Here is a 57,671-nt window from a genome sequence, read left to right on the forward strand (position 1 = left end):
CAAGGCCCGCGCGTCGAGCGCATCGCTCAGCAGTCCGGGGTCGAGGTGGAGATCGTGAAACGCTCGGACCCTACGCCCGGGTTTGTGCTCCAGGCCAAGCGCTGGATTGTGGAGCGCACGTTCGGGTGGTTGAGCCGAGAACGACGCTTGGCCAGAGACTACGAGCGAACGGAGGAGTCCTGCGAAGCGTTCGTCTACCTGGGCATGATCCGGCTAATGCTGGGCCGCCTTGCCTGAGTGCCTTGGCTCAACACCCTCTCAGTGGAAGATGCCCTCCGTGAAGCACGCCCCCCGGGTCAACTTTCCCCCGGCCGAGAGGGCAAGTCGCCCAAGCGGACCCGCTCCACATACGACTGGAGCAGTCGCTTCTCACCCCTCCGCAGCAGGACGCAGTTGCGCGCGTTGAGCGAGAGCGGCTCCTCCCGAAGCATCCGCTCATCTTCCCCCAGCGACGTGGCGTAGCCGGCCAGCCGCGCCTCACAGGCGGCAACGAGCGCGGGGAGCAGCTTCGCCTCGTTGCCCTCGCTCAAGGGACTCTTCGCGCGGGTGAGCGCGTCGGGAGCCGCCGCGAGCGTGGCGAGCTCCTCGGCCTCCGCGTGGATGACGCGCAGGTAGCAGAACAGCTCTGCCATCACCGCGACGTCAGGCGTGAGCAGCAGCTTGAAGGAGCGGTGCTCGTAGGCAGTGCTGAACCCCAGCAACCGCTGCTTCTCGGCGCTGAGGGGATCCTCCTCGGGGATGCCGAACAGGAGCAGCACCTCGTCGTGTGCGTTGTTCTCGTGCACGAAGCCATACTGGAGCAGCAGGCTGAGGTTCCCCCGGTTGCCATAGGTGGTGTGGAGCTCCTGCCCTTGGGGCACGCGGCTCACGCACTTCACCTGGAAGTGCTGCTCCTCCTCCGACCAGCTCCACTGGCTGTCCCAGGGCCTGCCGTCGTTGATCATGTCCACGAGCGGCACCAGGCATGGCACCTGGGGCCCACCCCGCGACATGTTGAAGGTGCGCGACACCACCGCGAAGTGCGCCCAGCTGAACTCCTCAAAGGTGAACCGGCCGAACCCGGGGAGCTGCTCGCACAGCCGCGTATACCTTTCCGCGAGGATCTTCCGCTGGAACTCGACCATCCCCCAGAGGAAGGAGCCCTCCAGCAGCGCCAGCTCGTGCTCCTCGAAGTAGAAGGGGTGCGTGGGGAAGGACTTCGGCAGGATGTCCAGGAACGGCTTCCAGAAGGAGCCCTCGCCTCGCTCCCGCTCGTGCAGGAGGAAGGCGGACAGGTACGTCCGCTCCTCATCGATCCGGGCGTCCGCATCGAGGAACCGGCCGAGCTCGGAGGCCCGGACCTCCTCCACGGTCAGCACATGGCGGCGCGGGATCCGGATGATCGTCTCCTCGGGGGCAATGTCGCCCAGCGCGAGCACTCCTCGCTCGCCCCCCTCCGGGGTGGCGATGTGGAGCTTGGAGACCCAGGCTCCGCCCTCTTCGAGCCAACGGAGGAACCTGGCCATCGCCGAGTCCTCTTCGGGGTGCGCACTCATGGAGACGGCGGACTCTAGTCCGAGCCGAGCGCTCGCGCATGGCCGCTCCAGGCCCTGCCTTGTCGTTGGCCTGCAGATGCGTATGAGCGGGCAGGGAGGAGAGCTCGGAGGCCGGCCAGATCGGCCTCCAGCACCTGTGCTACATTCGTGGAGGCGCTGCAGCACTGCCCCCACCACGAAGACCCAGCGAGTTGAACCTTGGCCCTCCCCTCCAGCAGACTGGCTACTCTCTTCGTGATGGGGACCCTCGGTCTGGGCGCGATTGCCTTCGCGGCATTTGGCGTCCAGTGGCTCGCGCACCCCGTTGTCATGGCGCAGCCGCTGGGAATTGTCCTCACGAACGGCGACGCGACTTCGGATGCTCGCGCAGTCTACGGTGGGCTCGAGCTAGGGCTGGCGCTGTTCCTGGTCTATAGCTGCTGGTCGCCCTCGCGCCGCACACAAGGGCTCGCCGCAGGCGCGCTGACGCTCTTCGGGCTCGGCACGGCGAGACTCGTCGGGATTCTACTCGCACCGGATGGTGTCAGCAGCTCGACGCTGACGCTGTTGGCAACAGATATCACCGGGATTGTCTGGTTCAGCGTGGCGTTCTACGTGAGCCGTTCGGCGCTCGCCAACGAGCGAAGTGCGGCATGATTCACGGCGCGCACCCCATTGGGGCCGCCAAGTAACACTGTTCCGTGTTTACGGAACTGCGGATTGGCGGCGGAGCGTCACATCCGTGGGTACTCCCTCCGGCCAGCGCGAGAGCACCAGAGGCTGATTCGGAGTATCACAGAGCTCGATACGCCTGCCGCCCGGATGCCGGAAGTAGAGCATGCGGGGGCCCTGGAAAGCCGTCGGGACCGACACCTCGTGAGAGGGAAGGACCTCACGGTCGACCCGCCAGTGACGCACCACCGGCTCCTCGCGGAGGTGGTGGTGAACCTCCACCACGACGCTGTCCACGTCCCGCACGTTCCACTCGAGCGCGAGCTGCCCACCGGAGTGCCGCCGCCCGCTCAGGAGCGGATAGGCGCGTCCTCCCGAGTAGGCCGTGGCATCCACCTTCGCTCCGTCCAGGGAGCTGAAGAAGTCCAGCTCCATTCGGAAGGTGCCCTTCGGCATCCAGAAGCTGTACGCCATGCGCCCGGGGTGCTGCTTGGAGGCACCCTGATACATATTCTGCGGGTCCTCTTCATGGAGGAAGGCGCGCTCACCCGCCCGGAACTGATCGATGCCCGTGGGGGCCGCGAGCGCAGGGGCATCCTCTGGCAGGGCCACCCGCTTCCAACCAGCGGTCTGATCCGAGGGCACGTAGCAGGCACTCGCAGGAGTGGTGGCGACAAACAGCACACTGACCATGGAGAGCAGGGGTCCCATCTCAAGCGCTCCGAGGCGAGTTCCGGGTGGACAGCCACGCGCCACCGAGCATCAGCAGGCCCGCACCAGCCAGCCCCGCCACACGCAGCGTGCCGCTGAGGTGCGTGGTGTCATAGAGCAGCGCCTTGCCCATGGAGATGGCAATGAAGGCAAAGCCCGCGTCGCGGATGACGCCCTCGCCGCGCTTGCGACCCTGGAGCACCAGGGCCACCCCCGTGACCAGCCAGCCCAGGGTGAGCACCAGGCGACGGCTCACGTCATCCTCCGCGATGCCCATGGTGAGGAAGTGGAAGTAGAACGCCCACGAGGTGGCGATGGCCGCTGCCGTCAGGCCGTACCAGGTGACAACGGACTGGATCCGATCCTGCTCCACTCCCGGCCTCCGGGAGCGCCACACGGCGAGCACCGCCGCAACGAGTGCAGGTCCGTCCACAGGAACACGCCCGCAAGACTCAGCAACGCCACGCCTGCGATCACCAGGACTCGCACATCCCACTTCGTTCCGTTCATCTGGGTCCTCTCCTCCGTATGACTCAGGAGGAGTGGTTGCAGCGAGCGAGCCAGCGGCTGACGCACGGCGCCATGCGGGTTTGCGAGAGCGGTTGTGCAGGAGGCTGTGCAGCAGTGCGCACACCCGCGCAGCCCCTGGGTTCACAGCCCTGTCACGAGGCTCCTTTATTCGTTTCCACGCCGGTACACCACATAGCCCGGCGTGCTCCACACCCGGGCGAAGCCGAGGGAAGCGAATCCCGCCGGGGACGTGGTCTCGCGAGCGATCACGTAGTTGAAGAGCGGGTTGCGCACGAACTCGTTCGCCAGCATGTTCTGGGGAACGTTCTTCGACGTGAGCATGTAGCCCCCGTTCAGGTGGACACGATCCTCGATGAGCAGCCCCGTCAGGTCCGGCCTCTGCCCCACCCACGCCTGGGCCTGGTACACGGCGAACCTCCTCGTGTAGTCGGAGTCGGGCTCGCGCGCGATGGCGAGCCCATCCTCGACGAAGAGGCCCAGGACGAGGACGCTGGCGATCATCCACAAGGTGCTCGCGCGCACCCCCTCCTGCGCCTGCTGCTGGGCGATCCAGCCCGCCACACTCGCGGCGACGGCCGTGAGCAGGAGGGGCCAGAAGAGCACCAGGAATCGCTCCTCCTTGTGCGCCTGCGTGGAGAGGTACGCGAGCAGCAGCAGCGCGGGAGCGGCCCAGGTCCACACGCGACGGAAGCCACGCGCGAGGACCACGGCCATCACGAGGAGAAAACCTCCCGTGCGGGCGCTCACACCCTCGACGTACCAGAGCGGAGGCGACTGGCCGTGCTCGGCGGCGCGCCCCTGGACGAAGTTGTAATCGATGAACGCAATCGCCGAGTGGAACGGCCGGCCCCACGTCGCCCAGTCAAGCGCCCCTGAGAACGCGACCGGCACGAGCGCTCCCAGGGCGACAGCCAGCGTCGTGCGGAAGCGCCCGCGCAAGAGCCAGTCGATGGGAGGAATGAGCGCGAGCGGCGCGTTCGGGATGCGGATGCACGCCCCCAGTGAGAGCAACATGCCGACCGCGAGCCCACGCCTCACACTCTCGCGATCGGGCCGCGTGCGCGCATCGACCCAGAGGGCATAGCCCCACACGAAGAGGATCATCGAGGGGACTTCCGTCAGCGTATGCGGCCCGAAATAGACGAGCGTCGGAAACAGCGCGCAGGCAGAGGCCGCCAGCAGCCCCCCAGCATCGATCGCGGCCTCGTGCGCATCCCCTTCCGGCCGCGCATCGCCCGAAGCGATGAACTCTCGCGTCATCGCGCGCCCCGCGATGAACCCCGCGATGGCCATCGTCGCAGACACCAGCGCCCAGTGAGCCTGGAGGAACAGCAGGAGGTACTCACCGCGGCGGATGCCCAGCCAGCCGAGCAACTCCATCCACGCTCCGTGGTACCCCGGGAGCACCCACGACCGGAGCCCCACGCTCCACTCCCACGCCATCCACCCATAGCCGTAGAGGTGCTTCCAGGCGGGCTCCAGGTACTGGAAGAACTCGTCCGGATGCAGCGCCGGATGGAACGCGATGGCAACCAGGCGCGCGACCGCGCCGAGCGCCACAATGAGGCTCAGGCCCCGCTTCGTGCGCGGCGCGAGCTTCATTGCCCGATCGCCTCCAGCTCATACAGGCGCACCAGATCGTTCGCGGTCCCAGGTCCCGCTCGGAAGTCCACGCGAACTCCCTCGGCGCTGTCACACCCCAGCTCATGGCGCGCGATGTCGGCGGCGTTGTCGTGCACCACGCGCTCCGAGACCCGCTGGCCCTTCACGAGGCACGCCACCCTGTAATCGCGCATCGTGCCCATGCCTTCGATGCGCCCCGAGAACGTGAGCACCACGCGGCTCAGGTGCCGCGGCTTGTCCCAGCGCACTTCGATCCACGGCGCGGAGTCATCCGGCGCGGAGGCCCACTTCTCCGTCCCGCTCGGCGTCGCGTAGCCATCCACGGCGAAGCCCGGATGGTGCAGGTTCGGCCAGAACACCGAGCTTGCCCGCACCTGCGAGCCGTAGCGGTACAGGGCCAGGTTGTGCTCACTCGAAGGGTGCGGCTCGAGCGCGGGGAACTGTGTCTCGCTGACCGGCTTTGCTCGCGCGAAGGCGATCGCCGAAGCGGCCAGAACGAGAGTGGTGGCGATCGCCATGAGCGGCAGGGGGCGGCGGTAGAACGGGCGCGCCTCGGCGAACATGCGGTACGGATAGCACGCACTCGGCGCATGGAGCAAAGTAACGGCGCCAACTTGGAGCCCTTCCGGATGGCCGATATTGGAAGCTTCGCCATGCTGCGAGGGCTGCCCAAATCTCCGGGGATGCGATAGTGGGAGAGACCTTCATCGCCCAAGACGGAGCGCTCCATGGCAAACCTCGAACCGAATGATCGTGAGCTGTCGGCATACTGGATGCCGTTCACGCACAACCGCTACTTCAAGCAGCACCACGCCCGCCGCATGCTGGCCAAGGCCGAGGGCGCCTACTACTGGACCACCGAGGGCGAGAAGCTCTTCGACGCGCTCTCCGGCCTATGGTGCTCCGGGCTGGGCCACCGCCACCCGAAGATCGTCGAGGCGGTGAAGGCGCAGCTCGACTCGGTCGACTACAGCCCCGCCTTCCAGATGGGCTACCCGCCCACCTTCAAGCTGGCCGAGCGCATCGTCAGCATGGCCCCCGCCGGCATGGGGCAGGTGTTCTTCGTCAACTCGGGCTCCGAGGCCGTGGACACCTCGATGAAGATGGCCCTGGCCTACCACCGCGCCAAGGGCGAGGCCCACCGCACCCGCTTCATCGGCCGCGAGAAGGGCTACCACGGCGTCGGCTTTGGCGGCATCTCGGTGGGCGGCATGGTCGCCAACCGCAAGGCGTACCCCTCCGCCATGCTGACTGGCGTGGACCACCTGCCCCACACCCACAACCTCAAGGAGATGGCCTTCACCAAGGGCGAGCCCACCTGGGGCACGCATCTGGCCAACGAGCTGGAGCGGATCATCGCCCTGCACGACGCCTCGACCATCGCCGCCGTCATTGTCGAGCCGATGCAGGGCTCGGCCGGCGTGATCGTTCCGCCCAAGGGCTACCTGCAGCGCCTGCGGGAGCTCTGCTCCAAGAATGGCATCCTGCTGATCTTCGACGAGGTCATCACCGGCTTCGGCCGCATGGGCTCCAACTTCGCCGCCCAGCACTACGGCGTGGTGCCGGACATGATCACCTTCGCCAAGGGCGTCAACAACGGCACCGTGCCCCTGGGCGGTGTCATCGTCCGCAAGGAGCTCCATGACGCGCTGATGACGGGCCCGGAGCACGCGGTGGAGTTCTTCCACGGCTACACCTACTCGGGCCACCCGCTGGCGGTCGCCGCCGCGCACGCCACGCTGGACATCCTGGCCGCCGAGGGCATCAACGAGCGCGTGAAGTCGCTGGTGCCGGTGCTGGAGGACGCGGTGCACTCGATCAAGGGCGAGCCCAACGTCATCGACATCCGCAACTGCCAGCTCGCCGCCGCGGTGGAGCTCTCGCCCATCGAAGGCAAGCCCGGCCTGCGCGCCGTCAAGGTGTTCGAGGAGGCGCTCAAGCGCGGGGTGCTGTTCCGCTTCACCGGCGACATCATCGCCATGGGCCCGCCGTTCATCTCCACCCCGGACGAGCTGCGCCGCATGACCGACGTGCTGCGCGAGTCCATCCGCGCCGCAGGGTAGTCCTCCCGCTCCGGCCCGCTCGGGTCCGGCGTGCCTCGTCCATCAGAGGCCGCCGGCCCGGCGGCGTGAATGACGCCTCGTGCCAGCTCCGTCCAAGCGACGCCTCGGCGTCTACGTGATCCTGACCCTCGTCGTGCTGCTGGGTCCCGTCGCCCTCATCAAGGGCCTCTGGTTCCGACGAGTGACGTTCCTCGCGGCCCCCACGCCTGCCACCAGCACGCTGGATCGCTCCGCCGCCCCGCTCCTCCGAGTGCTGGTCTTCGGCGACTTCGGCATCAATGGCGAGCAGCAGGAGCTGGTGGCTCGCGCCATGATCGAGGAGCATCAGGCGAGGCCCTTCGACTTCGGGCTCCAGCTCGGAGACAACCTCTACCCCTGCGGCCCGGACCTGGCGCTGCCTGGGGCCATGGACTGTGCCTTCAGCGCCGATGGCAACACCGTCTCCCCGGGCTACCGGCCGCCCGAGGATCCTCAGTTCCAGGCCATCTTCCACTCCCCGCTCGCGGGCCTGAAGCGCCCGGACGGTGAAGCGCTGCCCATCCACTCCGTGCTCGGCAACCACGACATCGGCTACTCGCTGTCGTGCATGGACGGCGACAAGCTGCCCCCGAATGTCTCGCGCGCGAAGGCGTGCCTGGAGCTCGCTCACCACGGGCCCGGCTGGGACATGCCGGCCCGGCACTTCGTCGTCGACACGCCGGTGGCCCGGTTCATCCTGTTCGACTCGAACACGCTGTCGCTCGACGGCTACGCCTTCTCCTTCGACGACGAGGTGGCCTTCGTGAAGGAGGCCATCGCCGGCTGCGGCGGGCGGCGGTGCTTCCTCGCCTCGCACCACATGGCCGTCACCTCGGGCATGCACCGGCCGGAGACCCGCACCCAGGCCTATCAGGAGCGGGTGCGCCGCCTCGAGGATGCAGGCCACATCGACGCGTGGCTGTCTGGGCATGACCACGACTTGCAGCACTCGCTCACGGCGAAGGGCTACGACGTCTTCATCTCGGGAAGCTCCGCCAAGACCCGCGCCGAGCGGTTCGGTCCGGATCCAGCCCCGGGCGCCCACCTCTACTTCGGCTCCACGGCCTGGGGCTTCGCCGTGCTCGAGGTGTTCCCTGCGGGCTGGAACATGCGCTTCCTCGACGAGCACCGCGCACCGCTCTACTGCTGCGAGGCCCACGGCCAGGGCCGGTGCGAGCCGGTGGCCTGCCCTCAGGGGTAAACGAGGCACCCCGGGCGCCTTCGCCTCACGTCACGGCAGGAGCCCTTGCTGCACCGCGAGAGAGAGGATCTCTCCAAGCAGCTCCAACCCGCCCGAGGTGTCAGTGCGCGTCTGCGAGCTCTTACCTTCCTGCACGCGCTTCTCACCGCCGAGGAACATGGGAAGCGGCCGGCGGCCCAGGCGCAGCAGACGCTCGTCATAGAAGGCCGCGGGTGCTCGCTCCTTGAGCACCCGCGCCAGCGCCACCATGTTGGCGGTGCGGGTGGGCTGCATCGCGGTGCCCAGGCACGAGAAGTCCAGCTCCCGCTCGCGCAGCACAATGCGCTGGCCGCCTCGGCCGTGCAGGAGGATGGCCTGCTCAGTCTCCTCCTGCTGGGAGCGCGCCGTCTTCTCCACCGTCGTGGACGTCTTCAACCCCTGGGTGGCCAGGGCCGTCGAGAGGGAGAACTGCTTGGACTTCTGGGTGACCTCCGTCTCGGAGCGGACCGAGCTGGCGCCACGCAGAATGGTGACGAGCTCGGCCCACGGCAGCTCGATGGGAACCCCCGTACGAGCCTGAAAGGTGGCCCCCGTCGGCCCGAGCTTGGCGGTGCGGGCCACGACGCGCTGCCCTTCGGCCGCCGCCGCGCCCTCCAACGCGAGCACCGCCACCCCCGCTTTGCGCAGCTCCTCCACGAGCGCATCCGCGGCCTGGGGAGCGAGGCTGGCGAGGATCGCCGGAGGCTCGGGCGCCAGGCGAATGCGCGCCTCGGCGAGCGTCAATCCGGTGGCTCGACCGAGCGCGGCGGCCGCGCTCTCCACATCCGTCAGGGTCCGCACGCTGGCCACGAGCTTCATCTCTCCAGCCTAACCCACTGGAATCGCAGACCTCCAGGTGGAGCCCCCAGGAATCCCGGCCTACGATGGCGAGCAGGTCCACCTCCGGAGAACTTTCGCCGCGCTGGCCCGTTTCTCCCCGACGCTCATCCTCCTTTCCTGGAGCCCTCATGCTGATCAACCTCGCCCCTCGGGCCCTCGTGGCGCTGCTCGCCGTGGGTCTGGCTGTCCCCATCACCGTCCAGGAGGTGCTCGCCACCAAGGCGGACACGAGCTCGCTCGGCGGACCTAACCGGTATCTGACCTTCGTCAGCACGGACAAGCCGATGTACCGCCCCGGCGAGCAGGTGCTGGCACGTGGCCTGATGCTCGAGGCGATCAGCCACAAGCCCAGCTCCCAGCCGCAGCAGGCGATGATCGAGATCCGCGGCCCCAAGGGGGACGTGGTCACCTCGGCGAATGTGCAGACGCAGGACTCGGTGTGGGGCTACGCGTGGACGGTGCCCGCGGAGCTGGCTGGCGGCGAGTACACCCTCAAGGTCACCTACCCCTGGTCGGGTGAGGCGCCCGCCGAGCGGAAGTTCGACGTGCGGGCCTACCGCGCACCGCGGCTCAAGTCCCAGATCGAGTTCCTCCGAGACGGCTACGGCCCGGGAGACACGGTCACCGCCACGCTGGACGTGAAGCGCGCCGAGGGCGGTGTTCCCGCGGGCGCGAAGATCACCGCCACCGCGATCGTCGACGGGGCCACCGCGGCGCAGGTGCCGGGCACGGTCGACGACAAGGGGCTCTGCACGGTCAGCTTCAAGCTGCCGGCGCGGATCGAGCGCGGCGAGGGCTCACTCGCCTTCGCCATCGAGGACGGAGGCGTGGTGGAGACGGCGGCCAAGACGATCCCCATCCTGCTGCAGACGCTGGATCTGTCGATGTACCCGGAGGGAGGCGATCTGGTCGCGGGCCTCCACTCGCGCGTCTACTTCGAGGCGAAGACGCCCGCGCAGAAGCCCGCGGATCTCGTGGGCGCGCTCATCATCCAGGCCACGGGCCAGACGGTGACGACCATGCGCTCCGCGCACGAGGGACGCGGCCGCTTCGAGTTCACCCCGCAAGCCGGCGTGAAGTACGCGCTGCGCATCGACGAGCCCTCGGGCATCACCAAGACCTTCCCGCTGCCCGAGGTGAAGGCCCGGGGTGCCGTCCTGCGCTCGAGCGACGACGTGGTGCCCGCGGGCAAGCCCGTCACCCTCTCCGTGGCGCTCTCGGGTGTGAGCAAGGCGAAGCTGACGCTGAGCAAGCACGAGGTGGAGGTCGCCTCGGCGCAGGTCGGCTCCGAGGGGCAGGTGACGCTCGATCCCAAGGACGCGGACGGCGTGCTCGTCGCCACGGTGTGGGACCACGATGGGCGCCCGCTCGCGGAGCGGCTCGTGTTCCGCCAGCCGGCCAGGGCGATCGACGTCGAGGTGAAGCTGGACAAGAAGAGCTACGTGCCGGGAGACACGGTGCAGCTCACCGCTCGGACGACCCAGGGCGGCAAGCCGATCTCCGCGCTGGTGATGCTCACCGTCACCGATGACTCGGTGCTGGAGCTGATCGAGAAGCGGGACCAGGCGCCGCAGCTGCCGGTGATGGTGCTGCTCGAGCCCGAGGTGAAGGAGCTCGCCGACGCGCAGGTGTACTTCGATGAGAAGAACCCGAAGGCGAAGCTGGCGGTGGACCTGTTGCTCGGCACACAAGGCTGGCGGCGGTTCGCGCTCGCGGACCCTACGAACTTCGTGTCGCAGCACGGTGACCTGGCTCGGCGTGCGCTCGCCATCCGCGTGCCCGTGGCACAGCCCATGGACGTCATGGCGCTGGAGGAGGACATGCCCATGGCCGGGGCTGCCATGCCTGCGCCCCCGCCCATGCCCGCTGGGATGCCGATGCCGAAGATGGCCGCGCGCCCAGGAGCGGCCATGCCTCCGCAAGCCATGCCCCCCGTCGCCATGGCTCCTCGCCCGCCGCCGGCCCCGCCTCCCGGGCGCCCCGCCAACCGGCCCGTCGCTGTCGGCGGGGCGGTCCGGGCTGAGCCGATGCTCCAGCCTCAGGCCGACGACGCGAGGATGCTGAACGCCGTGCAGAAGGCGGAGCGGGCGCGGAGGGATGTCGACGTGCTCGCCGACAGGGAGGTGGCCGGCCAGCTCATCTCCAACCAGCAGCAGATGGTCTACTTCCGCGAGTACGCGCACACCGTGCGGCCGGGCCGCAAGTCGGGAGACCGGCTCGACTTCTCGGAGACGCTCTTCTGGAACGCGGGCGTCCGCACCGACGCCAAGACGGGCGAGGCCAAGGTCTCGTTCGGGCTGAACGACTCGGTCACCTCGTTCAAGACGTTCGCCGGCACGGTGGGCGATGACGGCGCGCTCGGCTCGGCGGTGGCTTCCATCGAGTCGGTGCAGCCCTTCTACGTGGAGCCGAAGATCCCGCTGGAGGTCACCTCGGGGGACGTGATCCAGCTCCCGGTGGCGCTGGTGAACGGCACGGCGGCGGCGCTCAAGGGCGCCGGCGTGAAGATCGACTTCAAGGGTGACGCGCGGGTGGCCTCCCTCGGCGCGGTGGACCTGGCGGCGAAGGAGCGCGCCCGGCGCATCGTCGAGATGCAGATCGGCCAGGAGTCCAAGCCCATCGACCTGAAGCTCACGGCGAACGCGGGCGACTACTCGGACACGGTGACCCGCACCGTGACGATCAAGCCCAATGGCTTCCCGATCCGCGCCTCGTTCGGCGGGCTGGTCTCGCCCCAGAAGCCGGCGTCGCACACGGTGACGCTGCCCGCCAACGTGGTGCGCGGGAGCGTGAAGACCTCGATCGTGGTGTACCCGAGCCCGCTGGCCAACATGACCCAGTCGCTGTCCCGGCTGATCCAGGAGCCCAGCGGCTGCTTCGAGCAGACCAGCTCCACCACCTACCCGATGACGATGGCGCAGCAGTACTTCCAGTCGCACAGCGGCGTGGACCCCAAGCTGGTGGCCGCGGCGCGCGAGAAGCTCGAGACGGGCTACAAGCGGCTGGTGGGCTTCGAGTGCTCGGAGAAGGGCTACGAGTGGTTCGGCGAGAACCCCGGCCACGAGGCGCTCACGGCGTTCGGCCTGCTGCACTTCACGGACATGAAGCAGGTGCGAGACGTGGACGCGGTAATGCTGGAGCGCACCCGGGCGTGGCTGCTGAAGCAGCGCGACGGCAAGGGCGGCTTCGAGCGCAAGCGCCGCGCCCTCCACACGTGGATCGAGGATCGCGACACCTCGGACGCGTACATCACCTGGGCGCTGCTGGAGAGCGCGCCCCGCACGGCCGAGATGGCGCACGAGCTGTCCAAGGAGGTCGCCTCGCTGAAGGAGGCCGCGGCCAAGAGCCAGAACAGCTATGTGCTGGCGCTGGCGGCCAATGTCATGGCCCTGGCGGGGGATAAGGCCGAGGCCGGGAAGCTGATGGAGCGGCTGTCCGCCAAGCAGGGCAAGGACGGCGTGGTGGACGGCGGCACCCAGTCCATCGTCGGCAGCATGGGCGAGACGCTGCAGCTCGAGACCACGTCGCTGGCGGTGCTGGCGTGGCTGCGGAACGCCTCCTACGCGGCGAACGTGGAGCGCTCGATGAAGTTCCTGGCGAACTCGTGCGAGGGTGGCCGCTATGGCTCCACGCAGAGCACGGTGCTCGCGCTGCGCGCCATCGTGGCCTACGACAAGGCGCGTGCGGCCAAGCGCGCGGGCGGCGCGGTGCGTGTCTACGTGAACGGCCAGCCGGTGGGCAGCGCGGTGAAGTACGAGGCCTCGGCGCAGGAGGCCATCCAGCTGCCGGACGTGTCCGAGCTGCTCACCTCGGGCGAGCGGAAGCTCGAGCTGCGGATGGAGAGCGGCGCCGAGCTGCCGTACTCCATCGAGGTCACCTACAACGCGCTGACGCCGGCCAGCTCGCCCAAGACGCAGGTGGCGCTCGAGGTGGTGCTGGCGAAGACGGCGCTCACCGAGGGCGAGCCGACCGAGGCGCGCGTGCTGGTCTCCAACAAGACCGACGAGAAGCTCCCCACCGCGGTGGCCATCTTCGGCGTGCCGGGCGGGCTCGAGGTGCGGCACGACCAGCTCAAGGAGCTGGTGAAGAAGAAGACCGTGGACGCCTACGAGGTCATCGGCCGAGACGTGGTCTTCTACTGGCGGGGCCTGGAGCCGCGGAAGAAGATCGACGTGCCGGTGTCGCTGATCGCCGCGGTGCCCGGCACGTACACCGGCCCCGCCAGCCGCGCGTACCTCTACTACGCGGACGAGCACAAGACGTGGCTCGACGGCGTGAAGGTGTCCATCGCGCCCAAGCTGTAGCGCCGGGAACGGAAAGATTCCATTTCACTACATCAGGCAACATTCGCCCACATCGTCCGACAATTCCCGCAACCTCCAATCCAGGGGCGCGGCGATGCGGAAGAAGAGACTGGGCGACCTGATTCGAGAGTCCGGACTGGTGGATGACATCCAGTTCCGCGCGGCGATCGGCTTCCACCACAAGTGGGGCGTGCCGCTGGGCCAGGTGCTGGTGGACAAGGGTTTCTGCACCGCGCAGCAGGTGCTCGAGCTCTTGTCCCAGCAGCTGGGGCTGCCCACGGTGGACCTGGATGAGGAGGAGCTGCCTCCCATCCTGGTGGATGTGTTGCCGGTGGAGGTGGCCGAGGCGTGCCGGGTCGTCCCGCTGTGGACCGAGGGCCCGCGGGACTCGGTGCTGGTGGTGGCCGCGGCGGCTCCGGCGCATCCGCCCGCGCTGGACGAAGTGGCTCGCGCGGCCGGAAAGACACGCGTGGTGGCGCTGCTGGCGACCGATGGCGCCATCACCCGCGCCATTGATCGCCTCTACTACCCGCACCTGCTCGGGGCGCAGCGGCCCATCGAGCCGATTCCCCTCCCCGAGGCGGATGAGCACCTGCCGCTGGTGACGGATCGCGCCGAGTACCTGAGCCTGGGCCGCATCGTGCCGGGCAGCCTGCCGGTGCCCACCATCGAGCGGGATGGCTTGTCCATCATGATGCCGCTGTCGATGGAGCTGCCGCTGCACGCCCGGATCACCGAGCCGGAGCTGCCGAGGGTGGAGGTGGCGCCGAAGGCCTTGGCGGAGCCCGAGCCAGAGGTCTGGGTGTACGGCTGGGGAGTCCAGGCCACGGAGGATCTGCTGGCCCTGCTGGAGGACGCGGGCCTGCGGGCGAAGGTGGCGCGCACCGAGGACGTGGTGAAGGCGAGCGCACGGGTGGTGGTGCTGGCGCCGGTGCAGTCGGTGGAGCCAGTGAAGCGGCACGGCCTCTGGGCGCAGCTGGTGCTGGCGGGCAAGGTGCACGATCGGGAGCGGGCGACAGCGCTGGGCGCATCGGTCTTCCTGCCCGGTCCGCTGCGCACGGAGGTGCTGCTCCGCGAGGTGCGCGAGCGCGTGGAGGCCGGCCACTCGGGGCTGCGCCGCGCGGGCTGAGGCTATGCAGGCCCCCACCTCCGGCAGCAAGCTCCCGGGCATGAGAACACTCACGCTCGCCCTGGGTCTGCTGCTCTTCCTGCCTCTTGCCGCATGGGCGGAGGAGCCCACGCCGCTCGAGCTCTCCAAGGTTCCCCAGGAAGGGAAGAGCCCGCAGGACTTCGTCCCCTCCGGCTGGAAGATCGAGGCCACGACGCGAGGAGACCTGGACAAGAACGGCAGCGAAGACGTGGTGCTCGAGCTGGTCGAGGCGAAGCCCGCGGAGAGCGCGGACGGAACGGTCACCGATCGCTCTCGCGCCTTGCTGGTCCTGCTGTCCTCGGAGGGCGGGAAGCTCCGCCGCGCGGGCGCCTCGAACCGGGCCCTCTACTGCATCGGCTGCCAGGGAATGCTCGGAGGCGGCGAGGGCGGAGTGGTGAAGATCGACAAGGGGGTGATCATCATCGACCAGCTCAGTGGCTCGCGAGAGATGACGCACACCACGCTGCGCTTCCGATTCGATCCGCAAGAGAAAAGGTTCATGCTCATCGGCGAGGATGTCGCCCACACGGACCGGGCCGTCGGCAGCACGGAGAGCCAGAGCACCAACCTGCTCACCGGGACGAAGGTCACCGAGAAGCGCCAGTTCGATCAGAAGAAGAACCAGGACGTCCTCCTCTCCTCGAAGAAGCAGAAGGTGGCGGCGAGCAAGCGCTACCTGGAGGACGTGGACATCTCGGCCTACTGAGCCCTCACGTGGGCAGGGGCTTCACGCCAAGCCCCTTCGAGGCGAGGAACTCCGGGTTGAACACCTTGGATGCGTAGCGGCTGCCGTGATCGTTGAGCAAGGTGACGATGCGCAGCCCCTGGCCTTGATGCCGCCGAGCCACCTCGTAGGCGGCACGCGCGTTGATGGCCGCCGACGTCCCCACCACGAGCGCGTCCTCGCGTGCCAGGTGGTAGAGCATCTCCAGCATGTCCTGATCAGACAGCCGCAGGGCCTCGTCCACCTGCGCGCGGCGGAAGTTCTCCGTGAGGCGCATGATGCCAATGCCCTCGGTGATGGAGCTGCCCGAGCCCTCCATCTTCCCCTCTCGCACGTAGCAGTAGAGCCCGGAGCCGGGCGGATCCACCATCACCACGCGCACCGAGGGGTTCTTCTCCTTGAGGTAGCGGCTCACGCCCGAGATGGCCCCGCCGCTGCCCACCGAGCAGACCAGGATGTCCAGACGGCCCTCGCACTGCTCCCACAGCTCGGGCCCGGTGGTGGCGTAATGAAAGTCCCCGTTCGCGGTGTTCTCGAACTGGTTGGCCCAGAACCAGCCGTTCTCCTCGGCGAGCGCCCGAGCCCGGTGGTAGAAGTGGTCCGGGTTGGAGAACGGCACCGTCGGGACCTTGCGAACCTCCACGCCCATGGCCTCGAGGTACTCGAACTTCTCGCGGGCCTGGCTGTCCGGCATGGTGACGACGACGCGGTAGCCTCGCTCGCGCCCCAGCAGCCCCAATCCAATCCCCGTGTTGCCCGCCGTGCCCTCGATGATGGTGCCGCCGGGCGCGAGCTTCCCCTCTGCCTCGGCCCGCTGGATCATCCCCTTGGCGGCGCGGTCCTTGATGCTGCCGCCGGGGTTCATGAACTCGGCCTTCCCGAGGATGTCGCAGCCGGTGAGCCGTGACAGCGAACCGATGCGCAGCAGCGGCGTGTTACCGACCGCGTCCCAGAGAGAGCCGATGCGAGGAGGTGCCATGTCCCCTCGTATACCTCAGCGGGTGGCCACCAGCGCTTCGATGCGAGCCTTCTCCGCGACCATGAGGTTGCGCACGTGCTCCAGCAGGGCCTGGACGTCTCCGGCGAAAGGCGCCGGATCCACGGGCGGCAGCACCTGCACATGGCAGTGGGCCTTCGTCTGCAGCTTGAGGCCGTGCTTGGGCAGGGTCTTCGCGGTGCCGGTGAGCACCACGGGGATGACGGGGCACTGCATCTTCACCGCGAGCTGGAAGGCCCCATCCTTGAAGGCCTTCATCCGCCCGTCTGGAGAGCGAGTGCCCTCGGGGAACATGAGGACGGGCACGCCGCGAGCGAGCCACCGCTCGCAGGCGGCCATCATCCGCCCCACGCTCTCCCGGTCTCCACGCACCAGGGGCACGTAGCGGTTGAGCCACATGTTCCAGCCAATGAAGGGCAGTTTGAAGTTCGCCGCCTTGGACACCCACTTGAAGGGCCGGTAGAGGCCGAAGAGCACCAGGATGTCGCCGAGCGACTCATGGTTGGCCACCAGCACCGCGGGCCCGCGCCAGGGCAGGTGGTTCCGTCCCTCCACCCGCATGTGCCAGAGCGGGTTCACATAGAAGTAGAGCTGCGCCCAGAAGCACGAGTACAGGTGCAGGATCCGCCCGTTCCGATCGAACGGAAGCGTGACGGCCCACACCACGAGTGCCCCCAGGAAGAGCACCAGGCAGGAGCTGGCCAGGAACGACCAGAAGACGATGGAGAACAGGAGTCGGATAGCGCGCCGCAGTGTGCCACACGCGGGCACCCTTGCGAGCGAGAACTCTCCGCCAGGGCCCGGAGCGCGTGTGGCCTTCTTGCAGATCAGAGATGTGCAGGATCCTCAGCTTCCAGGCGTCCACCGGGACCTCTCCATGCGCGGAGAGAGCATATGCCACGCCCCGAATCGGCTGGCCAAAAAGCCTTGGCGGCAAGGCGCCTGATGAGGTTCCATGCCAGCCGGCCGTGTCGGGCTGCACAGCGACCAGGAGGCGTGCGCGTGCATTGTCGTCCAGCGAAAAGCACCCTGCCGGAGGGCCGCCCCTTTCGCGGGTGGATGGGCCTCGTGCTTGGCTTGCTGGCCTGTGCCGAAGTACAGGCACCGGAGACGCCTACGAACTCTCGTAATGGGTATCCGCGAGGGCCGGAGAGCTTCTGCGCGTTGAATCCCGAAGGGTGTCCTCCAGACCCCTCCGGCAACGAACCTGGGCAGGACGTGGAATCCGCAACCAAGAGTGAATGCCTTGATGCCTGCGAGGCTGGCGGTGAGGTACTTGCCAACTTCTGCAGGCGGTTGAGGACTCCCCGGAGACAAGCCCTGTGCTGGGCCGCAACCCATGGCTCCAAGACCGCATGCATCGGCATGTGCCACGCCATCTACAAATGATCCAACAGGACCGGGGTCCTATGAATCGGACAAGAAGACCCACGAAGGACTGGCGTCCCAAGCTCACGGCCATCGTTGATCCAATCGCGGACGACTACTGGTCCTATAGGACCGAGGACGGAATCAAGCGAACCTCTCGCATCACCATTGGCCGGCCTGCCCTGCTCGAGGACCGCTCACACTGGTACTGCCCCATGTTCTTCGAGCATGTCACCCGGGGTATCGACTACGCCTTCGGGGTGGGCCCTGTCGACGCGCTGATGAACGCCATGTACTTCGTCCGCAAGCGCTTCTACGAGTTCGAGGACGTCACGCCTCGCGCGAAGCCCAAGGCCGCAGCCAAGCATCCCCGCTCCCCCAGGAGTCAGGCCCCCAAGAAGGCCGCCAGGAAGTCTTGAGGCGCCGCACAGCGGAGGCCGACCACATCAACCGACAGCCAGTCGGGCCCGCGAGTTCTCCTGCGCGGGAACCTTCAGAAATGCGCGGTGTCAGTCCTCCCAGCAAGCCAGCAGGGAGCCGCCATGGCCATTCCATTGACACTCAAGGTCTTCAAGGGCGCAACGCTCGTCACCTCGCAGGATTTCGAGCGCGACATCATCAAGATCGGCCGGCTGTCCTCAGCCCACCTACGCCTGGATGACGAGAAGGTCAGCCGGGTCCACTCGGTCATCGAGGTGGCCGCCGACGGCGCTCTGTCCATCATCGACATGGGCAGCGTCGAGGGCACCTACGTCAACGGCAAGCGCGTCAACAAGGGCCGCATCACCTTCGGGGATGAGATCCGCGTGGGCGGCACCACCCTGCGCCTGGAGAGCCCGGCCGCTGTGGCCGCGGTGAACCTGGCCGCCGCCGCATCGAGCACGGCGGTGCTCCCGCCAGCGCCGGCCCAGGAGACGCCAGTGGCCGTGGGGCTCGCGCAGGCAGCGGCTGTGGAAGCGGCTCCGGCGGTAGTGCCACTGGCCGAGACGCCCAGCACCGAGCCCATGCCTCGCGCACGCGCCGCGCGCCGGAGCCACGCGAGCGGGCCGCTGGGCGTGTCCCTGAGCTTCCTGTGGGGTGATCAGCGCGTGGGCGAGTTCTTCCTGCCTCCGGGCGAGGAGAAGTCCTTCAGCGTGGGCACCGCGGCGGGCGTGGACTTCGTCATGGGCGACGGCAGGCTCGGCAGCCCGCGGCTGGAGGTGCTGCGCACCGACGGGCAGACGCACACCGTCTGCTTCACCGGCAAGATGAAGGGCGAGCTCATCCGCAACGCGGAGACGCTGAGCCTCGAAGCCGTCATCGAGTCCGGCAAGGCCTCTCACGAGGACTCGGGGTACATGCTGGCGCTCGAGACGGACGATGTCTTCTGGGTGGATCTGGGCGGCGTGACGATGGAGGTGTGCTTCCAGCCGGTGCCCAAGCGGGTGTACGTCCCGCTGGCGGACTCGGTGGACTACCGGGCGCTCAACATCTTCCTGGTGATGTTCTTCGCCGCGACGATGTTCATTATCAGCGCGCTGAACCGCAGCGGCGACGACGATGCCTTCGCCGATGATCTCAACGTCGATCAGGCCCGCCTCACCAAGTTCATCGTCAAGCCGCCCGAGCCGCAGCGGAACCACTTCATCGACCAGCTCAACCAGCAGAAGACGCACCAGCAGCAGACGGCGCAGGCCAACCCCGAGCCGAAGCCGCTGCCCCGTAGGACTCCCCCCAGGCAGCCTCCTCGCACGGGCTCGCAGGACCCGAGGAGCAAGGGAGCGAACCTCGTGAAGGATCTCTTCCACGGCTCGGGCAAGAACGTCGCCGGCCTCTTCAGCAACTCGAACCTGAACAGCGATCTCCGGAATGCCATCAGCAACGTCTCGGCCATGGCGGGCCCGGCGGGCAGCATCATCGGGCTGGTGACCAAGAGCGGCCCGGGCGGTCCGAGCGGTCCGGGCAACACCGTTGGCATCGGCGCCATCGGCACGATTGGCCGAGCGAATGGCCACCCGGACTATGGCGAGAAGATCGGCGGGCTCACCGGCAAGCAGACCGTGGACGTGGGGCTCGCCGCCTCGGAGCCCGAGGTGAAGGGAGGCTCGCTGGACAAGGAGCTCGTCCGCAAGGTCATCCAGGAGCACAGGCCGCAGATCCGCGCCTGCTTCGAGAGCCTGCTCAACCAGTACCCGGATCTGAACGGCAAGGTGCAGGCCCAGTTCACCATTGGGGCCGAGGGGCAGGTGCTCCAGTCGACCGTTCTCCAGTCCAGCACGGGCAGCAAGGAGCTGGATAGCTGCGTGGCCAGCCACGTGCGCCTCTGGGAGTTCCCCAAGCCCAAGGGCGGCGGCACCGTGGTCGTCAGCTACCCGTTCATCTTCAAGCAGTCCGGCAAGTGAAGGAGGCGCGGCTCAGGCGCCTCCATGAGCCCGCGAAGAAGATTGTGCCACGTGGGAGTCTCCGGTCTGCGTAGCATGGAAAGACCTTCGCCGTGCTGGGAGACACCATGCCTGTGGACGATCGGCCGCAGCTCTTCGCTCATCCCTTCTCCTCCTATTGCTGGAAGGCGCTGATCGCGTTGTGGGAGAACGGGATCGACTTCGCCTACCGTCGGCTCGATGAGCCGGACGTCGCGGCCCAATGGGAGGCGCTCTGGCCGCTGAAGAAGATGCCGCTCCTGGTCGATCGCGGCGCGGTGATCCCGGAGGCGACGATCATCATCGAGCATCTCGGCCTGCACCGGCCCGGACCGGCGGCGCTGCTCCCCGCGGCTCCCGCGGCCGCGCTCGAGGTACGGAAGCTCGATCGCCTGTCCGACAATTATTTGATGACGCCGATGCAGACGATCGTGTTCGACCGCGGCCGGACGGACGGTGCCCACGATGCCCTCGGCGTGAAAAAGGCGCGGGACCTGCTCGACACCGCCTACGGTTGGTGGGACCGGCACATGGCCGGGCGCCAGTGGGCCGCCGGCGACTTCAGCCTCGCCGATTGCGCCACGGGGCCGGCGCTCTTCTACGCCGACTGGGTCCACCCCATCCCCGAGCGCCACGCGGCGCTCCGCGCCTATCGCGCCCGCCTGCTCGCGCGGCCCTCGATTGCCCGCGCGGTGGAGGAGGCGCGGCCGTTCCGTTCCCTGTTCCCCGGCGGTGCACCCGATCGCGACTGAGTCACTCGCGGGTGTACGTGACAGGTGTTCCCAGGGCTGGAGACGGGCTTTCAAGTCCCTCAAGGGGCTGTGAGGCCCTTCACCCGCGGCCTGTGAAGCGCTTCACAGCGCCGACGTCCCTTGAGCGCCAATCTTGTGCATACCAGGCCGCAGGGGGCGGTTCCTGGTGACGGTACTCAAGGGGAAAAGGTCATGGGCCTGGGATTCCGAATCAACGTGTACAACAACACTGCTCAGACGCTGCTGGTTCAGTCGGCCAATCCCACGGGCCTCTTTGTATACACGCCGATCCACCAGCGGCTCTCGCCTGGGCAGTTCCTGAGTCAAGAGCCGCTCTACTACAAGCTCGAGGCCGGTGCCGGTGGCTTCGTCTTGAACATCTTCACTCCCTCCGGAGACATGGGGTTCATCAGCCTCCTGCTGGATGAAAACGGGATGGAGGCCTGCTTGCCGGGAAACCCGTGTGTTGCCACGTTCACTCCGGCAAGCACCCACCACGGAACTCATATCTTCCCATTCATCGCCTTGGGCGTCTGGGGGGACTGTGCCCTCGGGACCATCAATCTGGTCGAGGTGACCCAGTCGGTGGTCCAAAGACCTCAAGTCACTCCGGAGATCTACAGGCCTTTGCTTCCGGGGCTCTGAGGGTGCCCACCTTCCGTGGCAGGCGCGGCCATGGCAAGAAGGGCGTCCCATGCTCAAGCAGGAACTGCTGGACGCGTATCTGGGCCGTCAGCCCACCTTCGAGGCCCTGGGCCGGGCGCTCCACGCCCACCTCCAGGGCGTGCTCGAGCGCGGCGGCGTGAGCGTGCACGGCATCAGCTACCGGGTGAAGAGCCCCGCCAGCCTCGCCCGGAAGCTGGCTCGGCCCGACAAGATCTACGAGCGGCTCGATGAGCTCACCGATCTGGTCGGCCTGCGGATCATCACCTTCTTCGAGGACTCCATCGAGCAGGTGGCTCGGCTCATCGAGCAGCACTTCCGCGTCGACATCGATCGCTCGGTGGACAAGCGGCTGCGCCAGGACCCGGACAGCTTCGGCTACCGCTCGCTGCACTACATCTGCCATCCCCCTCCGGAGCTGCTCGAGCACCACTCCGGCTGGGACTGGCCCTTCGAGATCCAGATCCGCACCATCCTCCAGCACGCCTGGGCCGAGATTGAACATGACCTCGGCTACAAGTCTCCCGAGTCGGTCCCCCTGCCCGTCCGGCGCCGCTTCTCCCGGCTCGCGGGCCTGCTGGAGATCGCCGACAGCGAGTTCGTCGAGCTGCGGCGCTTCATGGAGAGCTACGCCCAGGAGGTGCGCCAACCCGTGCAGCTGGAGCGCGACGCGCTCGAGCTCGACACGGTGTCCCTGCAGTCCCTGGTGGAGGCCGGCCCCGTGGCGGAGCTGGACCGGGTGCTCGCGGACCGGCTGGGCCGGCCCCTGGCTCCTGCGCTCTTCTTCCCGGACTACGTGACGCGCATGCTGCGCACCGTGCAGCTGGATCGCCCGGCGCGAATCCTCCAACGCCTGGAGACGTTCAGCCCGCGGCTGCTCACCTTCGCCGAGCGCTACTTCCGCTTCACCACCGAGGCCTGGGGTTTTGGCGGCGAGCACCTCGACAGCGTGCAGCGGGGCTACAGCCTGGTGCTCCTGGCCCACTGGCAGGCGCTCTTCGAGGCGGAGCTGGAGCTGCACCGGGTAGAGCGGATGAAGGGCTTCTACCAGCAGCTCGACTACCCGGACGACGAGGCGGAGGCGCGCCGCATCGCCCGGCTCTTCGTCAAGTGCTTCGCCGACTGGCGAGGCCACTCCCCCAGCTGAAGCAGCGGAGGAGCGGCCCACGCCCGGCTCCGGCGAGAGCGGGGCGCTCCGGGCCATTCACCCGGAGCGCCTGGACCGCTAGCCGATGATCACCTGGCACGAGCAGGACGTCATGTCGCACTGCGTGCCGGCGCCGCAGGTGTCACCGCAGTTGGGCTTGCAGACGCACTTGTTGCCCGCGTCGTTGCAGCCCAGCGTGGGGCCGGTGCAGTGGTCCGGCTCCGTCGGGCTGTAGTTCGGGTCGTCCTGGCACGGCACGCCGCCGTTCGGGTCGCTCACCGCGTTGATCCAGTACTGGTACGACACCGCCGCCTGAGAGGTCTGGCTCGCCGGGCGGCACGCACCGAAGAGCGAGATCGTCTGGGCTCTGCCGTCGAAGTCGAAGCCGTTGACCGTGCTGCGCGGGATGTTGTTCGCCGTGCACGCCGCGGGGTTGCTCACGTTGTCCACGGCCACCTTGATGGAGGCGCCGATGGGCGGCTTGAGCGCCTTGTAGCCCGCGTTACCGATGGCGTTGGAGATGATCGCATCCATCGACGCCTTGATGGAGCTGGTGTCGATGATGGAGCCCAGCACTCCGCCCGAGGCATTGACCACCGTCACGTGACGCTGCACCTGCGGCGGCTGCGGGTTGAACTCGCGGCCCGTGTTGTTGAAGTCGCACGTCCCCTGGGTGCAGCCGCAGGCGCTCCCGGCCGGGCACACGATGCCGTGCACGGTGATGAGCTTGCCCGTCTTGTTGGTGGGAGCCGAGGGGGAAGACACGCCGCCAAAGAAATTGACGAAGTTCTGGACGTTCTCGCAACTGGAGCCGGTCTTGTCCGTGGTGCCACCCGTGCCGCAGTTGGCCACCGTGGTCGTGGGACCGCTGGTCTGATCATCCGCGTCGCCCAGGAGGACGACCACGAGGCTGGCATCCTTGCGCGCCTGGGTGGCCGACTCGGGGGCGGTGGCATCCGTGCCGGGAGTAATGTCATCAATGGCCTTACGGGCCGCGCCGAGCACGCCCTCGGCGCCGCCGCCGCCGGTACCGACCCAGCATCCACCGTTCACGCCCTGAGAGGTATTCCCGGGGCACATGGGCGCCGGCGTGACGCTGGCGGGCAGGCTGCAGACCCCGCTGTTACAGGTGCTGTTCTGCGTGAGCCAGGCCTTCACCAGGTTCACGTTGCGGGTGAACTGCCGCACGGCGCCCGAGTTGGTCTGGCTGGCCTGGTGGTAGCTGGAGGTGACCATCGCCATGCGCCAGTCCAGCGACGAGGCGTTGAGCGCATCCGCCGCGGCCTGGGCGGCGGTGGCCAGCGAGGTCTGGGAAGTCGCCATCGAGCCGCTGTCGTCCACCACGAAGAGGAAGTCCACCTTCGACGTCGTCAACTGGAAGCGCTCGCACTGGACGGCCGTGGGCTCGCCGAACTGGGCCAGCGCCGAACCATCCGACAGATCCCTCGCGGAGAAGGCAGCCACCGTGCTGCGGTTGGTGTCCGTGACCGCCGCCAGGTTCGTCACCGCGATGAGCACCACCACGCTCTGGGCCGAGCGGTGGACGTAGAGCGCCTCCAGGCGGAAGTCGCCATTGATGCCCGCCGCCGCGGCGCTCAGCCTGCCCGTGCTGCCGGGCAGCAGCGCGTCCACCAGCTGATCCGTGCGCCGCTTGAGGTCCGTGGTCGTGCCCACCTGATCGTAGAAGGCCTGCACTGCGTCATTGCCATCCCAGGTCCTGAAGACCTGGGCGGTGCGGTTGCTCAGGGCGCCCTTGCTCGAGATGGCGGGCCGCAGCGCCTCCTCATCCCCCAGCGGCGTGGTGGAGTTCGTGGGCGCGGGCTGACGGAAGACGAGGAAGGCGACCTTGTTGGTGTCGTCGTAGCCGATCAGGCCCCTCACATCGGTGCCGACCTTGATCTGGTTGACCTCCGTGAAGGACGGCGGCAGCGCCACCTTGATGTCCGGCCCGCTCTCCGACTTGAAGGTGACCGGGCGCAGGTTGGCCGCGGTGCACACCTGGGCCACAGGGCCCGACGCGTCGCTGGCCTTGGGGTCCAGCTCGCCGCTGTCCACCTTGCCGTTCTGGTTGGTGTCCTCGGCACCATCGCTCACGCCGTCACCATCGCTGTCCGCGTTGGCCGGATCCGTGGTCGAGGAGGGATCGGCATCCGCCTTGAAGTTGGTGCAGGTCTTCGGGTCCGGGTTGACGGTGACGCCCAGCTCGATGCCGTCCAGGATGCCGTCCCCATCGGTGTCCGCCACCCGCGGGTCCGTCTCGGTGCCATCCTTGACCCCGTTGGCGTTCTGGTCCTCGCCCTTCAGGTTGCCGTTGGTCGGACCATCGATGAGCCCGTCACAGTCCGAGTCCTTGAGCTGCGGATTGGTCTCGGTGGCATCCACCTTGCCATTGTGGTTGGCGTCCTCCACTCCGTCCAGCAGCCCATCCCCATCCGTGTCCGGGTTGGTCGGGTCCGTCGTCAGGGCAACGCTCTCATCCTTGGGCAGGGTGCAGTTGGTGCCAGACACGGGCGTGTCCACGCCCACCTCGAGCCCGTCCGGGAGCCCGTCCCGGTCGGTGTCCGCCAACCCGGGGTCGGTGTGCCTGCCGCCGCCTCGGTCCGTCTCGAACTCGACCTTGTCACTCAGGCCGTCACAGTCGGTGTCCTTGGTCGCGTTGTTGGGATCTCCCGGATCCGTGGGCAGCGGCGTCGGACCAGCGTCCGGGTTTTCAGGGGGCTTGTTGGAATCGCCGCAGGCGGCCACGGTCATCAACACCGAAGCGAGCAGCGCGGCATGAAACAGTCGTTGGATTTTCATAGTGAGGGTCCTCCACGTCAGAGGTGATCTCGCGCTCGGAGCCAGCCCTCCGGGACGCGGAACCCCAGCACCATACGCTCCCAAGATCTTGCTGCAATGTGTACCTGGGGGTGTTTCGGTGCGGTCAGGATTTTATGGTTGGATCCAATTGATCCTTACGCCACGAGCACGAAATTCCGCGCTGCGCATGTCCCTACATCCCACTGTCCCGTGAGGCGCTGCGTGACGTTGTTTGCTGGTGAGCATCAATCCGCTGGAGGTCCGCGGTGATCAACGCCCCTGCTGCGTGGGTGGGGGATCTCCACTCGTCCCGCGTGCGCGCCTCTCGGTGGCCAGCTTGAGCGCGGCGGCCGCGTCCCGGATCTCCTCGAGCAGTTGAGTGCGCGTGCGAGGAGGCTCGTGGGAGGGATCCCCGAGCCCGGCATCGCGCTGCTGCCTCAGCGCGCCGAGGATGAGATCCCGCACGGCCTCGGCATCCTCCAGCCCCACGAGCCGAGCCTCGTGACTTGGAGCACCGCGCTCCCGTGGCCCGCCGCGGCTGCCTCCAGCGGTGCTGACTCGCAGGCTCTTGAAGCCGAAGAGCCGCTCCAGTGGTCCCTGCATCACCTCCACGTTCTGCACGTTGGCGTAGCTCAAGGTGAGCTCTCTCTGGACGAAGGCTCCCTCGCGCAAGCGCAGGCTCCGGCTGCCGATGAGGTAGTCACGCAGCTCCCAGCCCAGCCTCCGCACCACCAGGGACACGGCCAGCGATACCAGCGTCCCCAGGAGGATGAGCCCCGCCACCAGGAAGAGGACCCATGAGACGGCACGGACCGCCAAGAGCCCGGAGATCAGGAACCCAGGGATCATCAAGAGCGGTGGAACATGAGTGAGCACGCTCCCCGTATAGGCGTAGGACAGGTAGCGCTCGGAGGGCTTGAGCTTGCGCAGCGTCTGGCTTCCCTCGGGGAGCGCGGGCGGCTCGAAGCGCAGCTTGAGCAGGGGCTCGATCAGCGGCCGCAGCGCGGAGACGAAGGCGGAGATCACCGGGGCGTCTCCTCGAGCGCGGCCGCCGCGGCCCGCAGGGAGTCCCGGATCTCCGTGAGGAGCTGCTCCTCGGTGCTCCGAGCCTCGGCAGGGGCCAGGGCCTTCTCGCGGATGCCTCGCATGCGCGCATAGAGGTAGTCGCGCACCGCCTCGAAGTTGCGGACTCCTTCAATCTTCATGTCCCCGCCCTCCCCCGCGCCCGCGGTCTGGAGGGTGACGGTGCCGATGCCGAGCCACCGCTCGAAGAGGTTCTGGGACAGGTGGATGTCCTGCATCCGCGCGTAGGTGAGGTGCATCTCGCGCCGGAAGAGGATGCCGTAGCCCATCGACACACCCTCTTCGTCGAAGCGGAAGTGCAGGGTGTGGTAGCGGAAGTAGAGCGGCAGGAGGACGAACGGCAGCGCTGGCAGGGCCAGGCACGCGGTGAGGATGTAGTACGTCAGGAGCGCGCGGTCGGGGCGCTGCAGGGCTCGGACCTGACGTTCGAGCCGCTGGAAGGTCGCGTTGTCCATTGAATCTCCGACAGTCCGCGCGGGCCGCAATTCCACCCCTCGAGCCCTCAGCGTGGCGTCCCGCACTCCGGACAGAACTTCGACTTGGCCGCCACCTCCGCGCCGCACTTGCCGCAGTTGGACTTGGCCGACAGGGGCTTGCCGCACTCGGGGCAGAACTTGCCGCCCTCCACGCTGGCGTTGCAGTGGGGACAGGCCACCGTCCGCTGAGCCTTCATGTCCAGGCTCTCCACCTGGTTCACCGTGCGGGCCTTCTCCCAGGCCTGCTCCACGGCGACCTGGGACTGGATGTGCGCGGCCTCCTCGGCCAGGTTGGGCGCGCAGTCCTCGCACAGCCCCCGAGCCTCGTTCCAGCACGCCTCCGGGCACACCCAGTGGCCACAACGGGAGCAGTGCTTGAAATGCGTCTTCGCCTCGTTCACCGCCTTGGCGTACGCGTCATCCCACGCCTTGCCGCGCAGCGCGTCCTTCACATGGTCGCCCGCGTAGGCCGCCCGCGAGAGCGCTCCGCCGAAGAACGAGCCCGCCGCCTTCAGGAAGCTGGAGGCCATGCCTAGCGCGCTTCCCTCGAACGAGGACATGTGCCCGTTGCCGCACTTGTCGCAGTGGAACTCGAACTGGAATCCCTCGTCGTTGGAGCGGTCGGTGTAGTTACGGGTGAACTGGATCATGGCCATGGGGCGACATCTCCTCCGGTGAGTCGCAGTCTTTTCGGACTATACGGCAACTCCTGACTCTCATCCTTCGATAACCTGAGTAGCCGCCACTCCGTATGCGGCCATCCCCCCGTAACCCCTGGAGTTTCCATGAAGGTTCATGTCCACGCGGCGCTGGCCGCGGTTTTCGCAGCCGCCGTCCTCGCTGCTCCCCAGGCCCAGGCCACCAACTACACGCTGTGGATCCACGGGAAGAACGGCGGTGGGACCCAGATCGGCAACTACGCCGACTTCTCCAACTGGGGCCCGGCCAGCGTCTCCGCGGGCGTGAACAAGAAGGCCGTCAACTGGGATGGGCGCCAGACGATCGGCGGCCAGAACTCCCACGTCCGGGATGCGCTGGACTGCTTCTGCACCGGCAGCAACTGGTGCTACATCGCCGTGCACAGCGCGGGGGACTTGCAGATCGGCTACGCGCTGTCGCTCTACGGCGGCACCGCTCGCTACAAGAAGAACGCCACCCCCAACTCCAGCGGCGTGTGCGGCAACACGGACGGCACCACGCAGACGGGCTGGAACATCCGGTGGATCGACGTGGCCTCCGGCGCGGGCGGCGGCAGCGAGCTGGCCGATGATGGCGAGTGGGCCACGAGCGATCCCATCGTGGGCAACCTGGTGACCACCACGGCGCGCGGCCTGTACGACCACAACAACACGCGCTCGCTGTGGTTCTACATGTTCGCGGGCGCCAAGGGCACGCTCTACTCGGGCATCCTCCCCGGGCAGGATGACGAGGCGGTGGCCTACCACTCCACCGGCGGTGTCGCGGGCAGCGCGGGCGGCGCGTACTGCAACCCGAGCGACTGGCTCTGCAATGATCTGACGACCGGCTCGGGCGCGTGCGAGGGCAACCACGCCAAGTGGAGCTTCCACACGGTGGACTTCCGCGATGATGCCGAGGCCTATTCCCACAGCGGCAACGGCAACTGGGAAGGCATCGTCAGCAAGGTCCGCGCGGACGTCGCCACCTACGCGCTTTAAGCCCAGGCCGCGGGGGGGATGTCGCCGCGGGACATCCCCCTGAGCCGGCTCAGAGCCCGATCGTGCGCGAGTGGGAGAAGGGCAGGAAGCGGCGGTAGGAGCGCGACCAGATCAGCCCCACCAGCACCTTGCGCACGAACCAGGGCATGTCATCGAGGAAGAACGCCCGCTGCTCGTCGGGGGTGAGGGCGTGGATGATGAACAGCAGGACCTGCGTCCCGCCCTCCTTTTGGTCCCTGGCGACCATGCGCTTCTGGCTGTCCTCGAGCTCCGAGGCGGAGACCACCTTCGCCATGTGCGAGGCCGTCAGCACCTGCTCCTCGATTTGAAGGTGCGGAAGGAGCAGCGTCCGCAGCTCGCCGGCGACACGGCCCAGCGAGGGGAAGGCGGCCGAGCCCTGCTCACGGACCTCCCGAGCCGCCTTGCCCAGGGCTTCGCATGTCGCGTGCACCTGCACATGCTCGGAGCCGCGCGAGTCCAGGAAGGCGGCATCGGAGGCGCTCACCGCCGGGCCCTTCTTCAGCACGGGGAAGATGTACTGGTCCTCGCCCTCGTGGTGCAGCATGAGGAAGCGCAGGTACAGCTCGATGAAGTCGGCGAAGTCCTGGGTGGAGACCTGCTCCTTCGTCTCGGCCACCTGGATGATGCGGCCGAGGTTGCGGCGCAGGACATCGTGGATGAGGCCCATGCGGAGGGCGGACTTCGCGAAGATGCTGTCAGGCGCTACGGCCTGAACGCTCGAAGCGGGAGCTGGCTGTCCGGAGGCGGATGAGGGGGACGGGTCCGTCGCTGGCGACGTCATGATGGGCGAACGATGCCGATTCGTGAGGGGTAAGTCCAATCCCCCCATTTCCCAGGAAGTCCGCACCACCGAAGCCAATCAGGCCCTACGGCAGCCGGTGCTCCAGCAGATCCCACCGCTGGTTCACCCACTGGCGGATGTAGTCCACCTCCTCCGAGTACGTGGTGAGGTCGGTCCGGTCGGCCCAGCGCTCGAAGGTGCGGTACTGCTGCCCCCAGCGCGCCTCGTCGCGCCGAGCCGAGGCGTCCAGCTCGCTCACGTAGCCGTCGATGAGGTGGAGCACCTCCGCCTTGGACAGCGGGCCGTGCAGCAGCTGCTGGTAGCGCTCGCGCATGGGCCCGGCGATGGTGGGCTCCTGCAGCATGCGCGCGAAGAGCAGGTTGTCCTCCGAGAAGTCCGGCAGTGCGTTGGCCGCTTGCCGCCGGGTGTCCCAGCCCTGGCCGAAGCTGGCGTCCAGATCCCAGGGAATGAAGCGGGACGGGCTGCGCGGCTCGCGGGCCATGTAGTGGTTCGCGTTCTTCGCGCTCGAGTCCGTGCCGAGGATGAGCGTATTGAAGATCCACCAGTCCTCGTAGTCCTGGGGCTTCATGTACTCGCCGCGCTTGTCGCGGAACGTGGCGGCGTCCGAGTCGGCCACGAAGGCCGTGAGCGCCTCCAGCCCGTCGAAGGCACCGGGCCAGCCCTCGGGAGGCTTGCCCTCGCTCTTCTCGAAGCCCTGGTGCAGGGTCGTCTTCGGCGCGCCGTCCGCGTCCAGCCGCGAGAAGTTGGCGTCGGCGTCCACCGCCTTGAAGAGGTCTCCCTTCTTGGACGGGCCCTGGCGCTCCAGCAGCTCGTCATCGACGTGGTCGATCACGGTGAACACGCCCCAGTAGCGCCCGTTCATGTAGAGCACCGCGCTGTACGTCTTGAGCTGGATGTGGTCCGGAGACATCCGGTTCCACAAATCGAAGGCGAGCCTCGGCCGCAGATACGAGTTGTCGTTGAAGTGGGTGACGAGCGCCACCCGGTGCCGGCCCGTGAAGCCGCCGCCGGCCTGGAGGGGCTCGTTGAACGCATCATCGTCCGCGAACTTGAACGTCATGCTGCGCTTGGGGAACACGCTGGAGGTGGCCCCGCGGTACTTGGCCCCAATCGTGTAGTGGTGGCCGCGGTAGATCAGCTCCGCCGGGCGGTAGTCGCCCGCCGTGAGCGGGCCCGAGAACATGAGGTGGAAGACGGGCAGGCCGTACTCCTCGGTGTACTTCGCCGGATCGGCGATGGGCACGTTGTCCGGGGCCTGCCAGTTGTCCACCACGCCCACCTCGAGGACTCCGGTCTCTCCCGTGGTGCGCTCGGTGACGGTGAGCGTCCAGACGGCGGCCTGGTCCTTGCCCGGCGTCCAGCGGAAGGTACCGGCCGCCTCGTCCACCGTGGCGCCCGGCGGCAGCGGAGACACCGTGAAGCGCAGCTCCGGCCCCGTGAGCCCCTTCGCGCAGCGGAGCGTGACGGTCAGCGTCTCTCCCTCGAGCAGCCAGTGGCGAGCACCGCCGTCCGGAGCACAGCGGGTGGCCCGCGGCGGCTCGGGAGTCCCCGCATCCGGAGTGCCCGCATCGGGCGGAGGCGTGCCCGCGTCCCCCGGTGAAGGCGCGGGCGACGTGGGAGGTTCAGGCAGCGGCGGTATCGGGATGGGCGGCATCGGAATGATCGGCTTCTCGGAGCCGCCTTCCCCGCCCGAGGAAGAAGGACTGCACCTCGGCCCCACCATGCACGCAGCCAACAACAGCATCCCGCCAAAAATCCGCCCCCGCCCCACCATTGTCCCCACCCCTGCCCGCAGCACGGCCCTCGAGAGAAGTAATCATCCCGAGCCGTGGATGGCACCGCCGTCACGAGCAGTGTCCTCGCTCGGACGGCCCGTGTTGCCACAATGAGGAATGGTTCATCTTTGAACAGGTTCTATACTCGCTGCCGACCATGTCCGAGCTCTCCGCCCCCCCGACCACCCGCCGAGGCTTTCTCGGCGCCCTCACCGTGCTGCTTGGCGGTGTCATCACGGCGCTCGCGGCCGTGCCCGTGCTGGGAAGCCTCTTCTCTCCCCTTCGCTCCGGGCCCAGCACCAGCGCCACCGACGCGCCCATCCCCGTGGGCAACGTCTCCGAGTTCCCCGTCGGCACGCCTCGCCGCGTCGAGCTCATCCGCTCCGTCACCGACGCCTGGAGCCGCTCCGAGGCCACCACCATCGGCGCCGCCTGGGTCACTCGCAACGCGGACGGCACCTTCACCGCGTTCTCCACCGTCTGCCCTCACCTGGGCTGCGGGGTGAACCTGGACAAGCAGCGCAACCTCTTCGCCTGCCCCTGCCACACCTCCGCCTTCACCCTGGATGGCAAGTACAAGGCCGGGCCCGCGCCTCGCGGCATGGATCCGCTCGAGGTGGAGGTGCGCGGCAAGCAGGTGCTGGTGCACTACAAGCGCTACAAGCAGGGCCTCCCTGACCGCGAGGCAGTGTGAGGCCCTCCATGCTCAAGCGCTTCCAAGACTGGCTGGACTCCCGCACCGGCTACCGCGCCCTGATGCATGTGGCGCTGTACGAGAACGTGCCCGGCGGCGCCCGCTGGCAGTACGTGTTCGGCTCGGCCGTCACTGTCCTCATCCTCATGCAGGCGGCCACCGGCGTGGCCCTGGAGCTGTACTACAGCCCCTCCACCACGAATGCGTGGGCCTCCGTCAACTACATCGAGACCCAGGTGCTGATGGGCTCGCTGCTGCGCGGCATCCACCACTGGGGCGCCTCCGCCATCGTCATCATGGTGGCCCTGCACCTGCTGCAGACCCTGTGGGCCGGCGCCTTCCGCGCTCCGCGCGAGCTGAACTGGCTGGCGGGCTTCATCCTGTTCCAGCTCATCATCGGCCTGGCCCTCACCGGCTACCTGCTGCCGTGGGACCAGAAGGGCTACTGGGCCACCCAGGTGGCCACCTCCATCGCCGGCACCGTGCCGCTGATTGGCCCCAAGCTGCAGATGTTCCTCCAGGGCGGCTCCTCCTACGGCAACCTCACCCTGACGCGCTTCCACACGCTGCACGTCATGCTGCTGCCCGCGGCGCTGTTCTCCGTCATCGCCGTCCACGTGGCGCTGTTCCGCAAGCACGGCGTCACCCCGCCGGACCTGTCCGCCGAGGAGCTGGCTCGCAAGGCCGAGCCCTTCTATCCCCGCCAGCTGCTCTATGACACCGCCGTCTCCGCCGTCGGCGTGGGCATCATCTTCTACCTCGCGCTGCGCCATGGCGCTCCGCTCGAGGCCCCGGCCGATCCGTCCTCCCAGTACCTGGCGCGCCCCGAGTGGTACTTCCTGCCGCTCTTCCAGATGCTGAAGTACTTCGAGGGGGGCGCTGAAATTGTAGCCACCATCATCCTGCCCGGCGTCGCCATGGGCTTCCTGGCGGCCCTGCCCTTCATCCACACCACCTTCTCGCGCCGGGTGCCGGGCATCCACCGCATCCTCGCGGGAGTGCTCACGGTGGGCCTGCTGGGCGTGGGCGGGCTCGGCGCGCTCGCCGTGCGCTCGGACACGAATGATCCGGCCGTGGCCGCCATGGCCGAGCGCGCCCACGAGGAGGCCACCGAGGCCCGCCGCCTGGCCTCGATGGGAGGCGTGCCTGCCTCCGGCCCGCTCAACCTCTACCGGAATGATCCGATTGTCTGGGGACGCCGCGTCGTCACCGCCCAGTGCCAGAAGTGCCACGCGCCTTGCGACAGCCAGCCGTACAAGGGCAGCCCGTGCCTGGAAGGCTACGGCTCGCGCGCCTGGCTCTCCCGCTTCCTGCGCAACCCCCAGGAGCCCCACTTCTTCGGCAATACCAAGATCGACGACATGGAGGCCTACACCGGCCCGCAGGAGTCCGCCGATGCCCTCACCGAGTTCATCTACTCGCAGGGCGGCCGGACAGACGTCACCGCGGCGCTGGCCAAGAAGGGCGAGGGGCTCTTCGACTCGGAGGGCTGCGGCGGCTGCCACACCCTGGACGGCGTGGGCGGCGGCGCAGCGCCGGACCTCAAGGGCTGGGGCTCGCGCGAGTGGACCTATGCCTTCATCCGCACTCCCAACGCCGCCCGCTTCTTCGGAGACAACAACCAGATGGAGGCCTTCGACCACCTCCACCTACCCGAAGAGGACCTCCAGGCGGTGACAGCCTGGCTGCACGCCCAGGGCACTCAGCCCTTGAAGTTTCCCTGACCGGCCGCGTCCCAGCCGGCGAGTCATTCACCCGTAGGAACCCGTGGAGGCAGTAACCATGAAGATGCGGTTTGCGCTCGTGTTGGCCCTCTCCCTCTCCGCCACCGTCTACGCCGATGAGTCCGCTGGCGACACCTGGAAGGCGAAGTGCAAGGGCTGCCACGGAGACGATGGCAAGGCGAAGACGAAGATGGGGGAGAAGGAGAAGATCCCGGATCTCACCAACGCCGACTTCCAGAAGAAGCACTCGGACGCCGACATCAAGGAGGTCATCACCAACGGCTCCAAGGAGAACGCCAAGATGAAGGGGTTCAAGGACAAGCTCACCCCCGAGCAGATCGACGGTCTGGTGAAGTACATCCGCGGCCTGCCCACGGCTGCCGCGCCTGCCAAGTAGCCGAGGCGTGAATACCCGTGGGGACGGGCCGTCACCCCTTCTGGAGCCCGCACGGAGCCGTCCCCATGAAGACCTTCGCCGTCGCCCTCATCTTCCTCCTGTCCCTGGCCACCCTCTTCTCCGCCAGCCGCGCGGACGCGCTGAGCCAGCCGAGCCTTCAGCCGAGGATGGCTCGGCCCCAGCCGCTGCCAGAGGGGGATGAGGACAAGGATGGGGGCGACAAGAAGGACGACGACGAGGGAGACGAGGAGGAGTACCGGGGCCTCAGCCAGCGCGCCGCGCTGGAGCTGGTGGACCCCGGCGCGGGCGAGCTCCTGCTCCGCCTGCGCATGGCGGCGCTGCGAGGCCCCTGAGCTCGCGACAGCCCTGTTACACCCCCAGCGTCCGGGCCCAGGGCTGCTGACTGGCAGGGAAGCGATGCCAGGACTCATCGCCCGCGCCACTCGCTGATACGATGGTGGCGCATGTGGCTCATCGTGAACCCAGGGCTGCTCGACGAGCAGCAGCATCCGCTGCCGGAGGGGCCCTCGACCATTGGCCGTACGGACGAGAACTCCATCCGCGTGCTCCACATGAGCCTGTCCCGCAAGCACGCGCGGCTGGAGCGGGACGGAGACCGGGTGGTGCTGGTCGACCTGGGCAGCAAGAACGGGACGCTGGTCAATGGGGTCCGGGTGGATCGCTTCTCCCTGCATGATGGGGACTCGTTCCAGTGCGGGGATGTGACGTTCAAGCTCATGTCCTCCCCGGGTGCCTTCGAGCCCACGCACGTCCAGGGGCTGAAGACGCGCTTCTCGCCGCTCTCCATGGAGGAGCTGCTGGAGCTGGACAGGGCGCCGGGGAGCACCTCGGCGCTGAGGGTGCGCTCCGCGCGCGAGGCGGACCTGCGCTCCTCCGAGAAGCTGCGGGTGCTGCTCAAGGTGAGCCAGATGCTCTCCTCGCCAGGCCCCATCGACGGGCTGCTGGAGCGCGTGCTGCGGCTTGTGTTTCAGATCCTCGAGGTGGACCGGGTGGCCATCCTGCTGGTGGACCCGGCCACGGGGATGCTGCGCCCACGGGTGGCGCGGCTGTCGACGGGGGAGCTGCCCTCGGGCTCCTTCTACAGCCAGCACGTGGTGGACTACGTGCGCAAGCACACCGTGGCGGCGCTCTTCGCGGACGCGCGTGAGGATCCCCGGCTGGATGGGGCCAACTCCGTCATGTTGCAGTCCATCCGCTCGGCCATGTGCGTGCCGCTCAAGCCGCAGGACGACGTGCTGGGCGTGCTGTACGTGGACAACCAGGCCCAGGCCAACCGCTTCACCGAGGAGGACCTGGAGTTCCTCACCGCCTTCGGCAACCAGGCAGCGATCGCGCTCGAGAACTCGATGCTCACGCAGCGGCTGGCGGAGGAGGCGGTGCTGCGCAACGCCTACCTGCGCTTCTTCCCGCCCGCGGTCATCAAGAAGCTGCAGAGCGAGCGCCGGGCCCACCTGGACATCGTCGAGACGGAGGTGACGGTCCTCTTCTCGGACATCAGCGGCTTCACCTCGCTGTCCTCCACCCTGCACCCGCGGCAGGTGGTGGATCTGCTCAACGAGTACTTCCCGGTGATGGTGGACATCGTCTTCCGCCACGAGGGCACGTTGGAGAAGTACATCGGCGACGCGCTGATGGCGGTGTGGGGCGCGCCGTTCTCCCAGCCGGAGGACGCGGACCGGGCGCTGCGCGCGGCGGTGGAGATGCAGCGCGCGCTGGCGGACCTCAATACGCGCTGGCGTACGCAGGGCAAGCCGGAGCTGAAGATCCACGTGGGGCTGAACACCGGCCGCGTGGCGGCGGGCAACATCGGCTCCGAGCAGTATCTGCAGTACGCCACCATCGGAGATGCCACCAACGTGGCCAGCCGCATCTGCGACGCCACGCCGCCGGGGGAGATCCGCATGGCGGAGACCACCTTCCTGCGGACCCAGGAGCGCTCCTGGCCGCTGACGAAGCTGGCGCCCGTGGCGGTGAAGGGCAAGCCGGATCCCCTCACGCTCTACCGGGTGGAGTGGCGCGACGGCCCCACGCGCTGAGAGGGCGTCGAGTCGAAGCGACCCACCGCCAGGACACTCCATGAGAATCCGAGGAAGGTTTGGGTTGGCGCTGCTGGCGATGGTGGCGCTGACTTGGATGGCCGGCTGCGCAACCAGCGGTGCCACGGGCCGCCCCTCTTCCTTGCGGGGCGAAGCGCTCGCGCCTGAGTTCGCGCAGAGCACCAGTGACCAGGGCTTCTGGGCGAAGCGGGATGACTTCCAACTCCTGCAGCAGTCGGCGGGCCTGGAGGAGGGTTCCTGGCACGAGGCGGGAGAGGAGCTGGAGACAGCTGACGCGCACAAGCTGTGGGAGGCACTGGCTCGGACGCGGATGACCCTGCGCAGCTTCGGCCCGCGCCGAGCTCTCATCCACCTGCTTCGCCAGGTGCTCACCCGGAATGAGGACGTGCCTTACCCCGAGCTGTTGCAGCGCCTTCGCCCCTTCCATTTCCTGGTGGTGATGCGCCCAGACGGGTACCTGGTCAGCGCCCTCACGGGAAAGCCTCTCCAGCGTATGGGCCGCGTGGAGCTGCGCGAGGGCAAGTTCATGGCGGGCACCTTCGAGGTGGGGACCTTCTACCGGGACAAAGGTGGCGTCTTCTACCCGGTGGATGACTCGCTGCGTCCCTCGGGGCCGCTGCTGGGAGAGCTGGGCCTGGAGCGCGACTGGTTCAACGCTGCGCTCGATGGGGGCCAGGATGCGCTGGGGGAGATGGGGCTGGCGCTGGCCCAGTTCGTCACCTCTCCGGTGCGCAGCCTCCAGGGACTCCAGCAACTGCCGTCCGCAGTGGCGGCCCTCATCGCTTCCTCGCCCGACTACTTCGCGAGCTACTCGGCGCTTCCATTGCAGGAGCAGATTCGCGAGGCAGCCCGGCTGTCCACGCACCTGCTCATGCTCTACGGCAGTGCGGCCGGCACAGCCACGCGCATTTCCATGGCGGGTGCGGCACTGCCAGTGCTGTCACTCACCGCCGAGGGGGCACTGGCTGTAGAACAGGTGGTGGTGCCCGTGGGCACAACGGCGGCGGCGCTAGGCACAGGGGCCGGTGCCCTCTACGTCCTCATGGAGGCCCCCAAGGCTCGAGAGGAGGGCTCCGGAGACTCAAACAAGACGAGCGGTGGCTTCAAGCCTTTCACTGAGAGCAACTTCCGGGAGAATCTCGCACGCCTGACGGGACGGATGCCCAAGGAGGCGCACGCCCATCACGTCTTCCCTCAGCAGTTCGCCAAAGAATTCCGGAACGCGGGGATCAACATCCAGGACCCGAAGTACGGCGCTTGGTGGGAGCAGTCCAGCCATCTCAAGAACGCAGCCGAATACAATAGACGATGGCAGAAGTTCTTCGTGGCAGATCACACGCTCGAGGAGATTCTTCAGTTCGGAAGAGAGCTGGGAGGCGAGTTTGGGTTCCAAGTCAACTTCTAAGGTCTTCCCCGGCTTTGACAAGATGTTCCTTCTTGAAGAGCCAGGGAACAGCAAGGCGTTCAGAGGCGATCTGGACGTGGAGACGACCGATGAAGCAGTCGGCTTGACACGCGCCGAAATGCACCGGGCCCACCCGATCACCCTCAAATGGGCGATGGGGCGAGCCAAGCCGGTGGAAGTAATTCGGACGACGTATGCAACACCGCTCATTGTTGCCGATTCCGTGGTGCAGCTTCTGCGGTCGCACGGGTTCACCGGCTGGTCTCTCTACGAGGTCTCCGTCCACGACAAGCAGGGCCAACGGATCCCCGGCTATAGCGGTCTTGCCGTCACAGGCCGGTGCGGAAGCATCGAGTGGGCCAAAGGTGTCGAGGTGCCCCGGATCTCTCCAGCCGGCATCTTCCCTGTCTGGAAGGGGCTCTTCTTCGATCCCAACTCCTGGGATGGCTCCGACTTCTTCATGCCAACGGAGCGCTTCCGGGGTGTGCTCGTGGTGGAAGAAGTCAAAAAGGCTTTCGAGCGGGCGAAGATCAGGAACGTGGACTTCACTCCCTTGGATCAATTCGAAAGATCTTGGAGGCTCTGACAGCCGCTCGCTGTCCCTCACACCGTGGGGGCGCGCTTGGGCAGCTCGATGATCAGCTCGGTGAACTCTCCCTCCGCCGACTCCACCCGCATGCTGCCCCGGTGGCCTTCCACGACGATGTTGTGGCTGAGAGAGAGCCCGAGCCCAGTCCCCTCACCGGCCGGCTTGGTGGTGAAGAACGGATTGAACACCTTGCCGAGCAGGGGCTCGGGGATGCCCATGCCATTGTCCCGGATGCGGACCTCCACGCGCTCGCCGAGATCCCTCGTGCTCACCCGCAGGCAGGGCGAGAACTCCTCCCGCGCCGCGCTCTTCTTGCGCTGCAGGGCGTAGCACGCGTTATCCACCGCGTTGATGAACACGCGGCTGAGCTCCGGCGCCACCATGTCCACCTCGGGCACGCCCGGATCGTAGTCCGTCTGGATGCTCGCCTCGAAGCCCGGCACCTTGGTGCAGAACCCGCGGTAGCCCAGGTTGAGGCTCTCCGCGAGCACGGCGTTGAGGTCCGCGGGAGATCTCGTGCCGGGCTGCTCCCGCGAGTGCATCAACATGCCATTGATGATCTGGGTGGCTCGGTTGCCGTGGTCGCGGATCTTCATCACGCTCTGATGAAGCTGAAGGAGCACCTCCCGCTGGGCCTCCGCGGGCATCCGCGTCTGCGGTGAGGCCAGATCCTTCACCAGCTCGTCCGCGTACTCCGCGGACAGCTCCGCGAAGTTGCTGATGAAGTTGAGGGGATTCTTCAGCTCATGGGCGATGCCCGCGGTGAGCGCGCCGAGCGAGGCCAGCTTCTCCTGCGCCACGAGCTGCTTCTGGGTGTCGCGCAGCTGGCTCATCGCCCGGCTCAGCTCCTCGTTCTTCGCCTGGAGCTCGCGCGTGCGCGCCTCCACCCGTTGCTCGAGCGTGTGGCTGTACTCCTCCTGCTGTGCGTAGAGGAGCGCGTTCTCGAGCGAGAGCGCGGCCTGCGCGGAGAGCAGGCGCAGCACCTCCAGCCGGTCCGCGGTGAAGACGCCCGCCATGTAGTTGTTCTCCAGGTAGAGGATGGCCATCAGCCTGCCCTGGTTGATCAACGGCGCGCAGAGCACCGATCGGAGGCGGTGCTGGACCACGTAGGGATCCCGGGAAAAGAGCCCCTCCGCCGAAGCATTGTCCAGCACGACGTTCTCCCGCGTCCGCGCGACAAACTGGACGATGGCCTCCGACAGCAGCGTGCAGCCCTCCAGCGGCACCGAGAGCCGGGCAAAAGAGGCCGACCTCACCTCCTGCACGGCCTCGATGAGCAGCCTGTCATCTCGCACCAGCACGAGCGCCCCGCGCTGCGCGCCGGCGTTCTCGATCAAGATGCGCATCAACCGCTCCAGCAACGGCTCGAGCAGGATCTCCCCCGAGACGGCCTGCGCGGCCTTGACCACGGTGGCCAGATCCAGCAGCGGCCCGCTCGTGTCGTTAGATGAGATGGAGCCCGCAGTCTGGCTCTTGTCCTCTACCGGGGCTTGCTTCCTCATGAATACCTCCGGGTAACGCTTCTCCAGTTGAGCCACCTTGGCCTCGGCCCCCCAGCGCCGGTAAGCGGCGGCCGCATCCCGGAGGCTGTCATGCGCGAGGCGCTCTCTGCCGATGGATAGGAAGAACTCCCCCGCGAGCTCGTGGCACAAGGCTTCATGGTTCAGGTAGCGGTTCTTCCTCGCGCCGCCCGCCGCTTCCTCATAGAGCCGGGCCGCGTTGAGGAAGTCCCCACGCACCCGCGCGAGCTCCGCCTCCACCAGCTGGTAGCGATGCAGCGAGTTCATCGGCGCGTGCTCCGCCCAGCGCTTCAGCTTCTCCTGATTCTTCTCCACCCGGGCCAGGTAGCGGGCCCGGTCCGGCTCGGAGGCGCCGCCACACGCCGAGAGGAGCGCCAACGACCCGAAGAAGTTCTGCTCCAGATGAGCGACATTCCCCAGCGCCGTGCTCATGTAGGGCTCGCGAGCCTCTGTCATGGCGACCGCCAGCTTCGCATCCCGGAAGAAGCAGGCCAGGATGATCTTCATCAGGTAGATGCGCGCCAGGCCCGAGATGAACCCCGACGTCATGGCCGCCAGCAGCTCCTCCTCTTCATCGAAGGACTCGCCCACCATGCGCGTGGGCTCCGCGGACTGGCCCATCAGGTTCAGGCTCGCCTGCCGGACGGCGCGGATGGCATGAGAGCCCATCTCCAGCTTCAAGCGCTTCATCTGGTCCAGGTAGCGGTCGTTCTCCTGGAGCACCTCCTCCAGCGGCAGGCCGGAGCAGAAGACGTGCGTGGAGAGATAGGCGGCGGAGTACGCCGTGAACTCCAGGTCGCCGCTGTCCAGCCCTGCCTGGATCGCCTCCCTCAGCGGCGTGAACGTCTCTCGCAGGTGCTTCTTCCAGTGCAGGATGAAGGCCGTGGTGATCAAGTACACCTTGCACTTGAGCTGCTTCGCCCCCAGACGCTCGAGCAGCGTCAGCGCGATCTCCCGGTAGACAGCGCCCGCGTCGAGATCATCCACGATGGCCGTGAGCGCCAACCCATACACGGAATAGAAGTACGGGGCCTCGGGCGCGTTGCCATGCAGCAGGCACAGCTTCACCATCTCCAGGGAGATGAAGCAGGAGTCGAGCGCATTGCTCATGTAGGCCGCCGAGGTCACCGGCACGGTCACCTGGCAGGCCGCCAGCCAGCGAGGATCCGTCATGGGCGGCAGGCTCAGCAGGGCCTCCTGACTCTGGCCCGCCGTCAGCTTCTGGACCGAGCTCAACGCCTCGAGGAACGCAGGAAGCGCCACGCTCCGGCGCAGCTCCAGCCCCAACAACTGGAGCGCCCGATAGGCCTCTTCCAGCGCTCGGTTGACGTCCTTCCTCACCGAAGCAAAGGTGATTCGCGTGTTGTAGACCTTGAGCTTCTCCAGCACGTCCCGGCTCTTGGAGAGCACCAGCTCCGAGAGCGCCTCGCCCTGCTCCGAGCGCGAGTTGAGGTACTCCGCGTCCATCGCCTCCAGGTGCAGCTCGAGGCAGAGCGGATAGCGCTGGCTCCACGCGTCCTCCGGGAGCAGCCAGAGCCCCGTGGAGAAGTAGCGCAGCGCTGGCTCGAAGGCGGCGGAGGCCTTGGCCTTCCGGCCCGCCAGCAGGTTGAGCCGCGCCACCTCGTAGCGCTCCTCCTCGCCCGTCACCAGGGAGCTGCCCAGGTTGAGCTGGTGGACCACGTCGATGAGCCGCTCCTCCAACTGCTCAGGCGTCAGGCTGGCCAGCAGCATCCTGGCGATCTTCAGGTGCAGCTGGGCCCGCGTCCCCTCCGGGATGAGGGAGTAGGCCGCCTGCTGGACGCGATCGTGCAGAAACCGGTACGTGGCGTCCGCCGCCCCGCCCTGCTCCACCAGCCGCCAGCGGTCGTCCATTGGCAGGATGAGGCCCTCCTCGATGGCCGGGTACAGCCGGGCGGCCACCTCCGCGGGCAACCTCTCGTGCACGATGGCCAGGGACGCCAGCGGGAAGCGATTGCCCATACACGCCGCCAGCTCCAGCACCCGCTGCGTCGCCTCGGGGAGCTTCTGGAGCTTGCGAGTCATCAGCTCGATGACGCTCTCGGTGAGCCCCCGCGCGCGGATGACCTCGACGTCCCAGGCCCACTGGGCCGCGTCTGGATCAAAGTCGATGAGCCTGTCCTCGTACAGCGCGCGCAGGAGCTGCCCGATGAAGAAGGGATTGCCCCCCGAGCGCTCCCAGAGCAGCCGCGCGAGCGGCGCCGAACGCCCCGGGTCGCAGCGGAACGTGTCCGAGACGAGCTGAACCACGTGCTCGAACTCGAGCGGCGCCAGCGTGAGCGGAGTAAGCGGCACGCCCTCCTTCGCCAGCGCCTCCAGCAGCAGGCGCAGCGGATGCGCGCTGCTCACGTCACTCTCGCGGTAGGCGCCGACGATCAGCAGGTGTTGGATCCTCGGCTCGAGCAGCAGCGCCTGAAGCAACTGGAGCGAGGGCAGGTCCGCCCACTGCAGATCATCCAGGAAGAGCACCAGCGGGTGTTGCCCCGACACCAGCGCCATCACGAAGCGCTGGAACACGAGGGTGAAGCGGTGCTGCGCCTCCTGGGAAGACAGCTCCGGCACCGGCGGCTGCGGCCCCAGCAGTTGCTCCAGCACGGGCAGCACGTCGATGACCACCTGCCCATTGCCTCCCAGGGCCTCGCTCAATCTCTGGCGCCAGGGGGCCAGCTGCGCCTCGCTCAGCGTCAGCAGGTGCCGGACGAAGTCGGTGAAGCCGTGAATCAGCGGAGCGTAGGGAATGTCCCGCTGGAGCTGGTCGAACTTCCCGGAGACGAAGTTGACGCGGCGGTCCAGCACCGGCCGCTGGATCTCATGCACCAGCACGCTCTTGCCCAGGCCGGAGTCGCCTCCCACCAGCGCCAGCTCGGCCCGGCCCCGAGCCGCCCGGTCGAGCGCCTTCAGGAGCTCTTCAATCTGCGCGGCCCGGCCATAGAGCTTCTGCGGGAGCTGGAACCGGCTGGAGATGTCATTGCGGCCCGGGAGGAAGTCTGGCAATCCCAGCTCCACCCCCCGGGCTCCGGAGCTCCAGGCCTCGAGACAGTCCTCCAGGTCTGACTGCACCCCGAGCGCGCTCTGGTAGCGATCCTCGGCCGTCTTCGCGAGCAGCTTCATCACCACGTCCGAGAGGGGACGAGGGATGGCCGGCTCCAGCTCGTGGGGAGACACCGGCCGCTGCGCGATGTGCAGATGAACGAGCTCGACTGGATCCGCCGAGGTGAACGGCACCCTCCCGGTGAGCAGCTCGTAGAGCGTCACTCCCAGTGAGTACAGATCCGAGCGGGAGTCGATGGCCCGGTTCATCCGCCCTGTCTGCTCGGGCGAGATGTAGCGCAGCGTCCCCTCCAACAGATTGGGGCTGAGGAGGGTGGGGTTCTCCCGCGCCATCAGCGAGGCCAATCCAAAGTCAATGAGCCGCACCTCCTCCCGGGCAGGCTCGATGACGATGTTGGAGGGATTGATGTCCTTGTGGATGACGTTCTGCCGGTGGACCGCGGCCAGCGCGGCAGCCAGCCGGATGCCCAGCCGCAGGGCCTCTTCCAGCGGAAGCCGGCGCTCCTCCAAAATGGCGCGGAGCGTCAAAGCTCCGCGATCCTCCATGACGATGGCCCAGTTGCGCCGCACGGGCTCCAAGGCCAGCACCACCACCGCCCCCTCCCCAGACACCCTGCGGCCGATCTCGTACTCGCGCTTGAAGCGGGTCGCATCCTCGAAGCTGGGGTACTCTTCTGCCATCAGTTTGAGGACCACAGGCAGGCCATCGCTCTCGCGGCGCGCCCGATAGACTAGAGTCCGAGCGCTCCTGTGGATCTGAGCCTGGAGCTCGTATCCAATGATCCCCAACATCGGTTTCTCCGCGGGGATCCCCGGCCGCTTTTGGGATAGATGGGGGTCCTCAGCGTGTGTGAGTGTACGCCAATCACATGTTATAGTGCGGCCCAATTGGAACGCTCCCAGTGGAATCGTTCCCTCTTGTCTGGGGATTACCCCAGTCCGTCCATGGGATAGGTGGCATGCCGGAACGCCCGATCGGTGGCAGGTACATCCTGGAGAGAAGCATTGCCGGTGGCGGCATGGGCACCATCTGGCTGGCGCTCGACGAGCAGCTCCAGCGGCGCGTGGCGCTCAAGCTGCTGGCCTCCCATCGCCTGTCTTCGCCCGGGGCCCGGCAGCGCTTCGCGCAAGAGGCCAAGGCGGTCGCCCGCGTGCACAACCCACACGTGGTGCAGATTCACGACTACGGCATTGATGCCGAGGTGCCCTATCTGGTGATGGAGCTGCTGGAGGGCGAGGATCTCGAAGCGCTCATCGATCGCCGCCAGCGGCTCACGCCGACCGTGATCCTGCCCCTGCTCAACCAGGTGGCGCGGGCGCTGACGGCGGCCCACGCCGCTGGGGTGATCCACCGCGATCTCAAGCCCGCCAACCTCTTCCTGGCCCGCATCGACGGCGAGGAGGTGGTGAAGGTCCTCGACTTCGGGCTGGCCCTGCTGGACGTGGGGGCCGACTCCCCGTCCGAGGGCAAGGAGCTGGCGGGGACTCCCCGCTACATGAGCCCCGAGCAGATGCAGGGCCAGCGCAACGTCGATCCGCGCAGCGATCTCTGGTCCCTGGGCGTGGTGCTCTACCGGCTGCTCACCGGCCAGTTCCCCTTCTCGGCGGACGCGCTCGAGGCCCTGCGCACCGGCGCCTCCGCCGCGCCCATCCCTCCCTCGAGCGTCGTGCCGGAGCTGGGGCCGGAGGCGGATGAGTTCTTCTCGCGCGCCCTGACGGCCGATCCCTGCCAGCGCTTCACCTCCGCCCGCGAGATGGCCGCCGCCTTCTCCACGCTGCTGCTGACTGGGCGGCCCACCCGCGCCTCGAAGATCTTGATCGTCGACGACGAGCCGGACATGGCGCTGGTGATGAAGCAGCGCTTCCGCAAGCAGATCCAGGACTCGGTCTACGAGTTCATCTTCGCCGCCAACGGCGAGGAGGCGCTGGAGATGCTGCGCCTGCACCCGGACACCGACGCCATCCTGTCGGACCTGAACATGCCGAAGATGGACGGGCTCACCTTCCTGGGCCGGGTGGGCGAGGTGCACCCGCTGGTCAAGGTCATCATCGTCTCGGCCTACAGCGACATGAGCAACATCCGCACGGCGATGAACCGCGGCGCCTTCGACTTCCTGGTCAAGCCCATCAACTTCCAGGACCTGAAGACCACGCTGGAGAAGACGCTCAAGCACGTGGGCGAGATGCGCAGGATGCTGCGCTCCACCGAGGAGAATGATCTGCTGCGGATGTTCGTGCACGGCGGCGTGGTGGAGCGCGTGCTGTCCACGGCGCGCGCGCCCATGGGGATGGCCGGAGAGCGGGTGGAGGCCACGGTGGCCTTCATCGACATGAAGGACTTCGCCCCCGTCATCCGCAACGAGCAGCCCGAGGCGGCCATCCGGCGGCTGAACGCCAACTTCGAGGTCATCGTCCCCGAGCTGACCTCGCGGGGCGGCGTGGTGGACAAGTTCATCGGGGATGCGGTGATGGCGGTGTTCCGGGGCCAGGGGCACCTGGGGCGGGCGCTGGATGCGTGCCTCTCGGTGCGCCAGCAGCTTCGGGCCATGGCCTTCCGCGGCGGCGAGCAGTCCCCCTATGCGCATGGCGTCTGCATTGGCCTGGACTCGGGCGAGCTGCTCTCGGGCAGCATCGGCGCCCGGGCGCTGGGGCGGCTGGACTACACGGTGCTCGGGGACGTGGTGAACACGGCGGCGTGGCTATCCTCCATGGCGGGCAAGGATCAGATCCTCATCCGCGACAACCTCAGCGGCCGGCTGGACTCGGGCTTCGAGTGCATGGCGGCCGGAGAGCGCCCGCTGCACGGGGTGAGCGCTCCGCTCAAGGTCCACGAGGTGGTGGGCCGCAGGGTGGTGCCCCCCACCGCCGCGGACTCCACGGCCTCCGCCGTCTCGCCCTCCGAGAGCGAGGAGCCCCTCATGGCGGCGAGCAAGCCTGACTAATAGCCCACCGCTCGGTTCGATCTCGACTGACTCCCCGGAGTGACCATGTGGCTCATCATGAATCCAGGCCTGCTCACCGAGCGGGTCATCCCGCTGCCTGAAGGGGTATCGACCATCGGGCGCACGGAGGAGAACAGCGTCTGCGTGCTCCACGCCAGCCTGTCGCGCAAGCACGCGCGGCTCGAGCGCCAGGGCGAGCGGGTGCTGCTCTTCGATCTCGGCAGCAAGAACCACACGTGGGTCAACGACTCCAAGGTGGAGCACCGCGAGCTGAAGCCGGGAGACACCTTTCGCTGCGGGGAGGTGACCTTCAAGCTGATGCTGCCGGCCAGCGAACCGAAGCCCTCGCGCATCCAGGATCTGCGCACGCGCTTCTCTCCGGCCTCGATGGATGATCTGCTCCTGTCGGAGCACACGCCCGGCAGCTCCGTGCTGAAGGTGCGGCAGAAGCCCACCGGGGACAGCCGCGCCGCCGCGAAGCTCCAGGTGCTGCTCAAGGCCAGCCAGATGCTCTCCTCGCTGGGCGCCATCGACGAGCTGCTCTCGCGCATCATCCAGCTGGTGTTCCAGATTTTGGAGGTGGACCGCGCGGCCATCTTCCTGGTGGACCCCGCCACCAACACGCTGCGCCCCCGCGTGGCCCGGCTCTCCTCGGGCCAGGAGCCCTCCGGGCCCTTCGCCAGCCAGCAGATCATCGAGTACGTGCGCAGCCGCAGCGTGGCGGCGCTCTTCGCCGATGCGTTGCAGGATCCGCGGCTGGAGGGGGCCTCGTCGGTGATGATGCAGTCCATCCACGCCTCCATGTGCGTGCCGCTCAAGCCGCACAACGACGTGCTGGGCGTGCTCTACGTGGACAACCTCAGCCAGGCCAACCGCTTCACCGAGGAGGACCTGGAGTTCCTCACCGCCTTCGCCAACCAGGCGGCGATTGCCCTGGAGAGCTCGATGCTCTCCCAGCGCCTCGCGGAGGAGGCGGTGCTGCGCAACACCTACCTGCGCTTCTTCCCCGCCCCCGTCATCAAGAAGCTCCAGAGCACCCAGGGCGCTCCGCTCGAGCGAGTGGAGACGGAGGTGACGGTCCTCTTCTCGGACATCAGCGGCTTCACCTCGCTGTCCTCCACCCTGCATCCGATGCAGGTGATGGATCTGCTCAACGAGTACTTCCCGGTGATGGCGGACATCGTCTTCCGCCACGAGGGCACGTTGGAGAAGTACATCGGCGACGCGCTGATGGCGATCTGGGGCGCGCCGTTCCCCCAGCCCGACGACGCGGACCGGGCGCTGCGCGCGGCGGTGGAGATGCAGCACGCGCTGGCGGACCTCAACGCCCGGTGGAAGCCTCAGGGCAAGCCGGAGCTGAAGATCCACGTGGGGCTGAACACGGGCCGCGTGGCCGCGGGCAACATCGGCTCCGAGCAGTACCTGCAATACGCCACCATCGGAGACGCCACCAACGTGGCCAGCCGCATCTGCAGCGCGGCCTCGGATGGGGAGATCTGCATCTCCGACTCCACCTTCCAGCGCACCCGCGAGCGCTCCTGGCCACTGACGAAGCTGCCCCCCGTGCTGGTGAAGGGCAAAGCGGAGCCCCTCACGCTCTACCGGCTGGACTGGCGCACCCTGCTCACCTGAGGCGCGGCAGGCGCCAGGGGCTCATTCCGCTTCCTGCCCGAGCCGCTCGGGCCGCACCAGGGTGATCTGCCCTCCCTCGTAGGAGAGCAGGCCCTCGCGCACATAGAAGCGCAACCACTTGTTGGTGCTCTCCCGGGTGAGCCCGCACAGGTTGGCCAGCTCCGTCTGGGTCAGCTTCTGGGTGATGACCACGCCCTCGGCCGCGGGCTGGCCCTGGTTCTCGGCCAGATCCAGCAGGACGCGCACCAGGCGCGTGCGCGCATCCAGGAACGTCGTGTCATGCACCAGCTGGGTGACGCGCCGCACCAGCCGGCTCAGCGAGGACAGCATCCTCATGGCCACCTGGGGGCGCTCCTCCAGGAACTTCCGGAAGTCCTCCCGCTGGAGGCTCAGCAGGTCCACCTCCTCCCGAGCCACCGCGTCCGTCGAGCGGGGCTCGTCATCCAGGAGCGCCAGCTCGCCAAACACGTCGCCGCGATCCAGCAGCGCCAGGATGACCTCCTTGCCATCCTCGGAGCTGAGGCGGATGGCCACCTGGCCCTTGCGCAGGATGTAGAGCGCCGTGCCCACATCCCCCTGGTGGAAGATGACCTCGCCCTTGGCATAGCGCCGGGAGCGCAGGACGGTGGACAGGTGCTCCAACTCCTCTGGCTGGAGGTTCTCGAAGAAGGAAATCTTGGCCAGAAGCGGTGCGTACGACATGGCTTCACTTCCTCCATCCACGGGGGTCCCTGATCCCTATCTCAAATAGGTGCGGACCCTCGAAAGAATAAGTGCAAGGCCTGCGAGAACGAACCGATGCCAGGAGATGATTGGCCGGGCCATACCTGAAGACTGTGCGCGGGCTCACTGCCAGGCTGTGAACTGGCTCACAGCGCCTCTCCGGGGGGAGTTCTACGGTAGCACCATCAACCCTCGCCCCGTGGAGCTGCCCATGCCCAGGACCCTCCGAGACCTGTCCCTTGCTTCCCAGGCCCCTCACTCCACCTCCGAGCGCCTCCAGAGCGGCCGCTCGCCCTCGCGGCACGAGGCCGCCGAGTTCGAGCTGGAGAGCGCGGCCCGGTCCTTGCTGCGCCGCGCCAAGGACAAGGCCACGGAGCTGCTGGCCCAGGGGGAGCTGAAGGCGGCGCTCGAGCTGTTCCAGGCGGTGGCGCAGAAGGCGCCGCACGAGCCCGTGTGGCGGCAGAAGGCCGCCGAGATCCTCCAGCGGCTGGGGCGCACCGCCGAGGCCATCACCGAGTATGAGGCGGTGGCCGAGGCGTGGGCGAAGACGGGGTGGCTGCTGCGCGCCATCGCGGTGTGCAAGGTCATCCTCCAGCTCGATCCGAGGCACACCCGGACCCAGACGCTGCTGGTCCAGCTGCACGGCCGACACGAGCAGCCCCGCGGCCTGGCGTCCCAGGAGCAGCCCACGGCCCTTCCTTCGGGGCTCGCGAAGGTGCGGCGGCTCGCGCCGGCCCAGGGGGGCGAGGCGGCGCTCGCGCCGATGGCGCCCATCCCGTTCTTCTCCTCGCTCGGGCGAGAGATGTTCCTGGAGGTGCTCGCGGGCGTCGAGCGGCACCAGTACGCGCCAGGAGAGCTCGTCGTGCGCGAGGGCACCCCGGGCCGCTCCATGTTCATCATCGCCGAGGGCGAGGTGAGCGTGACGCGCCAGTGCGAGCAGGGCCAGCCCATCACCCTGGCGAAGCTGGGCGAGGGCGAGCTGTTCGGGGAGCTGGCGCTGCTGTGCGAGGGGCCGCGGCTGTCCAGCGTGATGACCACGAAGGAGACGGTGCTGCTGGAGTTCTCCCGCGAGCGCATGGAGAGCATCGCCGGGCGCTACCCCCAGCTGGCCGAGATCCTCCAGCGGCTCTACGAGGATCGGCTGCTGGCCAACGTGCTGCGCAGCAACCCCCTCTTCGCCGGCTGGCCGGAGTCCCTGCGCAAGACGGTGGCGACGGCCTTCACTCCCGTCACGGTCAAGGCCGGCGAGGAGATCCTCGTCCGGGGGCAGTCCAGCCACGCGCTCTACCTAGTGCTGCGGGGCCGCTGCGCCGTGTTGCACCCGCACGTGGACGGCCACGAGACGCCCTACCCGGATCTGATCGAGGGGGATGTGTTCGGGGAGATCTCCCTGCTGCGCAGCAAGCTGGTCACCGCCACGGTCCGAGCCACGACGCCGTGCCTGCTGCTGAAGCTGGAGCGGGTGGTGCTGGACAAGCTCATGCCGCACCACCCCTTCCTGGCCAAGGAGCTGCAGCGGCTGGGCGCCGAGCGCATGCTGCGGACCACCATGCTGCTGTGCGGCCGCCCCATCCACCTGGGCGACTCCCGCGTCTGAGCCGGCTACGCGCACCTCTCGCCCGGCTGCTCGAGCTTGGAGGTGGAGTCCTCCACCGTGCCGCTCGGCGCCGGCACCGAGCGCGGGAGCAGCAGGATGAAGCTGGTGCCCTCCTCCCGCGTGGAGGAGACCTCCACGCTGCCGCCGTGAGCCTGGATGATCTGCGCGACGATGTAGAGCCCCAGCCCCAGCCCTCCGGCCTTGGGCGGCTTGCCCGCGGCGCTCTCGGAGTGGTGGAAGGGCTCGAAGAGGCGGGCGCGCAGGGACTCCGGAATGGGAGCCCCCGTGTTGTGCACCTCCACGCGCTGCAGGGACGGCAACCCCTCCAGGCGCACGCTCACCGGCGTGCCGGCGGTGCTGTGCTGGAGCGCGTTGGCCACCAGGTTGGAGAGCACCTGGGCCATCCGCTCCTCGTCCCAGAAGCCGCGGCAGTCACCTCGCACCTCCAGGTGGATGTCCCGGTCCGGGTGGGCCAGCTCCAGCTCGGAGATGATGCGGCGGCACACGTCGTCCAATGCCACGTCCCTCGGGCGCAGGGGGATGCCGCCCGCCATGCGCGCCCGCGTGAAGTCCAGCAGCTGCCTCACCAGCCGGGCCATGCGCTCCGCGCTCGAATCGATGCGCTGCACCACGCGCCGCACCTCCGGCGTCAGCGTGTCGCGCGCGAGCAGGGCGGCAGAGGACAGGCGGATGGCGGCCAGCGGGTTGCCCAGATCGTGCCCCAGCACGCCAATGAAGCGCTCGCGGAAGCGCCCCTCCTGCTCCCGCTCCTCCTCCTGCCGCCGGCGCACGGTGATGTCCCGGCTGATGCCGAACAGGCCGTACACCGCCCCATCCGGCTGACGCAGCACGCCCTTGATGGACTGCCAGATGCAGCCGAAGCCCGGGCCGCCATCCGCGTCCTCATAGGTGGCCGTCTGTCCCGAGTCGAACACCGCCCGATCATGCGCCACCGTCGCCGCGGCGGCCTGCGCCCCCATCAACTCCAGATCCGTATGCCCCAGGACCTCCGCGAGGGGGCGGCCGAAGGCCCGCGCCGCCGCGGTGTTGAGCAGGACATAGCGCCCCGAGAGATCCTTCACGAAGACCGCGTCCGTGGTGCTCTCGATGACGGCGTGGAGCAGATCTCGATCCCGGCGCAGCGCCACCTCGGCCGCCGCCCGCCGGGTGGAGTCCTCCAGGAACAAGGTGAGGCCGCCCTCGCACGGAGCCAGCCGGGCCTGAAGCCAGGCCATGCCCTTCGGAGTGCTTCGGCCGTAACGCTCCTGCTCCGGCACCTGCCGCTCCGCCACTCGCACACAGGCATCAAAGAGGCTGCACTCACCCACCCACGGCGCCTCGTCCAAGAGCCGCAGCCCCGGAGTGGGCAGCAACCCGAGCACTCCCAGGTGCTCACGGGCCGGGGAGGCGCTCACACACTCGAAGTCAATGATGCGCCCTTCGGGCGATCGCAGCGCCCGAAGTAGCACCCAGACGTCCGCTGCGGACGCGTCGCCGTAGATGGAAACTGGCTCGCTCCAGGATCGCATGTCTTCGCCTCGCGGCGCCCCCGATTCCTACCCTCTAGCTTATCGCTGACGCCCCCTGCCTGGAAAACCGCCCGGCCCCTGGGTGTGCCAGGGATGGTGGCTGGCAGACACAGCGAGAAAGCCGAACATTTGTCGCCAGCCTGCCCGGTGCTCAGTCTTCGTTGACCCGCTCCAGGCGGCCTCTTATAGGCGTTGGCTCGGTTCCACGATGGACACTCCCTTCGGTCAAAGACTGGGCGTCGAGGCCTTGCGCGGTGCTCCTCCCGCGGTGGGAGACCCCTTCGCGCAGGCGCTGGAGCGGCTCCAGCCCGGGCGCCGTGTACGGACGCAGGGCGTGCAGGGCGCCGCCCGTGGCTATGTGCTCGCTCGCCTCTCACGCAGTCTGAAGACGCCGCTCGTCTGCGTGGCGGTGGACGAGGAGGCAGCCGACGCCCTGGCGTCTGATCTAGCCTTCTTCCTGGGGGGCAACGGCACCGCCTTGGATCCGCGCGTGCTGCGCCTGCCCGCGGACGAGGTGCTGCCCTATGACGAGCTGTCCCCCGAGCCGACCGCCATTAGCGAGCGCCTGGGCGCGCTCTTCCAGCTGAGCCAGGGCACGCGCTTCCCGGCGCTGGTGATCTCCGTGCGCGCCCTGCTGCGCAAGGTGCTGCCGCCGCCGGTGATGAGCTCGCTGTCCGCGCTGGTGAGCGTGGGCCAGGACTTCGATCGCGACTCGCTGGCTCGCAAGCTCGCCTCCATGGGCTACCAGTCCAGCCCGCTGGTGGAGGATCCAGGGACGTTCTCGGTGCGCGGCGGCATCCTGGATGTCTTCAGCCCGCTCTACGAGCGGCCCGTGCGGCTCGAGTTCTTCGGGGACACCATCGAGTCCATCCGGACGTTCGAGCCGGACAACCAGCGCACGGTGGATTCGATCAAGCAGGTGTACCTGGTGCCGGCGCGCGAGGCGATGCTCACCGAGCAGACCCGCCCGCGCGCCGAGGCCGCCGCCCGCGCCGTGGCCGACCGCATCAACCTGCCCACCATCAAGCTGCGCGAGCGGCTGGAGGCGCTGCGCGAGGGCCTGCCCAGCTTTGGGCTCGAAGGCCTGCTGCCCGGCTTCTTCGAGGGCGGGCTGGGCACGCTCTTTGACTACCTGCGCCTGTGGACGAAGGATCCGCTCTTCTACTTCGATGATCCGGTGGGCCTGGACCGCGCGGCGGGCGACTTGTGGGCGGAGCTGGAGCGCTCCTTCCAAGCGGCGGACGAGCGGCAGGACTTGACGTTCCCGCCCTCGGAGCACTTCCTCACGCGCGAGCAGGCGGAGGCGCAGCTTGCCGGAGCACGCGTGCTGGAGGGCGGAGGGCTGGCGCTCACCCCGACCGAGCAGCCTCCCGTGCTCTTCGCCTTTGGCACGACCCAGGATCTGCGCGAGGCCATCCTGGCCCACCATGGCGAGGAGGGGGCCCTCACGCCGCTGGTGGAGCGGCTGCAACGCTGGAGGGAGCTGCGAGTCGCCTGCGCCATCGCGTGCGGCACGCTGAGCCAGGCGGACCGGCTCAAGCGCCTGCTGCTGGAGCGCAACGTGATGGTCCGCATCCACGAGGAGCCGCTCGAGGATGCGGGCAAGCTGTACGAGCCCTCCGTCTCCGCGCACCTGTTTCCGCTGGAGGTGAGCCACGGCTTCGTGGACGGCTCGGGCGGCATGGCCCTGCTGGCCGACGAGGAGATCTTCGGCGTCCGGGCCCGGCGCCGCGTGCGGCGCTCGAAGAAGATGGAGGCCTTCGGCGCGGGCTTCCAGGATCTCAAGGAAGGCGACCTCATCGTCCACAGCGACTTCGGCATCGGCCGCTACGCGGGCCTGACGAAGATGCAGGTGCAGGGCGTGCCCGGAGACTTCCTGGTCCTGGAGTACGCGGGGAAGGACAAGATCTACCTTCCGGTGAGCCGCATGCGGCTCATCCAGAAGTTCACCGGCGGGGATCCGAGCAAGGTCCAGCTCGACAAGCTGGGCACGGCGAGCTGGGAGAAGACGAAGAAGCGCGTCAAGGAACAGCTCCTCAAGATGGCGGCGGAGCTGCTGCAGATCGCCGCCGCGCGCAAGGCGCACCCGGGCCACGCCTTCTCCGCGCCGGACCGCTACTTCCACCAGTTCGAGGCGGACTTCGAGTTCGAGGAGACGCCAGACCAGGCCAAGGCCATCGAGGACGTGCTCGCGGACATGCAGAAGTCCATGCCCATGGACCGGCTGGTCTGCGGCGACGTGGGCTACGGCAAGACGGAGGTGGCGATGCGCGCCGCCTTCAAGGCCACGTTGGATCGCAAGCAGGTGGCGGTGCTGGTGCCCACCACGGTGCTGGCGCAGCAGCACTTCCTGTCCTTCAAGAAGCGCTTCAAGGACTACCCGGTCACCGTGGAGGTGATCTCCGGGATGAAGAAGCCGCCCGAGGTGCGGGCCATTCTCAAGCGCGCCCAGGAGGGCAAGGTCGACATCCTCATCGGCACGCACAAGCTGCTGGCCGGGGACGTGGCCTTCAAGGATCTGGGGCTGCTGGTGGTGGACGAGGAGCAGCGCTTCGGCGTGAAGCAGAAGGAGCAGCTCAAGCGGCTGCGCACGCAGGTGGACGTGCTCACGCTGACGGCCACGCCCATTCCGCGCACGCTCCACATGTCCATGTCCGGCGTGCGAGACATGAGCATCATCGCCACGCCGCCCGAGGACCGGCGGGCGATCCGCACCTTCGTGATGAAGTTCGATCCGCCCGTCCTCAAGGAGGCCATCGAGCGCGAGGTGGCTCGCGGCGGGCAGGTGTTCTTCGTGCACAACCGGGTGCAGTCCATCGCCTCGATGGAGCGGCTGCTCCGGGAGCTGGTGCCGAACATCACCATCGGCGTGGCGCACGGGCAGATGGGCGAGGGCCAGCTCGAGAAGGTGATGCTGGAGTTCACCGAGAAGAAGTACCAGGTGCTGCTGTGCACCTCGATCATCGAGAGCGGCATCGACATCTCGAGCGCCAACACGATGATCGTCAACCGGGCGGATGCCTTTGGCCTGGCGCAGCTCTACCAGTTGCGCGGGCGCGTGGGCCGCTCCAAGGAGCGCGCGTACGCGTACCTGCTGGTGCCAACGCGGCGGACGATTACCCGGGACGCGCAGCGGCGCTTGGAGGTGCTCCAGAACTTCACCGAGCTGGGCGCGGGCTTCTCGATCGCCAGCCATGACCTGGAGATCCGCGGCGCGGGCAACCTGCTGGGCGAGAAGCAGTCCGGAGCCATCGCGGAGATCGGCTTCGACATGTACGCGCAGCTCCTGGAGGAGGCGGTGGCGGAGCTCCAAGGCCAGCCGCCGCGCACGCAGATCGAGCCGGAGATCACCCTGCCCCTGGCGGCGCTCATCCCGGACGACTACGTGCCGGACGTGCACCAGCGGCTGGTGTTCTACAAGCGCTTCGCCCAGTCCAGCCACCCGGACGAGGCGACGGATCTGCGCGCCGAGCTGGTGGACCGCTACGGCGAGGCGCCCGACGAGGTGGACAACCTCTCGGAGATCACACTGCTGAAGATCGACATGCGCGACTTGAGGCTACGGGCGCTGGAGTCCGGCGCCGGGCGGCTGGTGGTGACGCTGGGCGCGGACGCGCTGCTGGACGGGCCCAAGGTGGCCATGCTGGTGCAGCGCTCCAAGGGCGTGTACCGGCTGACTCCGGACATGAAGCTCATCGCGAAGATTCCGGAGGGCACCAAGGGTCAGGCGCTCGTGGTCGAGGCCAAGAAGGTGCTGCGAGATTTGCACACCTGCGCGATGCCACAGGCGTGAGTTCCCTATTGTCTCATCCCCTCAGTTCGAGCGGGTGAGCCTCCACATCCGGACTCCCGAGCGCTCGCGCTCGACGAGGCCCAGCCCCTCCAGCGCCACCAGCCACTGCTCCAGGGAGCGCTCGTCGTCCGTGGGGAAGTCCCGGGCTCCCATCCGAACGGTGTTCACGTTGAGGGACTCGAAGTACACCATCAGCCGCCACGCATCGAACACCTCGGGCGTGCCCACCGCCCGGTGTACCTCCACCGTCCACCGGGACTCCTCACCCTGGAAGCCCACTCCGGCGCCATGACGTTGGAAGCGCCAGCGCTCGCCTCGGACAGTGAGCTCACCATGGCGAGGAATGCGCTTGGCCGCCCACGGGTCCAGCGCTTCCGGGTGGAACTGCATCCAGGCCTTCACCAGCTCCGCCTGCAACGAGACGAACCGGCGCAGCAGCTCCAGGCCTCCTGCTTCGGATGTGCCTTCAGCCACGCTCACCGGGTGGGCGGCGGCGTGGGGAGGAAGCCGGGCATGGGGCCCGAGGGAGCCGCCTGCGGCGCCTGGAGATCCACCTTGAGCTTCTGCAGGGCCGCCTCGTCCGTCTTGAAGTGGGCGCGCTCCTGGAGCTCCTCGGTGAACTTCCCCACGCGCGCGTCCCGCTTCTCGCGAGCCAGCCGCGTGCGCAGCTGCGCGCTCACCGAGCCCAGGGACTGGTTCTTCTCGGGCCGCACGTCCGTGAGCTTGAGCAGGTGGAAGCCCGTGTCGGACTCCACCACGGGCGACATATCTCCCGGCTGCTTCAGCTTGCTGGCGGCGGCGGCCACCTCTTCTCCCAGCCGAGCCTTCAGCTCGTCGGGGGTGACCAGGTGCGTGTCCGCCTCGGCGGGCTTCGCGGCCGGGTTGCCCGAGGCCTGGGCGATCAGCGTGTCGAAGGCGTCGAAGTCCAGCGGCTGGAGCTTGTTCGCCTTGTCCAGCAGCGCCTGCGCCAGCTTCTTCTTCGCGGCCCGGTCCGGGCTGCCCTTGGGCGCCGGCACCAGCAGGTGCGAGTAGCGCGCACGGGCCGGTTGGACGAACTCGGCCTTGTGCGCCTCGTAGTAGGCGGAGAGCTCCTCGTCCGTGATGGGCGGCGCCTTCTCGTCGAACTCCTTGATCAGCAGCTGCTGCACCATGGCGCGCTTCATCGCCTCCCGCACCTCCGGTTCGTTCTCCAACCCCCGGCGTCGCGCCTCGGCGACGAAGAGCTCGAAGCGCGCCAGCCCCTGCGCGTACTCTCGCTGTTGATTGATGGTCTCGACACGGGTGCGCGCCGCTGGGTTCATCTGCGCGATGTAGCCCTGCAGCTGCTCGAGGGTGACGCCGCCCCCATCGAAGGTCACCACGGGCGTACCCTTGGGCATGCCCTCCGATGCGCCGGCCGCAGCGGACTTCGAGTCCTTGCCCTCCTTGTCGCAGCCGGCGAGCAAGAGGAACGACAGGGTCACCACGGACAGGGAGCAAGAGAGGCGCATAGGGCAGGCGATTCGCTAGCACCCTCCTGCCACGAGCGGCAAGACACGGATGCAAGTCCTGCTGCCCAGCCCCCTGGCCCGCTCGGGGAGCCGCCCCGCCCGTCGCCCCGGGCGCACAGCAGACAGGCATGCGAGCGGGAGTCGGCACGGGCCGCCTGTGCTCCCTAGATTGCATGGCGTGGCTACGCTCTCGCGACCTGCACCCGGGCTGGAGCCCCTCCTGGGCTTCCGCCTCCGGGCCCGAAGACTCCTGCGCGAGCTGGTGCGGGCGGAGCGCCGCTTCTGGCTGCTCGTCGCGCTGGTGGGGTTGATCTCGGGGCTCGGCGCGGTGGTCCTGCTCAAGGTGCTCCGTGTCGCCCAGCACCTCTTCTGGAGCAGCGACGTGGAGGGGTTCCTGTCCGGCGTTCAGTCCGCGCCAGCGTGGCGGCGCTTCCTCGTGCCCGTGCTGGGCGGCGCCCTGGTGTCCCTGGTGTCTCTGATCATCGGCCAGCCGCTGCGAGGGCACGGCACCGCCGGCATCATCGAGTCCATCTGGGTCAAATCCGGACGCCTGCCGCTGCCCCGGGCGCTGCTCCGAGGCTTCATCTCCATCGTCGCGGTGGCGCTCGGGGCTCCGCTGGGCCGCGAGGGAGCGTTGCTGCAGACAGGCGCCGCGAGCGGCTCCGCCCTGGCGAAGAGGCTGAGGCTGGGGCCCGGGCAAGCCCGGCTGCTGGTGGCGTGTGGCGCGGCGGCGGGCGTGGCCTCGGCCTACAACGTGCCCATCGGCGGAGCCCTCTTCGGCCTGGAGGTACTGCTCGGCTCGTTTGCCCTGGAGCTGTTCGGTCCCATCGTCGTGGCGTGCGTGGTGGCCACGCTCGTCTCGCGCATCCTCATCTCCAGCCACCCCAGCTACGTCATCCCGCGCTACGAGCTGCTGCACCCTCGCGAGCTGGGGCTGGCCATGCTGCTGGGCGTCCTCCTGGGCGGGGCCTCCGCGCTCTACGTGCGAGGCATCAACGTCCTGTCGGATCTGCTCGATCGCATCCCCCGGAAGCTCTCGCCCTTCCTGCCCCTCTTCGCCATGACCTTGGTCGGCATCGCGGCGATCTGGCTGCCGCACCTGCTGGGCAATGGCTATGACGCGGTGAACGCGGCGCTCCTGGGGAAGCTCTCGCTGCTGCTG

44 protein-coding genes (1 of these 44 running past the window's edge) are annotated in these 57,671 nt (G+C 68.0%); 25 read left to right on the forward strand and 19 right to left on the reverse strand.

What is annotated here, in order from left to right:
- On the forward strand, positions 1–237 hold a 237-nt coding region (locus ACJ8AT_RS39690), incomplete at its 5' end, for a transposase (protein WP_407743209.1).
- A gap of 59 nt (positions 238–296) precedes the next feature.
- Here the strand turns inward: ACJ8AT_RS39690 and ACJ8AT_RS39695 are convergent.
- Complete coding sequence (locus ACJ8AT_RS39695; RefSeq protein WP_407743210.1) at positions 297–1,535, reverse strand: SET domain-containing histone-lysine N-methyltransferase; 1,239 nt, start codon at positions 1,533–1,535, stop codon at positions 297–299.
- A 237-nt stretch (positions 1,536–1,772) separates the two neighbouring features.
- On the opposite strand from ACJ8AT_RS39695, the gene ACJ8AT_RS39700 reads away from it, so the two are divergent.
- The gene (locus tag ACJ8AT_RS39700; RefSeq protein ID WP_407743277.1) at positions 1,773–2,171 is read left to right on the forward strand and encodes a DUF4345 family protein; all 399 of its coding nucleotides are present in this window, start codon (positions 1,773–1,775) and stop codon (positions 2,169–2,171) included.
- A 48-nt stretch (positions 2,172–2,219) separates the two neighbouring features.
- Here the strand turns inward: ACJ8AT_RS39700 and ACJ8AT_RS39705 are convergent, their stop codons facing one another.
- The 4 genes from ACJ8AT_RS39705 to ACJ8AT_RS39720 are packed head-to-tail and all read right to left on the reverse strand — an operon-like array spanning position 2,220 to position 5,614.
- Positions 2,220–2,897, reverse strand: coding sequence for a hypothetical protein (locus ACJ8AT_RS39705; RefSeq protein WP_407743211.1), 678 nt, complete (start codon positions 2,895–2,897; stop codon positions 2,220–2,222).
- 1 nt (position 2,898) lies between these two features.
- Positions 2,899–3,618: a DUF2339 domain-containing protein gene (locus tag ACJ8AT_RS39710; RefSeq protein WP_407743212.1), complete on the reverse strand. Its 720-nt coding sequence runs from the start codon at positions 3,616–3,618 to the stop codon at positions 2,899–2,901.
- The gene (locus ACJ8AT_RS39715) at positions 3,573–5,030 is read right to left on the reverse strand and encodes a hypothetical protein (RefSeq protein ID WP_407743213.1); all 1,458 of its coding nucleotides are present in this window, start codon (positions 5,028–5,030) and stop codon (positions 3,573–3,575) included. The genes ACJ8AT_RS39710 and ACJ8AT_RS39715 overlap by 46 nt, the downstream gene beginning before the upstream one ends.
- Positions 5,027–5,614, reverse strand: a complete 588-nt coding sequence (locus ACJ8AT_RS39720) for a discoidin domain-containing protein (protein WP_407743214.1) — start codon at positions 5,612–5,614, stop codon at positions 5,027–5,029. The genes ACJ8AT_RS39715 and ACJ8AT_RS39720 overlap by 4 nt, the downstream gene beginning before the upstream one ends.
- 165 nt (positions 5,615–5,779) lie before the next feature.
- Between ACJ8AT_RS39720 and ACJ8AT_RS39725 the strand changes: the two genes are divergently transcribed.
- A complete protein-coding gene (locus ACJ8AT_RS39725; protein WP_407743215.1) occupies positions 5,780–7,114 on the forward strand; it encodes an aspartate aminotransferase family protein in 1,335 nt (444 codons plus the stop codon).
- A gap of 79 nt (positions 7,115–7,193) precedes the next feature.
- A complete protein-coding gene (locus tag ACJ8AT_RS39730) occupies positions 7,194–8,333 on the forward strand; it encodes a metallophosphoesterase (protein WP_407743216.1) in 1,140 nt (379 codons plus the stop codon).
- Between the two features lie 30 nt (positions 8,334–8,363).
- On the opposite strand, the gene ACJ8AT_RS39735 is transcribed toward ACJ8AT_RS39730, so the two are convergent.
- On the reverse strand, positions 8,364–9,170 hold the full coding sequence (locus ACJ8AT_RS39735) for a hypothetical protein (protein ID WP_407743217.1): 807 nt from the start codon (positions 9,168–9,170) through the stop codon (positions 8,364–8,366).
- A gap of 149 nt (positions 9,171–9,319) precedes the next feature.
- Here ACJ8AT_RS39735 and ACJ8AT_RS39740 point away from each other — a divergent pair, with 149 nt between their 5' ends.
- The 3 genes from ACJ8AT_RS39740 to ACJ8AT_RS39750 all read left to right on the forward strand — a co-directional run bounded on the left by ACJ8AT_RS39740 (position 9,320) and on the right by ACJ8AT_RS39750 (position 15,351).
- Positions 9,320–13,495, forward strand: coding sequence for an MG2 domain-containing protein (locus ACJ8AT_RS39740; RefSeq protein ID WP_407743218.1), 4,176 nt, complete (start codon positions 9,320–9,322; stop codon positions 13,493–13,495).
- Between the two features lie 94 nt (positions 13,496–13,589).
- A complete protein-coding gene (locus ACJ8AT_RS39745) occupies positions 13,590–14,624 on the forward strand; it encodes an ATPase (protein ID WP_407743219.1) in 1,035 nt (344 codons plus the stop codon).
- 40 nt (positions 14,625–14,664) lie between these two features.
- Complete coding sequence (locus ACJ8AT_RS39750) at positions 14,665–15,351, forward strand: hypothetical protein (protein WP_407743220.1); 687 nt, start codon at positions 14,665–14,667, stop codon at positions 15,349–15,351.
- 4 nt (positions 15,352–15,355) lie between these two features.
- On the opposite strand, the gene ACJ8AT_RS39755 is transcribed toward ACJ8AT_RS39750, so the two are convergent.
- Complete coding sequence (locus ACJ8AT_RS39755; RefSeq protein ID WP_407743221.1) at positions 15,356–16,348, reverse strand: cysteine synthase A; 993 nt, start codon at positions 16,346–16,348, stop codon at positions 15,356–15,358.
- 15 nt (positions 16,349–16,363) lie between these two features.
- On the reverse strand, positions 16,364–17,053 hold the full coding sequence (locus tag ACJ8AT_RS39760) for a lysophospholipid acyltransferase family protein (RefSeq protein WP_407743278.1): 690 nt from the start codon (positions 17,051–17,053) through the stop codon (positions 16,364–16,366).
- 722 nt (positions 17,054–17,775) lie between these two features.
- Between ACJ8AT_RS39760 and ACJ8AT_RS39765 the strand changes: the two genes are divergently transcribed.
- From ACJ8AT_RS39765 to ACJ8AT_RS39785, 5 genes are all read left to right on the forward strand, one after another.
- Positions 17,776–18,153, forward strand: coding sequence for a hypothetical protein (locus ACJ8AT_RS39765; RefSeq protein WP_407743222.1), 378 nt, complete (start codon positions 17,776–17,778; stop codon positions 18,151–18,153).
- Between the two features lie 123 nt (positions 18,154–18,276).
- A complete protein-coding gene (locus tag ACJ8AT_RS39770) occupies positions 18,277–20,115 on the forward strand; it encodes a TonB family protein (RefSeq protein ID WP_407743223.1) in 1,839 nt (612 codons plus the stop codon).
- Positions 20,116–20,222: 107 nt separating this feature from the next.
- Complete coding sequence (locus tag ACJ8AT_RS39775) at positions 20,223–20,885, forward strand: glutathione S-transferase family protein (protein WP_407743224.1); 663 nt, start codon at positions 20,223–20,225, stop codon at positions 20,883–20,885.
- Positions 20,886–21,077: 192 nt separating this feature from the next.
- Positions 21,078–21,530 (forward strand): hypothetical protein, encoded by a 453-nt coding sequence (locus ACJ8AT_RS39780; protein WP_407743225.1) that lies wholly within the window; start codon positions 21,078–21,080, stop codon positions 21,528–21,530.
- A gap of 49 nt (positions 21,531–21,579) precedes the next feature.
- Positions 21,580–22,695, forward strand: coding sequence for a GTP pyrophosphokinase family protein (locus tag ACJ8AT_RS39785; RefSeq protein ID WP_407743226.1), 1,116 nt, complete (start codon positions 21,580–21,582; stop codon positions 22,693–22,695).
- A gap of 78 nt (positions 22,696–22,773) precedes the next feature.
- Here ACJ8AT_RS39785 and cglD read toward each other — a convergent pair whose 3' ends face one another.
- The 4 genes from cglD to ACJ8AT_RS39805 all read right to left on the reverse strand — a co-directional run bounded on the left by cglD (position 22,774) and on the right by ACJ8AT_RS39805 (position 27,709).
- Positions 22,774–25,494 carry an adventurous gliding motility lipoprotein CglD gene (gene cglD, locus ACJ8AT_RS39790; protein WP_407743228.1) on the reverse strand — a complete coding sequence of 907 codons (2,721 nt, stop codon included), beginning with the start codon at positions 25,492–25,494 and terminating at the stop codon, positions 22,774–22,776.
- Between the two features lie 270 nt (positions 25,495–25,764).
- Positions 25,765–26,520 (reverse strand): PH domain-containing protein, encoded by a 756-nt coding sequence (locus ACJ8AT_RS39795; RefSeq protein ID WP_407743229.1) that lies wholly within the window; start codon positions 26,518–26,520, stop codon positions 25,765–25,767.
- Entirely contained in the window at positions 26,517–27,032 is a 516-nt protein-coding gene (locus ACJ8AT_RS39800; RefSeq protein WP_407743230.1) for a PH domain-containing protein, read from the reverse strand. The genes ACJ8AT_RS39795 and ACJ8AT_RS39800 overlap by 4 nt, the downstream gene beginning before the upstream one ends.
- 47 nt (positions 27,033–27,079) lie before the next feature.
- Positions 27,080–27,709: a zinc ribbon domain-containing protein gene (locus tag ACJ8AT_RS39805; protein WP_407743231.1), complete on the reverse strand. Its 630-nt coding sequence runs from the start codon at positions 27,707–27,709 to the stop codon at positions 27,080–27,082.
- Positions 27,710–27,838: 129 nt separating this feature from the next.
- On the opposite strand from ACJ8AT_RS39805, the gene ACJ8AT_RS39810 reads away from it, so the two are divergent.
- On the forward strand, positions 27,839–28,729 hold the full coding sequence (locus tag ACJ8AT_RS39810) for a hypothetical protein (protein ID WP_407743233.1): 891 nt from the start codon (positions 27,839–27,841) through the stop codon (positions 28,727–28,729).
- A 49-nt stretch (positions 28,730–28,778) separates the two neighbouring features.
- On the opposite strand, the gene ACJ8AT_RS39815 is transcribed toward ACJ8AT_RS39810, so the two are convergent.
- Together ACJ8AT_RS39815 and ACJ8AT_RS39820 are read right to left on the reverse strand one after the other, a co-directional pair.
- Positions 28,779–29,531, reverse strand: a complete 753-nt coding sequence (locus ACJ8AT_RS39815) for a hemerythrin domain-containing protein (protein WP_407743234.1) — start codon at positions 29,529–29,531, stop codon at positions 28,779–28,781.
- An 85-nt stretch (positions 29,532–29,616) separates the two neighbouring features.
- Complete coding sequence (locus ACJ8AT_RS39820; protein WP_407743236.1) at positions 29,617–31,206, reverse strand: CotH kinase family protein; 1,590 nt, start codon at positions 31,204–31,206, stop codon at positions 29,617–29,619.
- Between the two features lie 278 nt (positions 31,207–31,484).
- Between ACJ8AT_RS39820 and ACJ8AT_RS39825 the strand changes: the two genes are divergently transcribed.
- The 7 genes from ACJ8AT_RS39825 (at position 31,485) to ACJ8AT_RS39855 (ending at position 38,211) form a co-directional block, all read left to right on the forward strand.
- The gene (locus tag ACJ8AT_RS39825) at positions 31,485–32,021 is read left to right on the forward strand and encodes a ubiquinol-cytochrome c reductase iron-sulfur subunit (RefSeq protein ID WP_407743237.1); all 537 of its coding nucleotides are present in this window, start codon (positions 31,485–31,487) and stop codon (positions 32,019–32,021) included.
- An 8-nt stretch (positions 32,022–32,029) separates the two neighbouring features.
- A complete protein-coding gene (locus ACJ8AT_RS39830; protein ID WP_407743238.1) occupies positions 32,030–33,745 on the forward strand; it encodes a cytochrome b N-terminal domain-containing protein in 1,716 nt (571 codons plus the stop codon).
- A gap of 58 nt (positions 33,746–33,803) precedes the next feature.
- Positions 33,804–34,142: a c-type cytochrome gene (locus tag ACJ8AT_RS39835; RefSeq protein ID WP_407743239.1), complete on the forward strand. Its 339-nt coding sequence runs from the start codon at positions 33,804–33,806 to the stop codon at positions 34,140–34,142.
- 65 nt (positions 34,143–34,207) lie between these two features.
- Entirely contained in the window at positions 34,208–34,495 is a 288-nt protein-coding gene (locus ACJ8AT_RS39840) for a hypothetical protein (RefSeq protein WP_407743240.1), read from the forward strand.
- Between the two features lie 111 nt (positions 34,496–34,606).
- The gene (locus tag ACJ8AT_RS39845; protein WP_407743242.1) at positions 34,607–36,199 is read left to right on the forward strand and encodes an adenylate/guanylate cyclase domain-containing protein; all 1,593 of its coding nucleotides are present in this window, start codon (positions 34,607–34,609) and stop codon (positions 36,197–36,199) included.
- A gap of 40 nt (positions 36,200–36,239) precedes the next feature.
- Entirely contained in the window at positions 36,240–37,625 is a 1,386-nt protein-coding gene (locus ACJ8AT_RS39850; RefSeq protein WP_407743244.1) for a hypothetical protein, read from the forward strand.
- Positions 37,603–38,211 carry a hypothetical protein gene (locus ACJ8AT_RS39855; protein ID WP_407743245.1) on the forward strand — a complete coding sequence of 203 codons (609 nt, stop codon included), beginning with the start codon at positions 37,603–37,605 and terminating at the stop codon, positions 38,209–38,211. Before ACJ8AT_RS39850 ends, ACJ8AT_RS39855 begins: the two co-directional genes overlap by 23 nt.
- Positions 38,212–38,228: 17 nt before the next feature.
- On the opposite strand, the gene ACJ8AT_RS39860 is transcribed toward ACJ8AT_RS39855, so the two are convergent.
- The gene (locus ACJ8AT_RS39860) at positions 38,229–43,595 is read right to left on the reverse strand and encodes an AAA family ATPase (RefSeq protein WP_407743246.1); all 5,367 of its coding nucleotides are present in this window, start codon (positions 43,593–43,595) and stop codon (positions 38,229–38,231) included.
- A gap of 167 nt (positions 43,596–43,762) precedes the next feature.
- On the opposite strand from ACJ8AT_RS39860, the gene ACJ8AT_RS39865 reads away from it, so the two are divergent.
- Complete coding sequence (locus ACJ8AT_RS39865; RefSeq protein ID WP_407743247.1) at positions 43,763–45,745, forward strand: protein kinase domain-containing protein; 1,983 nt, start codon at positions 43,763–43,765, stop codon at positions 45,743–45,745.
- A 45-nt stretch (positions 45,746–45,790) separates the two neighbouring features.
- Positions 45,791–47,377: an adenylate/guanylate cyclase domain-containing protein gene (locus tag ACJ8AT_RS39870; RefSeq protein WP_407743248.1), complete on the forward strand. Its 1,587-nt coding sequence runs from the start codon at positions 45,791–45,793 to the stop codon at positions 47,375–47,377.
- Between the two features lie 21 nt (positions 47,378–47,398).
- Here the strand turns inward: ACJ8AT_RS39870 and ACJ8AT_RS39875 are convergent, their stop codons facing one another.
- Entirely contained in the window at positions 47,399–48,079 is a 681-nt protein-coding gene (locus ACJ8AT_RS39875; protein WP_407743249.1) for a Crp/Fnr family transcriptional regulator, read from the reverse strand.
- 232 nt (positions 48,080–48,311) lie between these two features.
- Here ACJ8AT_RS39875 and ACJ8AT_RS39880 point away from each other — a divergent pair, with 232 nt between their 5' ends.
- Complete coding sequence (locus ACJ8AT_RS39880) at positions 48,312–49,697, forward strand: cyclic nucleotide-binding domain-containing protein (protein ID WP_407743250.1); 1,386 nt, start codon at positions 48,312–48,314, stop codon at positions 49,695–49,697.
- 5 nt (positions 49,698–49,702) lie between these two features.
- Here the strand turns inward: ACJ8AT_RS39880 and ACJ8AT_RS39885 are convergent, their stop codons facing one another.
- Positions 49,703–51,226: an ATP-binding protein gene (locus tag ACJ8AT_RS39885; protein WP_407743251.1), complete on the reverse strand. Its 1,524-nt coding sequence runs from the start codon at positions 51,224–51,226 to the stop codon at positions 49,703–49,705.
- Between the two features lie 208 nt (positions 51,227–51,434).
- On the opposite strand from ACJ8AT_RS39885, the gene mfd reads away from it, so the two are divergent.
- Positions 51,435–55,019 carry a transcription-repair coupling factor gene (gene mfd, locus ACJ8AT_RS39890; protein WP_407743252.1) on the forward strand — a complete coding sequence of 1,195 codons (3,585 nt, stop codon included), beginning with the start codon at positions 51,435–51,437 and terminating at the stop codon, positions 55,017–55,019.
- A 21-nt stretch (positions 55,020–55,040) separates the two neighbouring features.
- Here mfd and ACJ8AT_RS39895 read toward each other — a convergent pair whose 3' ends face one another.
- Both ACJ8AT_RS39895 and ACJ8AT_RS39900 read right to left on the reverse strand, forming a co-directional pair.
- Positions 55,041–55,493 (reverse strand): DUF6896 domain-containing protein, encoded by a 453-nt coding sequence (locus tag ACJ8AT_RS39895; protein WP_407743253.1) that lies wholly within the window; start codon positions 55,491–55,493, stop codon positions 55,041–55,043.
- Between the two features lie 2 nt (positions 55,494–55,495).
- Positions 55,496–56,509 carry a peptidylprolyl isomerase gene (locus ACJ8AT_RS39900; RefSeq protein ID WP_407743254.1) on the reverse strand — a complete coding sequence of 338 codons (1,014 nt, stop codon included), beginning with the start codon at positions 56,507–56,509 and terminating at the stop codon, positions 55,496–55,498.
- Positions 56,510–56,717: 208 nt separating this feature from the next.
- Here ACJ8AT_RS39900 and ACJ8AT_RS39905 point away from each other — a divergent pair, with 208 nt between their 5' ends.
- Positions 56,718–57,671, forward strand: partial view of a chloride channel protein gene (locus tag ACJ8AT_RS39905; RefSeq protein WP_407743279.1) — the 5' portion only. The gene runs 777 nt beyond the window's last position; only the first 954 of its 1,731 coding nucleotides appear in the window; its start codon is at positions 56,718–56,720; its stop codon lies beyond the right edge, outside the window.

The organism is Hyalangium sp. (assembly GCF_045802625.1).
GTDB lineage: Bacteria > Myxococcota > Myxococcia > Myxococcales > Myxococcaceae > Hyalangium.

Bases quoted from the DNA above. Each gene is read 5' to 3' on its own strand.
- ACJ8AT_RS39695 (WP_407743210.1), bottom strand. From the start codon at position 1,535: ATGAGTGCGCACCCCGAAGAGGACTCGGCGATGGCCAGGTTCCTCCGT.
- ACJ8AT_RS39700 (WP_407743277.1), top strand. From the start codon at position 1,773: ATGGGGACCCTCGGTCTGGGCGCGATTGCCTTCGCGGCATTTGGCGTC.
- ACJ8AT_RS39705 (WP_407743211.1), bottom strand. From the start codon at position 2,897: ATGGGACCCCTGCTCTCCATGGTCAGTGTGCTGTTTGTCGCCACCACT.
- ACJ8AT_RS39715 (WP_407743213.1), bottom strand. From the start codon at position 5,030: ATGAAGCTCGCGCCGCGCACGAAGCGGGGCCTGAGCCTCATTGTGGCG.
- ACJ8AT_RS39720 (WP_407743214.1), bottom strand. From the start codon at position 5,614: ATGTTCGCCGAGGCGCGCCCGTTCTACCGCCGCCCCCTGCCGCTCATG.
- ACJ8AT_RS39725 (WP_407743215.1), top strand. From the start codon at position 5,780: ATGGCAAACCTCGAACCGAATGATCGTGAGCTGTCGGCATACTGGATG.
- ACJ8AT_RS39735 (WP_407743217.1), bottom strand. From the start codon at position 9,170: ATGAAGCTCGTGGCCAGCGTGCGGACCCTGACGGATGTGGAGAGCGCG.
- ACJ8AT_RS39740 (WP_407743218.1), top strand. From the start codon at position 9,320: ATGCTGATCAACCTCGCCCCTCGGGCCCTCGTGGCGCTGCTCGCCGTG.
- ACJ8AT_RS39745 (WP_407743219.1), top strand. From the start codon at position 13,590: ATGCGGAAGAAGAGACTGGGCGACCTGATTCGAGAGTCCGGACTGGTG.
- ACJ8AT_RS39750 (WP_407743220.1), top strand. From the start codon at position 14,665: ATGAGAACACTCACGCTCGCCCTGGGTCTGCTGCTCTTCCTGCCTCTT.
- ACJ8AT_RS39755 (WP_407743221.1), bottom strand. From the start codon at position 16,348: ATGGCACCTCCTCGCATCGGCTCTCTCTGGGACGCGGTCGGTAACACG.
- ACJ8AT_RS39765 (WP_407743222.1), top strand. From the start codon at position 17,776: ATGAATCGGACAAGAAGACCCACGAAGGACTGGCGTCCCAAGCTCACG.
- ACJ8AT_RS39770 (WP_407743223.1), top strand. From the start codon at position 18,277: ATGGCCATTCCATTGACACTCAAGGTCTTCAAGGGCGCAACGCTCGTC.
- ACJ8AT_RS39775 (WP_407743224.1), top strand. From the start codon at position 20,223: ATGCCTGTGGACGATCGGCCGCAGCTCTTCGCTCATCCCTTCTCCTCC.
- ACJ8AT_RS39780 (WP_407743225.1), top strand. From the start codon at position 21,078: ATGGGCCTGGGATTCCGAATCAACGTGTACAACAACACTGCTCAGACG.
- ACJ8AT_RS39785 (WP_407743226.1), top strand. From the start codon at position 21,580: ATGCTCAAGCAGGAACTGCTGGACGCGTATCTGGGCCGTCAGCCCACC.
- cglD (WP_407743228.1), bottom strand. From the start codon at position 25,494: ATGAAAATCCAACGACTGTTTCATGCCGCGCTGCTCGCTTCGGTGTTG.
- ACJ8AT_RS39800 (WP_407743230.1), bottom strand. From the start codon at position 27,032: ATGGACAACGCGACCTTCCAGCGGCTCGAACGTCAGGTCCGAGCCCTG.
- ACJ8AT_RS39805 (WP_407743231.1), bottom strand. From the start codon at position 27,709: ATGGCCATGATCCAGTTCACCCGTAACTACACCGACCGCTCCAACGAC.
- ACJ8AT_RS39810 (WP_407743233.1), top strand. From the start codon at position 27,839: ATGAAGGTTCATGTCCACGCGGCGCTGGCCGCGGTTTTCGCAGCCGCC.
- ACJ8AT_RS39815 (WP_407743234.1), bottom strand. From the start codon at position 29,531: ATGACGTCGCCAGCGACGGACCCGTCCCCCTCATCCGCCTCCGGACAG.
- ACJ8AT_RS39820 (WP_407743236.1), bottom strand. From the start codon at position 31,206: ATGCCGCCCATCCCGATACCGCCGCTGCCTGAACCTCCCACGTCGCCC.
- ACJ8AT_RS39825 (WP_407743237.1), top strand. From the start codon at position 31,485: ATGTCCGAGCTCTCCGCCCCCCCGACCACCCGCCGAGGCTTTCTCGGC.
- ACJ8AT_RS39830 (WP_407743238.1), top strand. From the start codon at position 32,030: ATGCTCAAGCGCTTCCAAGACTGGCTGGACTCCCGCACCGGCTACCGC.
- ACJ8AT_RS39835 (WP_407743239.1), top strand. From the start codon at position 33,804: ATGAAGATGCGGTTTGCGCTCGTGTTGGCCCTCTCCCTCTCCGCCACC.
- ACJ8AT_RS39840 (WP_407743240.1), top strand. From the start codon at position 34,208: ATGAAGACCTTCGCCGTCGCCCTCATCTTCCTCCTGTCCCTGGCCACC.
- ACJ8AT_RS39845 (WP_407743242.1), top strand. From the start codon at position 34,607: ATGTGGCTCATCGTGAACCCAGGGCTGCTCGACGAGCAGCAGCATCCG.
- ACJ8AT_RS39850 (WP_407743244.1), top strand. From the start codon at position 36,240: ATGAGAATCCGAGGAAGGTTTGGGTTGGCGCTGCTGGCGATGGTGGCG.
- ACJ8AT_RS39860 (WP_407743246.1), bottom strand. From the start codon at position 43,595: ATGTTGGGGATCATTGGATACGAGCTCCAGGCTCAGATCCACAGGAGC.
- ACJ8AT_RS39865 (WP_407743247.1), top strand. From the start codon at position 43,763: ATGCCGGAACGCCCGATCGGTGGCAGGTACATCCTGGAGAGAAGCATT.
- ACJ8AT_RS39870 (WP_407743248.1), top strand. From the start codon at position 45,791: ATGTGGCTCATCATGAATCCAGGCCTGCTCACCGAGCGGGTCATCCCG.
- ACJ8AT_RS39875 (WP_407743249.1), bottom strand. From the start codon at position 48,079: ATGTCGTACGCACCGCTTCTGGCCAAGATTTCCTTCTTCGAGAACCTC.
- ACJ8AT_RS39880 (WP_407743250.1), top strand. From the start codon at position 48,312: ATGCCCAGGACCCTCCGAGACCTGTCCCTTGCTTCCCAGGCCCCTCAC.
- ACJ8AT_RS39885 (WP_407743251.1), bottom strand. From the start codon at position 51,226: ATGCGATCCTGGAGCGAGCCAGTTTCCATCTACGGCGACGCGTCCGCA.
- mfd (WP_407743252.1), top strand. From the start codon at position 51,435: ATGGACACTCCCTTCGGTCAAAGACTGGGCGTCGAGGCCTTGCGCGGT.
- ACJ8AT_RS39900 (WP_407743254.1), bottom strand. From the start codon at position 56,509: ATGCGCCTCTCTTGCTCCCTGTCCGTGGTGACCCTGTCGTTCCTCTTG.